The sequence below is a fragment of the Microcoleus sp. A003_D6 genome, from assembly GCF_036702825.1.
In the GTDB taxonomy this organism is placed as follows: Bacteria; Cyanobacteriota; Cyanobacteriia; order Cyanobacteriales; family Microcoleaceae; genus Microcoleus.
On the sequence record NZ_JAUBWA010000010.1, the window covers coordinates 22,283 to 79,953 of the forward strand.

General features: G+C 46.7%; 53 protein-coding genes and 1 pseudogene (1 of these 54 cut by a window edge). 28 read left to right on the forward strand and 26 right to left on the reverse strand.

The features are described 5' to 3' along the window. The coding region (locus QUB70_RS04860) for a hypothetical protein (RefSeq protein WP_332978693.1) at nt 1–204 on the forward strand (204 nt) is incomplete at its 5' end. Nucleotides 205–210: 6 nt separating this feature from the next. Here the strand turns inward: QUB70_RS04860 and QUB70_RS04865 are convergent. After that, complete coding sequence (locus QUB70_RS04865) at nt 211–1,500, reverse strand: endonuclease/exonuclease/phosphatase family protein (RefSeq protein ID WP_332978695.1); 1,290 nt, start codon at nt 1,498–1,500, stop codon at nt 211–213. A 110-nt stretch (nt 1,501–1,610) separates the two neighbouring features. Beyond that, complete coding sequence (gene gloA2 / locus QUB70_RS04870; RefSeq protein ID WP_332978697.1) at nt 1,611–1,997, reverse strand: SMU1112c/YaeR family gloxylase I-like metalloprotein; 387 nt, start codon at nt 1,995–1,997, stop codon at nt 1,611–1,613. A 332-nt stretch (nt 1,998–2,329) separates the two neighbouring features. On the opposite strand from gloA2, the gene ilvC reads away from it, so the two are divergent. Further along, nucleotides 2,330–3,379 carry a ketol-acid reductoisomerase gene (ilvC, locus tag QUB70_RS04875; RefSeq protein WP_332978699.1) on the forward strand — a complete coding sequence of 350 codons (1,050 nt, stop codon included), beginning with the start codon at nt 2,330–2,332 and terminating at the stop codon, nt 3,377–3,379. 962 nt (nt 3,380–4,341) lie between these two features. On the opposite strand, the gene QUB70_RS04880 is transcribed toward ilvC, so the two are convergent. The 3 genes from QUB70_RS04880 to QUB70_RS04890 all read right to left on the reverse strand — a co-directional run bounded on the left by QUB70_RS04880 (nt 4,342) and on the right by QUB70_RS04890 (nt 10,398). Further along, nucleotides 4,342–6,000, reverse strand: coding sequence for an alpha/beta hydrolase (locus QUB70_RS04880; RefSeq protein WP_332978700.1), 1,659 nt, complete (start codon nt 5,998–6,000; stop codon nt 4,342–4,344). Nucleotides 6,001–6,724: 724 nt separating this feature from the next. Continuing rightward, entirely contained in the window at nt 6,725–8,728 is a 2,004-nt protein-coding gene (locus QUB70_RS04885) for a cation:proton antiporter domain-containing protein (protein WP_332978701.1), read from the reverse strand. Between the two features lie 272 nt (nt 8,729–9,000). Next, complete coding sequence (locus tag QUB70_RS04890; protein ID WP_332978702.1) at nt 9,001–10,398, reverse strand: amidase; 1,398 nt, start codon at nt 10,396–10,398, stop codon at nt 9,001–9,003. A 704-nt stretch (nt 10,399–11,102) separates the two neighbouring features. Between QUB70_RS04890 and QUB70_RS04895 the strand changes: the two genes are divergently transcribed. Both QUB70_RS04895 and QUB70_RS04900 read left to right on the forward strand, forming a co-directional pair. Continuing rightward, on the forward strand, nt 11,103–12,416 hold the full coding sequence (locus tag QUB70_RS04895) for a type IV pilus twitching motility protein PilT (protein ID WP_332978704.1): 1,314 nt from the start codon (nt 11,103–11,105) through the stop codon (nt 12,414–12,416). A 75-nt stretch (nt 12,417–12,491) separates the two neighbouring features. Continuing rightward, nucleotides 12,492–13,292, forward strand: coding sequence for a circadian clock KaiB family protein (locus QUB70_RS04900; protein ID WP_332978706.1), 801 nt, complete (start codon nt 12,492–12,494; stop codon nt 13,290–13,292). Nucleotides 13,293–13,452: 160 nt separating this feature from the next. Here the strand turns inward: QUB70_RS04900 and QUB70_RS04905 are convergent, their stop codons facing one another. Beyond that, a complete protein-coding gene (locus tag QUB70_RS04905; protein WP_332978707.1) occupies nt 13,453–15,093 on the reverse strand; it encodes a thioredoxin-like domain-containing protein in 1,641 nt (546 codons plus the stop codon). Nucleotides 15,094–15,387: 294 nt separating this feature from the next. On the opposite strand from QUB70_RS04905, the gene QUB70_RS04910 reads away from it, so the two are divergent. Both QUB70_RS04910 and QUB70_RS04915 read left to right on the forward strand, forming a co-directional pair. Next, nucleotides 15,388–16,098, forward strand: a complete 711-nt coding sequence (locus QUB70_RS04910) for a hypothetical protein (RefSeq protein WP_332978708.1) — start codon at nt 15,388–15,390, stop codon at nt 16,096–16,098. Next, a complete protein-coding gene (locus QUB70_RS04915; RefSeq protein WP_332978709.1) occupies nt 16,098–16,565 on the forward strand; it encodes a DUF2726 domain-containing protein in 468 nt (155 codons plus the stop codon). The genes QUB70_RS04910 and QUB70_RS04915 overlap by 1 nt, the downstream gene beginning before the upstream one ends. A 302-nt stretch (nt 16,566–16,867) precedes the next feature. Here the strand turns inward: QUB70_RS04915 and arsM are convergent, their stop codons facing one another. Both arsM and QUB70_RS04925 read right to left on the reverse strand, forming a co-directional pair. Next, nucleotides 16,868–17,836, reverse strand: coding sequence for an arsenosugar biosynthesis arsenite methyltransferase ArsM (arsM, locus tag QUB70_RS04920; protein ID WP_332978710.1), 969 nt, complete (start codon nt 17,834–17,836; stop codon nt 16,868–16,870). Nucleotides 17,837–17,916: 80 nt separating this feature from the next. Beyond that, a complete protein-coding gene (locus QUB70_RS04925) occupies nt 17,917–19,521 on the reverse strand; it encodes a hypothetical protein (RefSeq protein WP_332978711.1) in 1,605 nt (534 codons plus the stop codon). A 640-nt stretch (nt 19,522–20,161) separates the two neighbouring features. Between QUB70_RS04925 and psaA the strand changes: the two genes are divergently transcribed. The 6 genes from psaA (at nt 20,162) to QUB70_RS04955 (ending at nt 27,249) form a co-directional block, all read left to right on the forward strand. Next, nucleotides 20,162–22,456 (forward strand): photosystem I core protein PsaA, encoded by a 2,295-nt coding sequence (psaA, locus tag QUB70_RS04930; protein ID WP_332978712.1) that lies wholly within the window; start codon nt 20,162–20,164, stop codon nt 22,454–22,456. A 110-nt stretch (nt 22,457–22,566) separates the two neighbouring features. Continuing rightward, entirely contained in the window at nt 22,567–24,792 is a 2,226-nt protein-coding gene (gene psaB / locus QUB70_RS04935) for a photosystem I core protein PsaB (RefSeq protein WP_332978713.1), read from the forward strand. Between the two features lie 141 nt (nt 24,793–24,933). Beyond that, a complete protein-coding gene (locus QUB70_RS04940) occupies nt 24,934–25,374 on the forward strand; it encodes a hypothetical protein (RefSeq protein WP_332978714.1) in 441 nt (146 codons plus the stop codon). Continuing rightward, entirely contained in the window at nt 25,371–25,577 is a 207-nt protein-coding gene (locus QUB70_RS04945) for a hypothetical protein (RefSeq protein WP_332978716.1), read from the forward strand. The genes QUB70_RS04940 and QUB70_RS04945 overlap by 4 nt, the downstream gene beginning before the upstream one ends. A 526-nt stretch (nt 25,578–26,103) precedes the next feature. Beyond that, entirely contained in the window at nt 26,104–26,541 is a 438-nt protein-coding gene (locus tag QUB70_RS04950) for a DUF1877 family protein (RefSeq protein WP_332978717.1), read from the forward strand. Between the two features lie 72 nt (nt 26,542–26,613). Further along, nucleotides 26,614–27,249 carry a hypothetical protein gene (locus QUB70_RS04955; RefSeq protein ID WP_332978718.1) on the forward strand — a complete coding sequence of 212 codons (636 nt, stop codon included), beginning with the start codon at nt 26,614–26,616 and terminating at the stop codon, nt 27,247–27,249. Between the two features lie 155 nt (nt 27,250–27,404). On the opposite strand, the gene QUB70_RS04960 is transcribed toward QUB70_RS04955, so the two are convergent. Both QUB70_RS04960 and QUB70_RS04965 read right to left on the reverse strand, forming a co-directional pair. Then, on the reverse strand, nt 27,405–27,599 hold the full coding sequence (locus tag QUB70_RS04960; protein WP_265239051.1) for a hypothetical protein: 195 nt from the start codon (nt 27,597–27,599) through the stop codon (nt 27,405–27,407). A gap of 142 nt (nt 27,600–27,741) precedes the next feature. Then, the gene (locus QUB70_RS04965; RefSeq protein WP_193974409.1) at nt 27,742–27,954 is read right to left on the reverse strand and encodes a helix-turn-helix domain-containing protein; all 213 of its coding nucleotides are present in this window, start codon (nt 27,952–27,954) and stop codon (nt 27,742–27,744) included. Nucleotides 27,955–28,080: 126 nt separating this feature from the next. Here QUB70_RS04965 and QUB70_RS04970 point away from each other — a divergent pair, with 126 nt between their 5' ends. The 3 genes from QUB70_RS04970 to QUB70_RS04980 all read left to right on the forward strand — a co-directional run bounded on the left by QUB70_RS04970 (nt 28,081) and on the right by QUB70_RS04980 (nt 29,087). Continuing rightward, nucleotides 28,081–28,551, forward strand: coding sequence for a hypothetical protein (locus QUB70_RS04970; RefSeq protein WP_332978720.1), 471 nt, complete (start codon nt 28,081–28,083; stop codon nt 28,549–28,551). Nucleotides 28,552–28,650: 99 nt separating this feature from the next. Continuing rightward, nucleotides 28,651–28,872: a type II toxin-antitoxin system HicA family toxin gene (locus QUB70_RS04975; RefSeq protein WP_332978721.1), complete on the forward strand. Its 222-nt coding sequence runs from the start codon at nt 28,651–28,653 to the stop codon at nt 28,870–28,872. After that, entirely contained in the window at nt 28,869–29,087 is a 219-nt protein-coding gene (locus tag QUB70_RS04980) for a type II toxin-antitoxin system HicB family antitoxin (protein WP_332978723.1), read from the forward strand. Before QUB70_RS04975 ends, QUB70_RS04980 begins: the two co-directional genes overlap by 4 nt. Here QUB70_RS04980 and QUB70_RS04985 read toward each other — a convergent pair. The 11 genes from QUB70_RS04985 to QUB70_RS05035 form a co-directional block, all read right to left on the reverse strand. Beyond that, the gene (locus QUB70_RS04985) at nt 29,084–29,290 is read right to left on the reverse strand and encodes a hypothetical protein (RefSeq protein ID WP_332978725.1); all 207 of its coding nucleotides are present in this window, start codon (nt 29,288–29,290) and stop codon (nt 29,084–29,086) included. The genes QUB70_RS04980 and QUB70_RS04985 overlap by 4 nt on opposite strands. A gap of 190 nt (nt 29,291–29,480) precedes the next feature. After that, the gene (locus QUB70_RS04990; protein WP_332978726.1) at nt 29,481–30,803 is read right to left on the reverse strand and encodes a CO2 hydration protein; all 1,323 of its coding nucleotides are present in this window, start codon (nt 30,801–30,803) and stop codon (nt 29,481–29,483) included. 123 nt (nt 30,804–30,926) lie between these two features. Continuing rightward, nucleotides 30,927–31,343 (reverse strand): NirD/YgiW/YdeI family stress tolerance protein, encoded by a 417-nt coding sequence (locus tag QUB70_RS04995; RefSeq protein WP_332978727.1) that lies wholly within the window; start codon nt 31,341–31,343, stop codon nt 30,927–30,929. A 266-nt stretch (nt 31,344–31,609) separates the two neighbouring features. After that, a complete protein-coding gene (locus tag QUB70_RS05000) occupies nt 31,610–33,142 on the reverse strand; it encodes an NADH-quinone oxidoreductase subunit M (protein WP_332978728.1) in 1,533 nt (510 codons plus the stop codon). A gap of 107 nt (nt 33,143–33,249) precedes the next feature. Then, nucleotides 33,250–33,969 carry a carbonic anhydrase gene (locus tag QUB70_RS05005; protein ID WP_332978729.1) on the reverse strand — a complete coding sequence of 240 codons (720 nt, stop codon included), beginning with the start codon at nt 33,967–33,969 and terminating at the stop codon, nt 33,250–33,252. 105 nt (nt 33,970–34,074) lie between these two features. Then, nucleotides 34,075–35,934, reverse strand: a complete 1,860-nt coding sequence (locus tag QUB70_RS05010; RefSeq protein ID WP_332978730.1) for an NAD(P)H-quinone oxidoreductase subunit F — start codon at nt 35,932–35,934, stop codon at nt 34,075–34,077. 583 nt (nt 35,935–36,517) lie between these two features. Beyond that, nucleotides 36,518–37,501: a glycosyltransferase gene (locus tag QUB70_RS05015; RefSeq protein WP_332978731.1), complete on the reverse strand. Its 984-nt coding sequence runs from the start codon at nt 37,499–37,501 to the stop codon at nt 36,518–36,520. Between the two features lie 147 nt (nt 37,502–37,648). Then, a complete protein-coding gene (locus tag QUB70_RS05020; RefSeq protein WP_332978732.1) occupies nt 37,649–38,356 on the reverse strand; it encodes a L,D-transpeptidase family protein in 708 nt (235 codons plus the stop codon). Nucleotides 38,357–38,386: 30 nt separating this feature from the next. After that, a complete protein-coding gene (locus QUB70_RS05025; RefSeq protein WP_332978733.1) occupies nt 38,387–38,518 on the reverse strand; it encodes a hypothetical protein in 132 nt (43 codons plus the stop codon). A gap of 11 nt (nt 38,519–38,529) precedes the next feature. Next, nucleotides 38,530–39,645, reverse strand: coding sequence for a phospho-N-acetylmuramoyl-pentapeptide-transferase (gene mraY / locus QUB70_RS05030; RefSeq protein ID WP_332978735.1), 1,116 nt, complete (start codon nt 39,643–39,645; stop codon nt 38,530–38,532). Between the two features lie 127 nt (nt 39,646–39,772). After that, on the reverse strand, nt 39,773–40,012 hold the full coding sequence (locus tag QUB70_RS05035; protein ID WP_332978736.1) for a DUF3134 domain-containing protein: 240 nt from the start codon (nt 40,010–40,012) through the stop codon (nt 39,773–39,775). Between the two features lie 148 nt (nt 40,013–40,160). Between QUB70_RS05035 and QUB70_RS05040 the strand changes: the two genes are divergently transcribed. The 5 genes and pseudogenes from QUB70_RS05040 (at nt 40,161) to QUB70_RS05060 (ending at nt 43,951) form a co-directional block, all read left to right on the forward strand. Beyond that, entirely contained in the window at nt 40,161–42,116 is a 1,956-nt protein-coding gene (locus tag QUB70_RS05040; protein WP_332978737.1) for a glycosyltransferase family 4 protein, read from the forward strand. Nucleotides 42,117–42,471: 355 nt separating this feature from the next. Then, nucleotides 42,472–43,056 (forward strand): PAP/fibrillin family protein, encoded by a 585-nt coding sequence (locus QUB70_RS05045; RefSeq protein ID WP_332978739.1) that lies wholly within the window; start codon nt 42,472–42,474, stop codon nt 43,054–43,056. Between the two features lie 136 nt (nt 43,057–43,192). Further along, entirely contained in the window at nt 43,193–43,387 is a 195-nt protein-coding gene (locus QUB70_RS05050) for a hypothetical protein (protein WP_332978740.1), read from the forward strand. A gap of 122 nt (nt 43,388–43,509) precedes the next feature. Beyond that, nucleotides 43,510–43,656, forward strand: a pseudogene (locus tag QUB70_RS05055) (type II toxin-antitoxin system RelE/ParE family toxin); the annotation flags it as partial. Then, nucleotides 43,634–43,951 (forward strand): helix-turn-helix domain-containing transcriptional regulator, encoded by a 318-nt coding sequence (locus QUB70_RS05060; RefSeq protein WP_332978742.1) that lies wholly within the window; start codon nt 43,634–43,636, stop codon nt 43,949–43,951. The pseudogene QUB70_RS05055 and the gene QUB70_RS05060, both read left to right, overlap by 23 nt. Nucleotides 43,952–43,978: 27 nt before the next feature. On the opposite strand, the gene QUB70_RS05065 is transcribed toward QUB70_RS05060, so the two are convergent. After that, complete coding sequence (locus QUB70_RS05065) at nt 43,979–44,218, reverse strand: helix-turn-helix domain-containing protein (RefSeq protein WP_332978743.1); 240 nt, start codon at nt 44,216–44,218, stop codon at nt 43,979–43,981. A 164-nt stretch (nt 44,219–44,382) separates the two neighbouring features. On the opposite strand from QUB70_RS05065, the gene QUB70_RS05070 reads away from it, so the two are divergent. The 6 genes from QUB70_RS05070 (at nt 44,383) to QUB70_RS05095 (ending at nt 50,062) form a co-directional block, all read left to right on the forward strand. Beyond that, nucleotides 44,383–44,643 carry a hypothetical protein gene (locus QUB70_RS05070; RefSeq protein WP_332978744.1) on the forward strand — a complete coding sequence of 87 codons (261 nt, stop codon included), beginning with the start codon at nt 44,383–44,385 and terminating at the stop codon, nt 44,641–44,643. Nucleotides 44,644–44,790: 147 nt separating this feature from the next. After that, nucleotides 44,791–45,459 carry a Uma2 family endonuclease gene (locus QUB70_RS05075; RefSeq protein WP_332978745.1) on the forward strand — a complete coding sequence of 223 codons (669 nt, stop codon included), beginning with the start codon at nt 44,791–44,793 and terminating at the stop codon, nt 45,457–45,459. Nucleotides 45,460–45,628: 169 nt separating this feature from the next. Next, a complete protein-coding gene (locus QUB70_RS05080) occupies nt 45,629–45,928 on the forward strand; it encodes a DUF433 domain-containing protein (RefSeq protein ID WP_332978746.1) in 300 nt (99 codons plus the stop codon). Nucleotides 45,929–46,032: 104 nt separating this feature from the next. Then, entirely contained in the window at nt 46,033–46,293 is a 261-nt protein-coding gene (locus tag QUB70_RS05085; RefSeq protein WP_332978747.1) for a DUF5615 family PIN-like protein, read from the forward strand. A gap of 163 nt (nt 46,294–46,456) precedes the next feature. Then, on the forward strand, nt 46,457–47,272 hold the full coding sequence (locus QUB70_RS05090; protein WP_332978748.1) for a PD-(D/E)XK nuclease family protein: 816 nt from the start codon (nt 46,457–46,459) through the stop codon (nt 47,270–47,272). A 234-nt stretch (nt 47,273–47,506) separates the two neighbouring features. After that, on the forward strand, nt 47,507–50,062 hold the full coding sequence (locus tag QUB70_RS05095) for a single-stranded-DNA-specific exonuclease RecJ (RefSeq protein WP_332978749.1): 2,556 nt from the start codon (nt 47,507–47,509) through the stop codon (nt 50,060–50,062). Between the two features lie 230 nt (nt 50,063–50,292). Here the strand turns inward: QUB70_RS05095 and QUB70_RS05100 are convergent, their stop codons facing one another. Then, nucleotides 50,293–50,490, reverse strand: a complete 198-nt coding sequence (locus tag QUB70_RS05100; protein ID WP_332978750.1) for a hypothetical protein — start codon at nt 50,488–50,490, stop codon at nt 50,293–50,295. A 186-nt stretch (nt 50,491–50,676) separates the two neighbouring features. Between QUB70_RS05100 and QUB70_RS05105 the strand changes: the two genes are divergently transcribed. Then, the gene (locus tag QUB70_RS05105) at nt 50,677–52,971 is read left to right on the forward strand and encodes a serine/threonine phosphatase (RefSeq protein ID WP_332978751.1); all 2,295 of its coding nucleotides are present in this window, start codon (nt 50,677–50,679) and stop codon (nt 52,969–52,971) included. Here QUB70_RS05105 and QUB70_RS05110 read toward each other — a convergent pair. Next, nucleotides 52,968–53,663 (reverse strand): PEP-CTERM sorting domain-containing protein, encoded by a 696-nt coding sequence (locus QUB70_RS05110; RefSeq protein WP_332978752.1) that lies wholly within the window; start codon nt 53,661–53,663, stop codon nt 52,968–52,970. The genes QUB70_RS05105 and QUB70_RS05110 overlap by 4 nt on opposite strands. A gap of 936 nt (nt 53,664–54,599) precedes the next feature. Here QUB70_RS05110 and QUB70_RS05115 point away from each other — a divergent pair. Then, nucleotides 54,600–55,841 carry a protein kinase domain-containing protein gene (locus QUB70_RS05115; RefSeq protein ID WP_332978753.1) on the forward strand — a complete coding sequence of 414 codons (1,242 nt, stop codon included), beginning with the start codon at nt 54,600–54,602 and terminating at the stop codon, nt 55,839–55,841. A gap of 229 nt (nt 55,842–56,070) precedes the next feature. On the opposite strand, the gene QUB70_RS05120 is transcribed toward QUB70_RS05115, so the two are convergent. Both QUB70_RS05120 and QUB70_RS05125 read right to left on the reverse strand, forming a co-directional pair. After that, nucleotides 56,071–56,289, reverse strand: a complete 219-nt coding sequence (locus QUB70_RS05120; RefSeq protein WP_193973492.1) for a DUF4327 family protein — start codon at nt 56,287–56,289, stop codon at nt 56,071–56,073. Nucleotides 56,290–57,568: 1,279 nt separating this feature from the next. Beyond that, nucleotides 57,569–57,671, reverse strand: partial view of a hypothetical protein gene (locus QUB70_RS05125; RefSeq protein ID WP_332978754.1) — the 3' end only. It continues 254 nt past the right edge of the window; only the last 103 of its 357 coding nucleotides appear in the window; its start codon lies off the right edge, out of view; the stop codon is at nt 57,569–57,571.

Sequence of the window (57,671 nt, forward strand, 5' to 3'; positions counted from 1 at the left end):
ACAGGCAAGATGCCTGTTCCACAAAAATTTAGTTTTATTGTGGGAAGAACAGGCAAGATGCCTGTTCCACAAAAATTTAGTTTTATTGTGGGAAGAACAGGCAAGATGCCTGTTCCACAAAAATTCAGCTTTATTGTGGAACGGGCATCTTGCCCGTTCCTAAAAATAATGAAATATCGGATTTCTAATCAGTCACTGCTTTAACTTCCTTCAAATGACCAAATCTGTAATTAACGGCAAATGATCCGAACCGACATTTCGGCCAGTACGAATCTTCAACACACCAATTTCTTTGGTGACTAGAAAGTGATCGATCGGAATATAAGCCAGCGGCAGAAAAGTCGGCCAAGTCGGTAAAATGCCAAAGCCCGATCGCGCATTTCGCAAATTTCCTGTTTTTACCATATTTTTGTAAAAAGGCGACCACATTGTGGTATTGAAATCCCCAACCACCACCAGCGGATTTTTGACTTGGGCTGCATACTCGCCGATGGCTGCTAGCTGTTGGTTGCGATCGATAAAACTCTGCTGTTTGACCGGCACAGTCGGATGAACAAGAATCAGAGAGATGACTTTACCTTGAAATTTAACATCCGCAAACAAGCTCTTTCTTTGCTTTGAAAAGGCTTTAACAGAAGTGTTTTCTAAAGGCAGCTTGCTGTAGATGGCACTGCCAAATTTCTCAGATTCTTGTTGCTGCCAAGAGTAAGGAAAAATCTCGCTTAAAACCGATAACTCTTTTGCCCAAGACGTGCTGACTTCTACAAAAACCGCGATATCAGGTTCTTCTCTTTTAACCAGCGAAATCGCATCAGAATATCGCCGATTACTCGTTAAAACATTTGAATGCAAAATCCGCAACTCTTGCCCGGGAGTCTCTCCTGCAAAGGCTGGCCCTGGGAAATACCAAGGAACAATTTCCGACAAGTTAAGAATAATACAAAATGCGCTCACCAGCAACCATATTTTTTTTGAGCGCACCAGAGCGAAGAAGATAAAAATTGGTAACCCAGCCAACAGATATTGTAGTTTAAAATGAGAACTTAACTCAAAAAATAGGTTAAATTCTCCCAAGTAACCTGTTATTGACAGGAGTGCATTTACAATTGCTGCGAGCATAAACCATTTTAAAATTACGTGATTCAAGCTAATAATTTGGTTATTGCTGTGCAGTACCGCCCATTTTAGCTTAATTTTGAGGTCATTGGTAATCGGCAATTTATCAATTTCTGTTACCAGTTGTTCTGGCTGTTCCAACTCTCGCCGCTTTTGATAAAATCTCACCAGCAAGCTATCTACCACAAAATAACTAAAATAATTGGCAACAAATCCTACAAATACCAACACACCTAAACCGATGAGCATACCAAAGGAGCCGCCTACTTTGACCAAACCCGAAAAAACGGCTGCGTCACCTGTTTTACCTGTAGCTCCTATGGCGATAAAGAGCATTAAAGCCGGCAATCCGATCGCGATCGTGTTTCTGATGATATAGTCCATTATACAATTTTAGATTTTAGATTTTAGATTGGGAATGAATTATACAGTTTGTATGGTCAGCACTACGGACTGGTTGACTTAATAACGGCTTGACAAAATAGACAGACTCCTTAAAATTCATATATTTCTAACGGTAAATTGTCGGGGTCTCTGAAAAATGTAAACCGTTTTTCTGTAATTTCGTCAAGGCGAATTTCTTCTACTTGTACTTGTTGGGATTTTAAGTAAGCAACTGATGCTTCTATGTCCTCAACTGCAAAAGCTAAATGTCTCAAACCGCAAGCTTCAGGATTGTTAACTCTTTCGGGAGGATGGGGAAATGAGAAAAGCTCGATTGTGTCATTGTTTCCGACTCGCAAATCTAGTTTGTAAGAATTCCTCTCGCTTCGGAAAGTTTCTTTGATAATCGAACATCCTAAGACTTCTACATAAAAATTTTTCGAGGCTTCGTAATCCGAGCAAATAATCGCCACATGATGTATTGCTTTTATTTTCATCTGAATAAAGTTAGTTAGTTTTGTTTTTATGAGATGTTGCACCATTTTAAATAAGTTTTTTAGGAACAGGCAAGATGCCTGTTCCACAAGAAAATTTACTCTTTGTGGAACAGGCATCTTGCCTGTTCTTGAAAATGGTGCAAGATGGGAGGTTTCTCCAAATGCACAGCACGCTATTAACCAATTATATTTGACGATCGCAGACTGGGCGACAAACCCTGCTAAATTCAGGGCGTGAAGCGGAGCTATCCCGAAGGGAATCGACCTTTATTTTCCCCCGCCCAAATCTTAATCGCAAAATTTATGCAAAAAAAGCACCCTACTTTGATAGAATGAGAGTTTTGCACTCAATCACCCAACTTGCATCTCAGGAGACAAGCACTATGGCCCGTATGTATTACGACACCGACGCGAACCTAGACCTCTTAGCCAACAAAACGATTGCTATCATCGGCTACGGTTCCCAAGGACACGCCCACGCCCTCAACCTCAAAGACAGCGGCATGAATGTCGTTGTCGGTTTGTATCCCGGTAGCAAATCCGCAGCCAAAGCAACCGACGCGGGTTTAACAGTTCACCCGGTAGACAAAGCAGCCGCCGCCGCTGACTTCATCATGATTTTATTGCCCGATGAAGTTCAAAAAACTATTTACAAAGAACAAATCGAACCGAACCTTTCTGAAGGAAATGTTTTAGCATTTGCTCACGGTTTTAACATTCACTTCGGCCAAGTTGTTCCCCCAGCCAATGTAGACGTAGTAATGGTAGCCCCCAAAGGCCCCGGACACCTGGTGCGGCGGACTTACGAACAAGGGGAAGGCGTTCCGAGTTTGTTTGCAGTATATCAAGATGCTTCCGGTCAAGCGCGCGATCGGGCAATGGCCTATGCTAAAGGTATCGGCGGCACCAGAGCCGGCATCCTCGAAACCACTTTCCGCGAAGAAACAGAAACCGATCTTTTTGGCGAACAAGTAGTTTTGTGCGGCGGTTTGAGCGCCTTAATTAAAGCTGGATTTGAAACCTTAGTTGACGCCGGATACCAACCGGAATTAGCTTATTTTGAATGTTTGCACGAAGTTAAACTTATCGTTGACTTAGTAGTAGAAGGAGGCCTCGCCAAAATGCGCGACAGCATCTCCAATACCGCAGAATACGGCGATTTAACTCGCGGCCCCCGCATCGTCACGGATCAAACCCGCGCCGAAATGCGAAAAATTCTCAGCGAAATTCAATCCGGCCAATTTGCCCGCGAATTCGTTCTCGAAAACCAAGCCGGCAAACCGGGATTTACCTCCATGCGCCGTCAGGAAGCAGAGCATCCTATTGAAGAAGTTGGCAAAGATTTGCGAGCTATGTTTAGCTGGTTGAAAAAGCACGCTTAATCAATTTTAGATTTTAGATTTTAGATTTTAGATGGGAAGATCGATCTAAAATAGTCCTGGACGCAGAACCTAATTATGTAAGGTGCGCACTCCGCACCTTACCGCTTCGAGGAAAATCTCAAATCTCAAGTTTAATCGATTTGAGATTGGAGGAAAAATCTAAAATCTACAATCTCAAATCGTCATGTTTGGTTGTGCTTCGCTTAACTTAACCTACAATCAAATGGCTGAGTATTGTTAGAGAAACTTGGTTTCTTGTTAGTAGATAGAAACTATGGACTGGGACTAGGACTTTTTTGCAATTTATCAATATCCTGTTGCCTTTTCTCGTTGAAATCTCTCGGCCTCAGCCAATTTGGCCACAACCCGACGAAAAACTTTCGGCTTGCCACGCTAGTATCTCTTACAGGTTTGGGGAGAAAAGTTAAAGTGTCACCGTAAAGGGTAAACAGGGCTGCCAACAGAAGCAACAGCGGGATAAGATTTTTTTTAGGCATGGCAGTTTGGGAGTAGAGTTTGTGGAAGCGCTTTGTTATATTTTGCCCTGGCACGGACAAAAAATATCAGCAACGGCTCAAGAAAATAGAGCCTTGGGCGAAGCGGCTGCGCATACAACAGCAAAGGCTGCTAAGTCGCAATATTATTAGACAACGCTGACTAGAAACTCACAACCTAAGTTCAAATGTGCGGACTCGTGACACCTCAGAAACCCGGTTTCTTCGTAACTTTCTCGTTACTAAATAGGAAACTCGTAGAAACCGGGTTTCTCGCCTGTGCGTGGGAAATCAAACTGTCAGAAGTATTGATGACTATTAGACCAATGGCAAAAATAACTAGGACGGGCTCTCCGGCCCATCCCACAAAATTTTTTTTCTTGTGGAATGGGCCGGAGAGCCCGTTCCAGAATTTGATTAAAAGGATTTTTGCAAGAGGTCTAATGACTAATGACTGATGACTGATGACTACTTATTTCCTTGAATGAAAGTTTGGATAACTGCATTAGTTTCAGGGGGAATTTCTGTTACCAGCCGCACCGGAATTGCGTTGGTCGAAGCAAATTGCGCGTATTCGGGCGTTAGAAAGACTGCATATTTGTCAGCTTCGGCCGTCAGTTGAGCGGCGGTGGCCAAACTTACAGCTTTAATATAATTCCGTATGCTAACAGCTTGGTCGCCGACAAGTTCATCGCCGGTAATTACTGTGCTCGGCCTGCCAAGTTGGTCTAAAGTTGTGCTCGGATCTTTGACGCTTAAGTGGGTTCCTCCTACAAAACCGACTAGCCATTTGGGAGATGGAATTTTCGGGAAGCCGGCTATTTGTTCGACTAAGGCGGGAGTTGTTTTATCGGCAGAACCTGCTACTATTAATGTGGGAATCTTAATTGCACTTAAGCCAGTTTCTCCAAATAGTAATGATGTTGTCGGGTTCATGACGATCGCCCTTTTAATCCTCGCATCGCGCAGTTGATACCGTTCTTCGGGCAATCCGGCTGCCGCGCACTGAATGCCTTCGCCCAAGCTGAACCCAATCAAATCACCCTGACACCGCTGTTTGAGTCCGCTCAATTGCAGTTCGGCACCGGCCAAGGACAAGGCTGTAGCGCCGCCGAAGGAATAGCCAATGATCATCGATCGGTCGATCGCAATTTTCCCCCGTAAGTTATCATCAGTTTGGTTCAATTTTGCCAGTTCGTCGAGCACAAAACTGATGTCTTTGGGACGGTCTAAAAACTCTTGAGGAGCTAGCAACCGAGATTTACCCGCGATCGCAGCATTGGTATTCGTTTCATTGCTTCCCGGATGTTCTAATGCTGCTACCACATAGCCGTGAGACGCCAAATGCTCGGCTAAATAGCGCAAATCCGTGCGGACAGAACCCAAACCGTGAGAAAAGACGATCGTCGGTTTGTCGGCCGTCGCAGCTCTCGACCAGTAGACATCAACCGGAATGCGCCGATTGCGGGCGCTATCGTTCAAATCTAGCTTTAGTACCCGCACCGAATTCGGGCCGGGCCCGCTCGGGTCGAAAGGCAGGTTCAGCGGCGGTTTGGTGGCTGCTAACTGAGGTGCGATCGCCGCCATAAACCGCTGAGTTTGCCAAAAACCAGCGTTCAAATTTCCCAAAACCGAGAAAGCTCGATCGAGATCCACCACTACCCGCGAACTCGGATAAGATTCAATGAAACTCAATACCGATAAGCCTTCCGGCGCGTTCGCCCCCAGCACCAAAGCCGCTCGCAGCGCTTCCACACCCGCACCGTCGCGCCTGGGTATGACTGTAGTCAAATCCGTCAGAATCGCAGTACCGATCCGAGTATTTAGCAAGTTGCTCAAGCCGACTACATTTAGGGGAATTTTCGCTTGGAGTGCTCCAAAGATTTGACTGCGCTGTTCGGAGGATAGCAGATTGGCGTAAGCTTGCAGTTTTTCGGGGACTTTGCCGGTTTTTGCGAGTTCGCGCAAATCCGCAACGGATATTGACGATTCTAAAATACCTTTGCGGACAACAACCGTTTCCGCAGCTTTGACAGGGGATGTCACGCCGCCGAAAGTGCCGATCGCGATCGCGCAGAAAACACTCGCCACTGAGGAAAACCATCTGAAATTTGGTCTAATATTCATCTTTACCTTATCGAACTAAAGCGGATATCACTATATTCTCAAAATTCTCCCAAATACCGAGAAATTGTCTTGGGGTGCGATCGAAATTAGTTTGCGGGAGTGCGTCCGGGCTTTAGGCGGGTTGTTTTTGAATGCTTAAACCGCAGAGGGCGCAGAGGAAGAGAAAAAAGAGATCGATAGTGTCGGTACCAACTGAGATGTTGCACCATTCTCAATAGACCTCTTGCAAAAATCCTTTCATCAATTGATGGAACGGGCTCTCCGGCCCGTTCCACAAGAGTTATTTTTTCTTGTGGAACGGGCCGGAGAGCCCGTTCTAATTATTTTTGCAAGAGGTCTAATAAGCTTTTTACGAACAGGCTTTCGGGTCTGTTCCACAAAGAGTTAATTTTCTCGCTTCACAGGCCCGAAAGCCTGTTAAGCGAGAATGGTGCAAGATGTGAGTACCAACGGATTTGATATTAACCGGGAGTATTGTAGGGTGCGTCAGCCCTATCTTGTTTCCCTTGCTTAGTAAGTGTTCTACCCGTGGCACCCTACAGGCCCCGCCCGGTGGTTTAAATGCGTAACAGCTTACCAACGGATTTGATATTAACCGGCAGCCCGAAAAGTACAAACTTCGGGAGTTAGTTCTCTCGTGGACGGTTGCATCGGATGGATGGGGATTAAATCTTAACCGCCGATGAATGCAGATTCACCGCATCATCGGCGGCTAAAATTTTTCTCAAGATACAGGAAAATAAACAACCAGCATCGAAATATTTTGGTGAGTCCGGGCGATCGCTTCCGGTTCTTTGAGAGTTCCCGGTTTTTCCCACAAATTCTGTTGCTGAGAAATTGTTGTTAAAATCAGCAAATCGTGTTCTAACAAATTCTGCGAAACTAGCTTGATAAAATTTCCCCGCACCCGATTTACCGGTATCTCAGAAAGAATTTCCACCTCCGCCGCACTTTTGTTGCTTTGTTCCCGTTTTGTCGCCACCAACAACACTTGCAAAGTCGCCTTGAGCTCCTCGGCCAAACTCTTAGCAATATCCACCGTTTCCTGAAATCCAAACCGATTCAACTCGCCCTCAGTTACCGCCAAAATAACTCTGGCTGTATTCTGGAGAGGATCGGGAAATCGAGCAATCAGTACGGGTACGGGCGATCGCCTTACCACATTGTCAATGATGCTGCCAAAAAAATTGTCGCGCGTCGTGGAAAATCCCTTCCAACCGCAAACTATTAAACTAGCATCGCGTTCGGTTGCACTCCGCAGGATTCCGCGATCGATCGCATCATCTATCCTCGCGATCGGTTCAACCGCACAAGCAGCCGCATGGGCGACAGTTTCCGCAGCCGTCAAAAGTTGAGTTTGCTGCATTTTATCTGCGGGCGAAATTGCTTCCCCGCGATCGGACAAAATATGCAGCGGCAGCAAAGTTCCCTGAGAGCTTTTTGCTAAAATCAAAGCCAAACGCAGCAAATTATCTTCCGTATTCGGATTAGCAACAGGCACTAAAACTCGATTTCCCCATGAATTTTTTCCCGAACTAGCAGCCGGCAAACTCGACCCCGGCGGCTGCATTTCTTGACCCCACCGAGATACAATCCAAGGAGAAGCGACACAAGTTACTAAAATCATGGCAATGATGCCGTTCACCGTGACGCGATCGACCAATTTAATGTCAAAAGCAACCGTAATCGCCGCCAAAGTAGAAGCGGCTTGAGCAACAGACAGACCGAACATTACCATAATGTTCGGAAACTCAAAACCAAATAATTTCCCCGGTAGCCAAGCTGCCAAAAACTTGCTCGCCACCTCTGCTAAAATCATCACCGCCGCCACCAACAAAGACTGCGGCTGCTTCACCAAAATTAGCGGGTCAATTAACATCCCCACAGAAATCAGAAAAAACGGCACAAACAGTGTATTGCCAATAAACTCAATCCGATTCATCAGCGGACTCATTTTGGGGATAATTTGAGTAATGGCAATTCCCGATAGAAACGCACCAATAATTGCCTCAATCTCAATTAGTTCTGCGGCGTAAGAAACTAGAAATAGGGTCGCCAATACAAATATAAATTCGGCATTTTCGTCGTGACCGAATTTCTTAAAAAACCAGCGGCCGATTTTGGGAACTCCCCACAAAGTAGCAAAAGTGTAGATAGCAAGAGATGGAATTAGGAACAGCCAAAAATCGAGAGTGAGATTTCCTTTGAAAGCTTTGACAACAATTGCCAGCACTAACAGTCCCAATACATTCGTAATTAAAGTCCCGCCCAAAGTCGCCGTAATAGTCTGAGTTCGCATCAATCCCAATTTTGTAAGAATTGGCAGTGCTAAAAGCGTGTGCGTAGCGAAACAAGAAGCGACTAAAATTGAAGCCAGCCAGCTATATCCCAACAGCAGCATTGCTCCCGTCCCCAATATCATCGGTAGCGAAAAAGTAGCCAGCCCAAATATGACAGCTTTGTCTGCATTCAGTTTGAGGTCGTCGAGGCTAGTTTCCAGTCCCGCTAGGAACATCAAAAACAGCAATCCTACAGTACCTAACAAAACAATAGTAGCGTCTCGTTGCAGCAAATTGAGACCGTTGGGCCCGACAATTACGCCCGCAATAATTAAACCGACTATTCCCGGTAGTCGCAAGCGCTCAAATACCAGCGGCGCAAGTAGCATGATTGCTAAAAGAAGCAGGAAAACGGGAACGGGAGCGGTAATCGGGCCGGAAGTTAACATAAATTTCACCCTAAATATTGGCAGCGAACTGCTATTATATTTAAAAGGAAATAATCAAAATATCTATCAATCTAAAGAGGTATTATCAATAATTGACAGCGTAATTGTTAATAAGTAGGACTGGGCGGGAGAAACCCGGTTTCTCGGTAAAATATGGGTTTGATGACAAAAAATTTATGAAAAAAACCGGGTTTCTAGTTCCCCGCGTACAAGTCCTGATTGGGAATAATACCCAGACCAAAGGAAAACGTGCTTTTATCCCTTGCTCTTGTCTATTTAAAATCTAAAACCGGGAAAGGTTTTGCCGCTTCCATCTGCGCCGCTAAAGCAATTAAAGTTGCTTCCGCCGCCGGCCGCCCGATAATTTGAATTCCGACGGGCAAACCGTTGTTATCTAAAATTGCAGGAAGTGCGATCGCAGGCAAACCGCTAGCATTAAACGGCGGACAAGGAGCAATCCAATTCACGATCCGCTGCAAAGTTTCTTCACAGCTCAAATCCGCCCACTCCCCCACCCGGATTGGCGAGTGCATATAAGTCGGCAAAACTAACACATCAAATTTTTCAAAGAATCCCACAATCCGCCGTGAAATCACCTGCATTTGATTCACCGCCCGCAAATATTCCCCAGCCGAAATAGTTCTTTCCAACAACCAGCGATTCATCGGTTCCAAAGCAGGGCCTGGAATGCCGCTTGCCGCCGCCCCAGACTGCCAAATTGCGGTAAACGGTTCGATTAAACCCGTAAAATCCGGGCATCCAGGTTCGACATCGTGACCCAAATCTGTCAATAATTTTACTGTTTCGAGTACCGCTTGCTGACAGATAGCCGCAGCCTCGCCCACAGGGGAAATAGTGGTAGAAAAAGCAATTCGCAGTTTGCCCGACTTTTGAGTGGAAGCTTCTAAAAACGTCGGATTTGAATCTGGTAGCCAGTACGGATCGCCTGTTGTGTAGCCTGACATCACATCCAAAAGTGCGGCGGCGTCAGCTACAGTGCGCGCCAGTGGGCCGTTTGCAGAAATGCCGCTGAGGTAATCTCCGACTGGTGCCCAGGAAACTCGCCCCCGCGAGGGTTTAATGCCCACTAAACCGCAGGCGGAAGCTGGGCCTCGGATCGAACCGCCGCCGTCTGAACCTTGGGCGATCGCGCACAAACCCGCCGCTACAGCGGCCGCTGAGCCTCCGCTGGAACCTCCCGGCGTATAGTCTAAATTCCAGGGATTGCGCGCGGGCGGGAAGCCTTCTGGTTCGGTGTAAGGTAATGAGCCAATTTGAGAGGTGGCTGTTTTGCCCAGAATGTTAAATCCGGCTGCTTTGATCCGCCATACTACTGACTCGTCGTAGGCAGAGATGTTACTCAGCAAAGCCTGAGTGCCGTAAGTACAGGGAACGCCGGTAACTGGTGTCAAGTCTTTAATCGCAATGGGCACTCCGAAAAAAGGTGGCAATTCCTGTGACTTGTTTAATCCAGCTAGTTGCTCGGTTTGAGATTGAGCCAGGGCGATCGCCCGATCGGCCGTTACAGTAAAATAACTGCCAAGCTCAGGGTTTAATCGATCGATCCGTTCCAAGTACAGATTGACAATTTCTAAAGGCGACACTTCCCTGGCGCGAATCGACTCCGCCAACTCCAAAGCTGAAGTAAAAGCCCGATCGACAGAATTCATCGGTTTAAGTCCTTAATAGTTGGCTTAAGTATCAATTTATACTGCTTGCTTGCGGAAAACTCTTTCCATTAAAAAAATTCTCCAAAAATGTGGAAAATCCATATTCGATCCTATATCGAGAGCGATCGCATCCTCCAATTGGCAGAATATTTCCTTAGTAGTTGAGCAGTATGACCTCCTCTTGGGATAGACTGAGTAGAACAGTTAAGCTTTTGTGCAAGAGACGCACTTCGGGCGATCGGCATTGTACAACTTCCACAAATCATCTGTTCGAGTCAGCCTTCTCACCAACTTAAGGTAGCGCATGTCAGGAACCTCAGCCCCGACGGCATGAGGCTTGAAAGAAAAATCTAACAAGCCGTCCTGACCAGCCTCAGTCCTTCGCGGACTACGTTTTTTGAGTCACGACACCCTGGAATGCGAAGCTAGTTCCCTGCCCTGTCGCTAAAAGTTAAACAGTTTTAAGGTCACTGAAACAGTGCTTTTAGCCTAACAAGCTCAGAAAACATCGGCGAAGCTAACATTACCCCGCAAGGGAGGTTCCGCAAGGAACAAAACACTATGCGATCGCGGGTTGGGGGATTTGAGGTAGTAACTGTCCTACCGAAAGTGCATTACAAAAGTACACTCCCATCAACCAACTCGTCCGGCGGTAGTGAAAGTAAAGCCGTCCTATAAGGACGGGGTTTCTACCCATAATTTTGATGACACAACAGCATCCGCCCGCTCCTCGCCCGCCCGTACCCGGTGCTCCCCCACTCCCAGGAATACCCCGCCCTCCAGCTCCCGGGATGCCCCCCAGAGCAGGAATGCCGCCAGCACCGCCGCCGGCACCAGCACCAGCAGCCCCACCAGCACCAGCACCAGCAGCCCCACCAGCACCAGCACCAGCAGCCCCACCAGCACCAGCGCCCCAATCCTCCGCCACACCTAAAGACCCGAAAGCCAGCAGCGGCAACTCTCCGACTTTGAAAGAGCTAGTCATCCGAGCCAAAGAAGAAGGAGTATCCGACCTTCACCTCGGAGTAAACGAATTCCCTCGCTTCCGCACGCGGGGCGAGATTGCCGACATCGGCTATCCACCGACGGATTTAGATACGTTTTTTGGCTGGTTGCGCGAGTGCATGAGCGATGAAGAAATAGAAATTTTCCAAAAAACCCTAGACTTTGACGGCGCTTTCGACTTCGGCTTCGTCCGCATCCGGATCAGTTGCATGGACTCCTTGGCCGGCCCGGCGATGGTACTGCGGCTAATTCCTGCCAAAATATTGACAATGGAGGAATTGAAGCTGCCGGAGGTCTTTAGGAAAATATGCGGCTACCACAAAGGGCTGATTTTGGTGACGGGCCCCACAGGTTCGGGCAAATCTACCACCTTGGCCGCGATGATCGACTACATCAATAAGAATAAAGCCTACAACATCATCACGATCGAAGACCCCGTAGAATTCGTACACGAAAGCAAAAAATCCTTGATCAAGCACCGGGAAGTCGGCAGGCACACCCTCAAGTTTATCAGCGCTCTCAAAGGCGCTCTGCGACAAGACCCGGATATGCTGCTAGTAGGAGAAATTCGGGACAGAGAGACGGTGGAAATCGCCCTCAAAGCCTCTCAAACCGGTCACTTAGTTGCAGGAACCCTGCACACCAACAGTGCGGTTAAGACCCTGAACCGGATTCTGGATATGTTCGGGGCGGAAGAACAGGATGCCATACGGGTTTCAATTTCCGAATCCCTAGTGGCGATTATCGCTCAACTGCTGTGCAAAACCACAGACGGGAAGCGGGCTGCTTTCCACGACGTTATGATCAATACCGACGTGGTTAAGGAATACATTCTGAAGGGGCAGAATGAGGAAATCAATCAAATCATGATCAAAGATACTTATGAAGGCATGACGACGATGAATAAGTCGCTCTACGGTCTTTATCAAGAAGGTCGGATTACTGAAGAACTTTGTGTAGAGAACTCGCCGTTCCCGAACGAAATGGCTCAGATGCTGCGAGGTCGAGTCTAAAGGTCGAGTGTTAACAGTTAGCAGTTAAAAGTTAACTGTTAACTGTTAACTGTTAACTGTTATTGGTGTACTTAATTGAAAGTCGATCGCCCGATATTGCCGGAATTTTTCAAAGGCATTGCGCTGTTTACACCAGGGGGAGACTTAATCTATTGCATAGACTCCCGCAAGCAAACTCAGTGGCACTTGCAGTTGTGCGTAGCTCTACAGGAGATACTGGGCTTGTCGGAACCGCCGCATTTTTTGATACCTTGCTACACGGCAACCGTTGACTGCTGGCTCGATCCGAGCGTTCGGCAGTTGCGAGTTGCTGCCGAGGCATACCCCCCGGTGCTGCGACATCAAACGCTGCTAAATGCCATTTTTGGGACTGGCGACTTGGTTTGGCACCCCCGGAGTGAAGAAATGTGCGAACCGATGGCGATCGCAACTTATCACGAACAATTCCCCGAACTTTGGGAAAATCACGACTTAGTTGTACAGTATCCGATCTCCGTTGGGCGATCGGACTCTCGCAGTTCGATCTTACCTCCCTCCCGCTTCCGGCAATCGCAGCCGATGCAGCCAACCAAACCAACAGCACTAACCCCACCGCCACAAACTCGAGGGTATGTTTTGCGGCTGTTTGTTTCCGGCAGCAACCCCAGCACCGAACGCACCCTAGAAACTTTATACCAGTTGTTAGAGCAATCCCTCGATCGTCCCTACACTTTGAAAGTAATTGATGTTTTGAAACATCCCGAACAAGCTGAGGCAGATCAGATTTCAGCAACTCCTACGTTGATTAAAATCTGGCCGAAACCCGTGCGGCGAATAGTCGGCGAATTGAACGATGATGAAAAAATAATGCGGCTGCTAAGTTATTCGGAATTTTAGATTTTTCCGAGGATTTTTTGCGATTATTTAATCACTTCGCGATCGCACACATTGTATCTGTAGGGTGCGCAGTGCGCACCTTACCCCTGTTTGGGGAGGAGCAGACCATTTTTTGGCCTTATTCCTATCTCCAAAACAGATGCTCCCAAAGTCGATCGACTTAATCAGGCAAACAAACATCAGGAGCGCACAAACCTGCAAAATCCAAAGTTGTGACTGTCAGCGTATCCAACTCAACTCGCCGAATCGCATGATTGTTCGTATCAGCAATAAATAAGTGAGACCCGATCGCGCTCAAGCCCGAAGGTTCAAAAAACCGAGCATTAAGACCTTTAGCATCAACCAAACCTGCTGTACCATCTCCAATCATCGTTCTGCACGTACCGCCCCGGTGGTCGATCCGCTTAATTTTGTGATTGTAAGTATCAGCAACCCAGAGGTAATTTTGAGCGTATTCAACACCCAAACAGTGCTGCAACCTTACCTCCTCAGCGCGACCATCTTTATCCCCAAAACCAAACAATTCACCGCTACCGCAGACAGTTCGCACCTTCGGGTCTTCATCAATACCCACAGCGCGAATCGAACTAATTTCGCTGTCAGCAACAAACAACTCCGATCGATCCGTAGACAGGCCGCTGGGCTGAGAAAAAGCAGATTCTGCAAGATTCCCGTCAACACAGGATTCTCGGCCAATACCCGCATAAGTGGCGATCGTGCCAGTGTCTAACTGCATTTCCCAAATTTGGTGGGAACCCGCCATTGCAATAAAAAGTCTATTTCCAACTCTTTCTAAATCCCAAGGCGAATTCAATTGCGTTTCTAAACCCTTGCCGCTGCGGGGTGCAATTTCGTGACTTTGTTCGCCCGTACCAGCAACAGTTTCCACCCGTTGAGTCGTAAAATCAATCTTTCGGAGAGCGTGATTTTCCGTATCAGCAACATATAGAATTTGACTTTCTGTATCAAAAGCCATACCTTGAGGTGCAAAAAACTCAGCTTCTTCAAAGTCCCCGTCAGTTAAACCCGGTTTCCCCGTACCGATGACGTGCAGCACCTCACCTTCAATGGTGCTGACAACAATCCTATTGTGGCCAGAATCCGCAATAAACAAGCAAGAACCGACTAAGTTTTGGATGACTGAATTAGCAGGCCCGGGCAATACAGTTTCATCTACAGATTCATTTTCCTGACTCATTTCTCCCAAAAGCGCGACCTGTTGGTGAAGATGTTTTGCCTCCGTTGCAGCGATCGCAAATGCCAGCACTTTTCCAGGAAAAGCCAGCGGTGTTGATAAAGGTTTGCGCTGTTTTTCTAACCTAAAACGGAGTTCTTTAAAGTTGAGTGCATTTTTATCTTTGTATTCAGCAATTAACTTGCCAACTAACTCGTCAAGTGCTTCTCTATTGCCTTCGCCGGAAACAAAGCCGACGACATAACTTTCGGGATCGATCACCATTAAAGTCGGCCAAGCGCGAACCGCGTAGCTTTGCCAAACTTTCATGCCGCTGTCTACGATTACCGGATGTTCGATATCGTAGCGGAGGATAGCTTGGCGGATGTTTTCTACTTCTTTTTCATTTTCAAATTTTGCTGAGTGAACGCCGATAACGGTGAGGGAATCTTTATATTTTTGTTCGAGGTATTTTAAGTCTGGGAGGACGTGCAAGCAGTTGATGCAGCAGTACGTCCAGAAGTCGAGGAGGACGACGCGCCCTTTTAAGGATTCAATGGATAAAGGTTTCTCGGTGTTTAGCCAGGGGTAGTTTCCGGGGAATTCTGGTGCTCTGACGCGGGGCATGGCATCTCCTAGGTAGGACGTGAATGATTTTTTTACTTCTTTAATTTAGCGGGAAGTTTCGCTGGATGGGGAAAAAGCGGGTTAAACGAGGGCTTTTGGACATAGGCAAGATGGCTGTGCGACGAAAGGGGGCGAGGGGGGCGATCGGGCCTCATTGTCTTTGTTGCGTATAAATACTCAAAAAATCCCTCTTGACCTAAAATCTAAAACAATTATCAAAGGTACTTGACATTTCAGGATGACAAGCTTAAGCTATATCTAGGAACTTTAGCTAAGGTTATGAGAAATCACTCAATGTCCAAAACTATCTATGATGTCATCCAGCGTTTTGAGGTAGAAAAAGGCGTACCCCGCCTGATTTCAACCAATATTCAAGTGATTGAAGGTGGCGAAGATTTGATGTCTTTAGCTGCAAATTTACTCAAGAAACTGGGCTTCTATGACAAGTTTGACGAAAAGCGCACATCTCAATATATAGGGTACAGACTTAAAAACCCGAGGAAAGGAGATAAGCGCTATCAACTTGTTTTAGCTCAGCGGAAAGAGGGTTTATGTATTTCCATTCCCCAAGACAGATTAGAACCATATCTCCTCAACATGAAGTCTCATGTAGTCATCCAAGAACAAGTGGTTAGAGGTGAAAATCTAAAAGCAAGTTATTGGATATTACCTAGTAAAAGAGAGCAGTTTTTGAATTCCATAAAAGGAGAATATTGGCATCTTTTTGAGGAATTTGAAATAGGGGTCAAGAGGGAAATCAAAGGAGATGTTTACCTAAATTCTTATAAAAATTACGAAAACTCATATACAAATTGGGTAGAAGTTTTTCCCAGCGAGATACTGGATGAATTTCAAGCAGATACTTTGAGCAATGACCCCCAATCTTATCTAATAATTAATCCCGATAAACTGTTTCCCTACGCATGGCAAGTATCTATCAATTCAAGTGAAGTTCTAGAAGAGTTTCTTGGTTACTTTGCAAAAATTATCATGGAGGCACAATAATGTCTGTCAAACCCAGAAGACCCCTTCTCAACCCTTACGAAAAGAGCATGATTCAATTCCTTGAGACCTGTGTAGACAACAACTATAAGGTTTCTCCACAGGTTAGCTTATTCCAAATTTGCCAACAAGTCAGCAACCTTGACTGCGAACTGAGAAAGTTTTTGTTTAGCCCCAGTGCTGTGGATGCTCTAATCACAGACTTGAACTACAATCCTTGCCTAGTAGTAGAGTTTCAGTCTCAGTACCACGATAGCCCAGAAGCCAAAGAGCGCGATCGCAAAAAAGCTACTTTACTTGAGTTTGCCAAAGTTCCCTTAATTTGCTCGCGGGTAAAAGACTGTAGTTTATTATATCTCTCGTCTCAAGATGAGCAAGTAGTTTGGAATTTATACACAGGACAAAACAGGGAAAATGCCCAAGCGCTAATCAGGCAATATTGCCAGGAATCAGTCGCGCCTCAACTTTAGCTTATAGCTTGGTAACAGAGCTTATTCGACTCTTGATTCTTCCCAAATCTACCGGGCGATTGGAAATCGCGGCTACACAGACAAAACCCGCCTGCGGGGGTTGAGAAGAAGAGCAATCGTAGATTAGTTTGAGGAACCAACCCTCTGTTTCACTCCGCCCGAGTTTCTTGTTTGTAGCAAGACTTGTTTAAATTGGCACGATTCAGTCCCCCTCTGCTGGGACTTCGTTTGTGTAGGCGCGGTTTAAACCGCCGTTTTTCCTTTGTTTGTGAAAACGGCAGTTTAAACCCCCGTTTTTTCTCCTAACAGCAACCGCCGCCGTTATAATGCCAAGTCGAATCAGTAATTAACACCTTATCCGGCATTAATCCGCCCAACTTCCCAGCAGTTTTATCGCACACCGCCGCCGGAACTCCCCGCTGCAAGACGTGACCGGCCCCGTCATCAAACAGCTCTTCAGACCCCGCATAAATCGCCGTCTTGCCCGTGAAAATGCAAGCTCCGTCATCCGGTACAGGCACTTTGAAAGACACCGAATCCAGGCTTTCTAACAGCAAATCCGCATCCAATTGATAATTGTGTTTGTCCAGCAGCCGATAAGGCCTTCTCGCCCGCACTTCGACTTGCCCAAAACCCACATCTACAAGGTGTTGAACGTATTCTGCGTATGTCAGAGCGCCGGACAAACACAGCGCCCGCAAGCGTTGGTCTTCCTTCAAATGCTGCGGAATTGTGCGAGTTGCGATCGGATCGCTCATCAACAATCTGCCGCCCGGTTTTAACACCCGATAAGTCTCTTTTAATGCTTTAGCTAAATCCGCAGGTTCAAAAATATTAAACAAGCAATTTTGTGCGACAACATCTACAGAAGCATCGGGCACAGGCAACGCAAAAGCATCGCCTTCGCGAATTTCCACAAAACTCGCATCAAACCAATCATTTTCTTGGGCGGCAATTCGCAAATTGCGTGCCGCAGCTTCTCGCATTGCTGGAACCGGATCGACGGCAATTACTGCTCCCTTTAGTCTAGAAAAATAAGCAAATTGCAGTGCTTCTAAACCGCCGCCGACGCCTACATAAAGCACGACTGGATTGCCGACAAGTTCGGCGGCGTGGACTGTTGTACCGCAGCCGTAATTCATTTCTTGCATTTGTTCGGGAATTTTTAATCCTGGCAATTGCAAGGGACTGCTTTGGACGCAGCAAAGTCCGATTTGAGGTGTTTCGGCAACGTCGCTGTAGAATTTGGCTGCTGTTTCGAGGTAGGTCATTTTTGGGTTTCCTTTAATTTTTGACCGCAGATGCACGCTGATTTTCGCGAATGAACGCAGATAAATACAGAAAGAATTTGTTAGGTTGCAAATTCGACTTTTTGTTCTGATTTTGGCTGATTTTCGGGTTCGGAAACTGTTTTTTCGGGAGCAGCTAAGTCGGGGGTTGGCTGGCTAGGAGTTTCAGCGGCAACTGGCGGCGCTGGCGGTACAAGATTGGGAGATTGTTGTGGTATCGCAGGAGCGACTACTTTTGGTACTGGAGCTTTTTCTGTTATTTCTGGCAGGGTTGGCGGCTCTGAAAAAGTAGCAGGTTCGGGTTCTTGACGCCAAAAGTTGCGGAATCGATTGTAGTATCCTTTATATTCCTGTTTCTTGGTTTGGGGAGATGCTGTTGGTGTCGGTTCTATTATTTTAACTGGTACAACAATTTTTGGGGTTTCTAACTGTGGAGTTGCTGTCGGTGTCGGTTCTATTACTTGAACTGGTTCTACAATTTTCGGTGCTTCGAGTTCGGGGGTTGCTGTCGGTACCGGTTCAAGTAATAGAACTGGTTCTACAATTTTCGGCGCTTCGAGTTGGGGGGTTGCTGTCGGTGTCGGTTCTATTACTTGAATGGGAGCAACTTCGGGAGCAACTGTTGGCTCTAAGCTGGGTTCGGTAACTGGGGTTTCTGGAACCGCTGGTGAGGGTTGGACAACTGGTGTTTTTTCTAATGCAGGTGTCGGTTTGGGTTCGGGGGCTTGGTAGGTGCGATCGACTATACCGCGAGTTTCTGCTGCTGTTAGGGAGCCCCGCACTAATTTAGAAAGAGGATCTTGACCGAGCGGTTCGTAATTTATCAGTCTGACTGTATTATTAAAGGCGTTTTTGACGGTATTTCCCCGTTCGTCGAGAAATTCTAGCTGTACCCAGTTTTTCCCTGGCTTGAATCCTTTAAGATATATAGGTTGCCACTGGTCGATCGCAAAAGTTTCGCCGTTAACTGTGGCTCGAATTTTCCAATCGAGTATTTCATCTTGGGAATTTTCTTGTGCCACTTGGTGCTGGGGGGCATTTGTCAAGTAAAAGTCGAGCAGGATGGGTTCTGCGCCGTAGCTGCCTTGGGGGCTGTTGTACGTTAATAGAGGCAATGTTCGATCGGGATTATTGTCCTGTGTTTTGGTAAAAACGTGAAAAGTGGTTTCAGCGAAAGCACCTTCGTTTTTAAAGCTTTCTTCCCAAGGGCGAGCGGCTAACACCCGCAGGGTATGGGTTCCGGGTTCTAAGTCCGAGAGCGTTAAAGGCTGGTTGATGTCGTAAAGCGCTGCATAAGGTTGGTTGTCTAATAAAACTTGCAGGTGGGGGCCCAAACCCAAGTTGGCATCTTTGAAAATGGGGAAGTCCTTAACTTGGAATTGAACGGACACATTTATATCCTGAAGCACTTCGTCAGGTAATGGATTCAAAATACTAATTTGAGGCTGGTAGATTTCTAGAGCCTGACGCAGTTGTTGAATGGCTTCTGGAGGAGAAACCTCTGAGATTCTGTTTACCTCGGCGGTAGCCCAGGCGCTCTTGTTTCCTGATTTGGGCAATTCGGGATGGCCCGCGCCACAACTTGCTAAACCCAAAATTAATACTGCTGCTGCGAATAATGCCAGCAGCCTGCCAGCAACCGTTTTGTGCCAATTGATCCCTATCACGCAACCATACTCCTAGAAGCCTTCTCATAGGGAACTATAGCCCAAAACCGAATTTAGTATTTGGGGATTGCCGATCGGGCATTCGCCAGGCCCGTAGGAGCCCTGATTGAGGTCTTCTCGGGCAACCACTCTTCTGGGACTAATAAATCCCGCAGCCTTTTTCGGAAATATCTCTCTACAAATGAGTATTCCTCCATTGCCTTATCTTTGAGTTTTGTAAAGTTAATGGCAGTACCCCTTGACTTTTTTTCTGGACTGTGGAATTTCAAAGGGTTATTACATCAAGAATAGAGGCTTTTTTAAGTATTGTTAACAAGCGATTAATACTCCTCTAGCAAGCTTATAATTCATAAAACTCCCTCAAAAGGAGCAGTCGCATCAAGCCTAAATCAGGAACTCGATCGGCAGCTCATCTGGCGAGAAGAGTTGGCAGTACCCAGGGACATTGTTAGCGACACTGGGAAACTGGCTTCTTCTTGGAAGCAAAATGCTTGGAGAGACGATGCACCTGCGTCTAACTCTGCAAAGAGTGAAGTGCAAGCTGTTTCGGTGAACCAAGAATCCCCGTACCAAAAGCCCGGGGAGTGTCAGATACAGTATTTCAGTTCTCGTTCCTTGTCTTACCGAGAGGAGAGTCTTCATGACCATTAGTCCTCCAGAGCGAGAGGCAAAAGTTAGGGTAGTAGTCGATAAGAATCCGGTTCCAACTTCCTTCGAGAAGTGGTCAAAACCAGGTCATTTCGATCGCACTCTAGCTAAGGGACCAAAAACCACCACTTGGATTTGGAACCTCCACGCTAACGCTCACGACTTTGACAGTCATACAAGTGACTTAGAAGACGTTTCGCGCAAAATCTTTAGCGCTCACTTCGGCCACTTGGCAGTAATTTTCGTATGGTTGAGCGGCGCATATTTCCACGGCGCTAAATTCTCCAACTACGAAGCTTGGCTGACAGATCCTACAGCCATCAAGCCCAGCGCTCAAGTGGTTTGGCCGATTTTTGGTCAAGAAATTTTAAATGCAGATGTAGGCGGCGGCTTTCACGGAATTCAGATCACCTCTGGTCTGTTTCAACTGTGGCGCGCCAACGGCATCACTAACTCATACCAGCTATATTGCACTGCGATCGGCGCTTTGGTAATGGCAGCTTTGATGCTATTTGCCGGTTGGTTCCACTATCACGTCCGCGCTCCGAAACTGGAATGGTTTCAGAACGTAGAATCGATGATGAACCACCACTTGGCAGGTTTGCTAGGCTGCGGATGCTTGGGCTTTGCAGGACAACAAATTCACGTTGCTCTGCCGATAAATGCTTGCATGGACGCGATAGATGCAGGCTCACCCCTGACAGTGGGCGGCAAGCTGATTAAAACAGTTGCTGATATCCCCCTGCCGCATGAGTGGATTTTGACACCGGGCTTGATGGCTGACATCTACCCGAGTTTCGCAAAAGGTTTAACCCCCTTCTTCACCCTAAACTGGGGCGCATACGCAGACTTCCTGACCTTCAAAGGCGGTCTGAACCCCACTACAGGCGGTTTGTGGCTGACAGATACAGCGCACCACCACTTAGCTTTGGCAGTGCTGTTCATCGTCGCCGGACACTTCTACCGCACGAACTGGGGCATCGGCCACAGCTTCAAAGAAGTTCTGGAAGCTCACAAAGGCCCCTTCACTGGCGAAGGCCACAAGGGGATGTACGAAATCTTCACGCAGTCCTGGCACGCCCAACTGTCGTGGAACTTGGCCTTGATGGGCTCTTTGAGCATCATCGTGGCTCACCACATGTACGCGATGCCTCCGTATCCGTACATCGCGACCGACTACCCGACTCAGCTATCCCTGTTCACCCACCACATGTGGATTGGCGGATTCCTGATTGTTGGGGGAGCGGCTCACGCAGCAATCTTCATGGTGCGGGACTACGATCCGGCCGTGCACGTTAATAACCTGCTCGATCGCGTAATCCGCCACAGAGATGCAATCATCTCTCACCTCAACTGGGTTTGCATATTCTTGGGCTTCCACAGCTTCGGTCTGTACGTTCACAACGACACGATGCGGGCTTTCGGTCGTCCTCAAGATTTGTTCTCGGATACCGGGATTCAGTTGCGTCCGATATTTGCCCAGTGGGTGCAAAACATCCACGCCTTGGCTCCGGGCACAACAGCGCCTAATGCTACGGAAATCGTCAGCCACGCTTTTGGCGGCGGTGCAGTAGTAGTAGCGGGCAAAGTAGCGATGATGCCGATCGAGTTGGGTACGGCGGACTTCTTGATCCACCACATCCACGCTTTCACCATTCACGTTACAGTCCTGATCCTCTTGAAGGGTGTGTTGTTCGCACGCAGTTCTCGTTTGGTTCCTGACAAAGGTAACTTGGGCTTCCGGTTCCCTTGCGACGGCCCCGGCCGTGGCGGCACCTGCCAAGTTTCAGGTTGGGATCACGTGTTCCTAGGCCTGTTCTGGATGTACAACTGCATCTCGATCGTGATTTTCCACTTTAGCTGGAAAATGCAATCGGACGTGTGGGGAACTGTATCGCCAGATGGCACAATTTCTCACATCACCGGTGGTAACTTCGCACAAAGTGCGATCACGATTAACGGCTGGCTGCGGGACTTCCTTTGGGCGCAAGCTTCTCAGGTGATTCAGTCCTACGGTTCGGCACTGTCGGCCTACGGTCTGATGTTCCTAGCCGGACACTTCGTCTTCGCCTTCAGCTTGATGTTCCTGTTCAGCGGCCGCGGCTACTGGCAAGAACTGATTGAGTCGATTGTTTGGGCTCACAACAAGCTCAAGGTAGCTCCGTCGATTCAGCCTCGCGCTCTGAGCATTATTCAGGGTCGGGCTGTGGGTGTAGCTCACTACCTCCTAGGAGGAATTGTCACTACGTGGGCATTTTTCCTAGCGCGAATCATTTCGGTAGGGTAAACTACCCCTAGGTTTTGGATTCTCGATTTGGGAGGAATCTCAAATCGAGAATCCAAACTCCGAACCGAATCCCTTCAATTTTGTTCAGGATTCAGGATTAATCAAGGCTTATGGCAACGAAATTTCCAAAATTTAGCCAAGACCTTGCCCAAGACCCGACCACACGGCGGATCTGGTACGGGATTGCCACAGCACACGACTTTGAAAGCCACGATGGCATGACCGAAGAAAATCTTTACCAAAAGATTTTTGCTTCTCACTTCGGCCACCTAGCAATCATTTTCTTGTGGACATCGGGCAGCCTGTTCCACGTAGCATGGCAAGGTAACTTTGAACAGTGGATTAAAGACCCTCTAAACGTCCGCCCGATCGCTCACGCGATTTGGGACCCGCAATTCGGCGCTCCGGCAGTAGAAGCTTTCACTCAAGGGGGCGCTTCTAACCCGGTGGACATCTCTTACTCCGGTGTCTACCACTGGTGGTTCACTCAAGGGATTCGGACAAACGCCGACCTGTATCAAGGAGCTATCTTCTTGCTACTGTTGGCGGCTGTCTTCCTGTTCGCAGGTTGGTTGCACCTCCAGCCCAAGTACCGCCCCAGCTTGTCTTGGTTCAAAAATGCTGAATCTCGTCTCAACCACCACTTGGCTGGTTTGTTCGGTGTCAGCTCTTTGGCTTGGACTGGTCACATGGTTCACGTTGCTATCCCCGAATCTCGCGGACAGCACGTAGGTTGGGACAACTTCCTGTCTACCCCACCTCACCCGGCCGGTTTGGCTCCGTTCTTCACTGGTAACTGGGGCGTATACGCCGAGAACCCAGATTCAGCGAGCCATGTCTTCGGTACTTCCGAAGGCGCGGGAACCGCAATTCTGACTTTCTTGGGCGGCTTCCACCCTCAAACAGAATCCCTGTGGCTGACAGACATCGCTCACCACCACTTGGCGATCGCAGTTCTGTTTATCGTTGCCGGTCATATGTACCGGACTAACTTCGGTATCGGTCACAGCATCAAAGAAATGTGCGATGCCAAAGATTTCTTTGGCAAGAAAGTTGAAGGCCCCTTCAATATGCCTCACCAAGGCATTTACGAGACCTACAACAACTCGCTGCACTTCCAATTGGGCTGGCACCTCGCCGCTTTGGGCGTCATTACCTCCCTGGTAGCGCAGCATATGTACGCGATGCCTCCCTACGCTTTCATAGCGCAGGATCACACAACGATGGCTGCGTTGTACACGCACCACCAGTACATCGCTGGATTCATCATGGTCGGCGCTTTCGCCCACGGAGCTATCTTCTTGGTGCGGGACTACGATCCTGAAGCAAACAAAGGCAACGTGCTCGATCGCGTGTTGCAGCACAAAGAAGCGATTATCTCTCACTTGAGCTGGGTGTCGCTGTTCTTGGGCTTCCACACTCTCGGCTTGTACGTTCACAATGACGTTGTAGTTGCTTTCGGTACTCCTGAAAAGCAAATCTTGATTGAACCAGTGTTCGCACAGTTCATCCAAGCTGCTCACGGAAAAGCTCTCTACGGCATGGACGTGCTGTTGTCTAACCCCGACAGCATTGCTTCTACCGCTTGGCCGAACTACGGCAACGTATGGCTCCCAGGCTGGTTGGATGCGATTAACAACGGTACTAATTCTCTGTTCTTGGCGATCGGACCTGGCGATTTCTTGGTTCACCACGCGATCGCACTAGGCTTGCACACCACCACCTTGATCTTGGTCAAGGGCGCTCTGGATGCACGCGGTTCTAAGCTGATGCCGGACAAAAAAGACTTCGGTTATGCTTTTCCTTGCGACGGCCCCGGCCGTGGCGGTACCTGCGATGTCTCTGCTTGGGACGCGATGTACATGTCTGTCTTCTGGATGCTGAACACCCTAGCTTGGGTAACGTTCTACTGGCACTGGAAGCACCTGGGCATCTGGCAAGGTAATGTGGCTCAGTTCAATGAGTCTTCTACCTACCTGATGGGCTGGTTCCGCGATTACCTCTGGCTGTATTCTTCTCAGTTGATCAACGGTTACAACCCGTATGGTACTAACAACTTGTCAGTCTGGGCTTGGATGTTCTTATTCGGACACCTTGTTTGGGCAACTGGTTTCATGTTCCTGATCTCTTGGAGAGGTTACTGGCAAGAATTGATCGAGACTTTGGTTTGGGCTCACGAGCGCACTCCTTTGGCTAACTTGGTTCGCTGGAAAGACAAGCCTGTTGCTTTGTCGATCGTCCAAGGTCGTTTGGTTGGCTTAGTTCACTTCTCGGTGGGCAACGTCCTCACTTACGCGGCCTTTGTAATTGCCTCGACGGCCGGGAAATTCGGATAACTCTGAATTCTGGTTTCTAGGTAATTAAATGAAATCCCCTGCCTTCTGGCGGGGGATTTTTTGGTATATGTTGGTTAAGGTAAAGGAGAGGAGCAAGTTTGTATGGCTAAGGATCGCGAATTAAATAACTTACAATTTTAATTGTTATTGTGGGATGGGCGTCCCGCCCGTCCAAAAAGGGCGGGCTTTCCCGCCCAACCCCTACTCCCCACTTTCAAGAGTGTAAGTTATTTAATTCTCATTCCTAAGTTGCCAGATGAAACTATCACAAGTGCATTGAATTTACAGCGGAGGCTGTTGGAAGGAATTGATGCAGCCAAAGCAGCAGAATCTGCCATTTTTGAACAATCTGGGGAGACAGATGCAACAGCTACAGTTTTAGACCAACTTCAAAATTCTGCTGAACGGCTAAGAGAGCCTTACTCTCGTCTCTACACATTGTTACTGCGGATTGCTGAGGCTCAGCCCGCCTCCTCTGCTATGCTAGATTTACTATATCGGAGCATTGAGCAAGGACAAGCTGCGCTTGATGCGTCAGCAGCAAGTGTTCAAGAAGCTAAAAGGGATTGGAACATACTATGAACGAGCAAAAACAAATTCCCGATCCAGAGAAAGTTAAGAAAACTGTCGCCATGCTTCGGGATAGCAATCGAATGCTGGAAGCTTGGACTCAAACACTAGATGAACTAATTGCGATCGTAGAAGCTGATATTCGCAATAGTCCGATTAATGTTCATCGGCGGGAGAATGCGAAGCGGTTGGCTGAGTCTGTCAAGCAGGAATAGGTGCGATCGTATTCCCTATCTTTAACATGAGCCTGTAGGTAATTCACAGTGCATGAATACTTGCAATACCAAAAACAATATATGTTTTATTTCTGGGATGTTGGATTCGGATACAAGTTTGGCTGTACTGCACGCGGTGATTGGAGTGGCTTGAGATGCTCGCGCTTTATGGAATACAATCCTTGACAGCGACACAACAATTCTGTGGCAGCGGACTCAATCGTATTACCCTTAGCCTCGTCAAAATATGGGAATTACAAGTCAGCTTAAAGAAATATCGTTAGCGACGTTTGAGAGGCTGAAAAAAGAGCCAGTCCTCGTTGAGGCTTTTCTTAGCGCAAAGTGGTTGCCTGAATCCACTTTTTGGGAAACGGCAACCCATTGGCCTGCTGCATCTGCCAAACTGATAAAGCGAAATTGTGAGACAGCATTTTTCAGAATACCTTCCCTGCGAGAACAGTTCGTTTCTGAGTGGGAAACACCAGACATAGACTTGAACAAAAACTTTCAATAACTTACATTCTTATTGGCTGGATACATCCCAGGCTACATTTTCGATCGAGCAACTATTCCAGATATCAAAGAAAACACCTATCTTATGGCAAAAGCCAAAGGGAAAGATTTTTTCCCTTTTCTGGTAATTGAAAATTCGAGATGGGATGGTTTGCCTTTGGTGAATGCTATCGGTGCTGGTTCAGAGATTGGTTACAGTACGGGATATGGAGCGGTGCGGTATCTTCTGCCTGATGAAATTACACGGATATTGAACGGTTTGGTCGCGCTGGGAGAACAAGGGTTTCAAAGTCGCTATCTTCGAGAAGCAGATCGAGATGAACCGATCTCGTGGATTGATTGGGGAGAAGAAGAAATCTTGGAGTGGTTGACCGACTACTACAATGAAATGTTGAATTACTATCAAAAAGCTTCCGCCGATCGAAATGCTATGTTACTTTACTTGACCTAGGCTTTTAATTTAACAGGATATCGATCGCTTCGATCGAATCCTAGCTCTTTTCACCCAAGCTTTTAACCCTGTATGACATTGCCACAAAAAAAGAGTAGAAAAATTGAGGTCGATGGCAAAAAATATCGCTGGCTCATTTCTAAGCGTGAAGGGACGATCGATCTTTCCATTGAAGCAGATGGGTATTCAGGGCAATTGCTACAGGCTTTTTTTGAGCCACATGATTCTTATCAGTGTGAAGTAGGAGGTCGATGGCAGCGAGTTAGTCAAGCAGTTTCAGTCACGCCTAAAGTGGTTAAACAGGTTATTTTGTACGGTTTAGCAAATGGCTGGAAGCCGCATTCACCGAAAAAAGCCTGTTTCTACATTTACACCGCTCGAACTGACGAAATTATCGGTGATTTACCTGCTTTGAGCGATGGCGAACTTCGAGTCAAAGATATTGCGATCGAGCAAGTAAGCGATTTGAGATACGACCTCAGCCTCGATCCAGATTGGCGCAAACAACTATTTGTTGCACCCTTTGAACAGCGATTTCCATTGCCACCAGATTATTTTGCGTTAAGTCAAGAGGTAAGAAACCTCGGTCTGCTATTTTCAATTTTTAATGATGGGTGGACGGATAATGGATTTATTGTATTTGGTATCGAATCAGTTGATTTTCCAGACGTTCAAATGTATACATTTAATAACCCAGAAATTATTTGATTTACCCAGATAATTTAGGAGTCAAATAGATGCGGATCGAAGTCACCTTCCGCTTGGAAATGGAATACAATCCTTGACAGCGGCACAACAATTTTCGATCGCCGACCGAATAGCATTCCCCTCACTTCACCAACAGGTCGATCGCCCTTCTCCCCTCAAATTTCACCATTCACCTGCATTTGATGCACCTTGTCAGCCAATTCTTGCAAGCGCTTTTCATCTAAATCATCGATCGCCAGCATCCCGACATAGATGATTTCCTTCAGCGTTAGTCGGGTTGCTAGCGCCTTTTTCTGCACAAGATCCTTGATAATCGGGCTGACTCCAATGGCGGTACTGGCTCTAGTCACAAAACTAACCGGATATTAACAACTTTGACTAAATCTTAGCACCTTTAAGCTGAGCTTTTAGCTGCGATGCAAAATGCTTAAGCGCGTCTTGACAAGACGAGATAGAAGTGTTTATAGTAGAAAAGTGCAAAGGTCGATCGCCCTATTCCTCCAAAACCTCAACCAAATCTTCAATCATCACATCAAAAGTCCGAGCTAACCTCCGCAGGCAAGTAAAGTCTACCATTGCCATTTCAGGACGACGAGCATAGCTTCTGACAGTGCTATAAATTACCCCAGAGCGATCGGATACTTCCTTAAGCGTCCAACCCTTCTCAGCCGCTAGTTCTCGAATTTTTAGCCTGACTAAACCCATGCTTGACAGTTGATGCAATTGCGTCGTATAATTGTATATGTAAAGAACGATCGCCCCCGGTCTCGACAACTAAAAGGCGATCGTCTTCAAAACTTAAATAGACAGTTACTAGCTGTCTGACTTACCATGATAGCATCATCGCAGCTAAAATCAAGCGCTTTCACCTGCTCCAAGATAATTCATAAATCTTCCATCCTGCATCCGCTGGCGAGATTTGTCACCGAAGAAACAGTCGCACTTTTGTTCAATATCTCAGTTGACGGCATTTACCGCATCGAATGCTGTCGGTACATGGTTTACGTGCACGCCAAAGGCATCAGCCGATTTGTCAGCTACGCCGATTTTCCGCCGATTGTCGGAGTAAATGCGATCGCACTTCAAGATTTTGGCAGATGGTACAAACGCTGGAAAAGCAAGCAAGCACCAGCATTTTGGACTAAATTCTACACATACAAGTTCAAAAAAGCTGTTTCAGTTGACAGATTGCTGGAGTGGGGCCAATTGGTAGCTACTGTTAAATCGGTCATTTCTGGGGCGGGGCTGCAACAGCTACGAGAGGTTTATGCTCAAGAAAAAGATTTGATGGAGAAATTTTAAAGTGCGATCGGCCCGACAAGCAACTGCGAGAAGGGGTACAGGAAAAAATTAAAACAAATGGCTAAGTGAGAAAATGAAGGTAGAAAATAGACAATCACCATGCCTAGGAAAATTCGCGAGTTAAAAGCTCAGATTACCCGTGAGGGTTTTATTTATTTGCCAAAACGCGGAAAAGGCAGCCATGAGAGATGGCAGCATCCTTTGATTGGGAAGACATTAACAATTCCAGGCAAAGACGGAGATGATGTGCCACGATATTTAGAGAAGCAGTTGGCAATATTGTTAGCCGAACTCGACGAGTTAAAGGAGGAAAATTCATGAATCAATATAGTATGATACTCCAATGGTCTGACGAGGATCAACTTTTCCTCGTGACGATTCCAGAGTTTGCCGATCGCGTTGTCATGCCCTGTACCCACGGCCAAACCCGCGAAGAAGCCATCCGACATGGCGAAGAAGTGCTCGAAATGTATCTAGAAGCTTGGCAGGAAGAAGGTGAACCCATCCCCGCACCTAGCATTCTTCAAATCGCCTAGAACACTTCATCCTCGATTCCCACCCACCATTCCCCCAAATTCATTAAATCTTTGTGAAGGTCAGTAAGTTCTCTCATATACTCTTCAGCAGAAATCTCCGATCGCCTTTCTTGCAATTTTTTGAGTCGCAGTTGCACCAACAGCCAAGGTTTGGAAATCCCGTCCTTTGCTTCGATATATTTGGCTAAATCTTTGCTGTCCATTTGCGATTTATCTCCTTAGTTTTGACGGCAGAAGACGGCGATTGAAATCGCGCCTACAAAAACAAAACCCGCCTCCGCGGGTTGAAGAACCTGCCGTTAAAATTACGTTGTTTTCTTCAGTCCGCGGAGGCGGACATCGTTTGTGTAGACGCGGTTTTAACCGCCGTCTTCCCTCGCGGACAAACATCCTTTACCTGTAATCCGAAGTCTGAATATTCTTCAACTTCGCAGCATATTTCATGCCGTATTCCGGGCGACAGAAGCGATCGATCTGAGACTCAAAGAAAGCTCGATTTGCCTTCAAATGCTTCGGATTCGGGTCATCTAAAGGATACAAAAGAGCAGTCCGCAAAGCTTGAATCACCGCCGAAGTAACGCAGTACATCGATCGCTGAAATGTCACCCCAATTTGATTGAGGATATCATCTTCGCCGCGACAGCGCTGTTTGTAGAAATCCATCAAATAAGGCGGCAGGAAATGCAGCATATCTTGTGCTAGCAAAGTCGGCGGAATCCCCGCCGTACCTACCGGGAATTTGTCTGCATAAAGCACTCCGTAGTGGAAGTCTTTTTGGTCGTCAGGAACTTCCTTAGCTTGAGCGTTGTAAGATTTGGTGCCTCGGAACGGCGAAGTGCGGTAAAATACAGCTTCCACGTAAGGTAACGCTGCTTCGTAAAGCCAAGTGAAACCCTTAGATTTCGGGATGATTTCGTAGGTTTCGCCGTCGATTTGAACGTGGTGGTAAATGGGGCGTCCCGCGATCGCAAATATGCCATTTACTAGGAAATCCATCGCCTGCGGGACAGTGGTAACTTTCCCTTCGTCGTACAAGTCGGAAACCTCAAAAAACACCGGCGCCATGACTTCCCAGAATAAACCGAGATTGCTGTAATAAGACATTTGGCGGCACTGTTCTAAAAACATTTCTGGAAATGCTTTGTGCAGTCCCAGCATGAACGGGTCTTTTTTGAAGTAAGCTTTAATTGCCCGATCGGCATTAGCCTTATATTCGTCACTGTCCAAATAAGGATCGAATTGATTGGTAGGCACGTACAAGCCCCGGTGCCAAAGCATTGACCTCATACACTCTTCGGCAAATTCCATGTTAATGCGATCGTGCCACAAATGGTGAAACAGCTGCGGCATTTTCCCAGTTTCACCCTTCTCCATGAACTCCAAAAGTTCCGGGTGAACACTTCCAGTCCCCCGCCATATCCGCAAATCTGCACCGTCGCCTGCATAGTGATTTTGCAAGTCTAAATACTCCTGGGGCAAGAAGTATTTAAAGAAAGGAAGCGGGTGTAAAAATACTCGTTCGGCGATGTAAAGTAAATCCCGCCAGTAAAAGTCCATCGGCACCGCGTAAGCTTTCCAGATAGCGATGATTTGCATCAGATTTTCCGGCGTATCTGGAATCATCGCGCCGCCAGCTTCGAGTCGGTGAATTACTTCGGCAAATTCGTGTTTGGAAGCAGGTAGTTTAGTGGCTGGTTTTGTAGGAGTTTGTACCATTTTGATTCCCTCTAAAATTAATTCCCAATTTCCTGTAGTATCAGCTAATATTAGCGGTTATATGGTTTTGGTAGTGTCAATTCCCAGGAGATAGCTAAGCCATCTCCTGGGAGATCCTACTACTTATCTGTCGCGCTTTCCAGCCCAAGGAGGAGGGCCTTCTGGAGAGCGGATATCGATCGTAGTTCCATCGGCCCGCTTAATAGAAAAGGCATCAAATTCACCTTCATCCATCTCGCCGACAACTGTTACCTGTTCGTTTTTGCTTAGATTAACTTGACGCCACCAGCGAGGGCCGGCATCGACAATTACTTGTCCGGTGCCATCATCCAGAATGAAATCATTTCCTACGACACTAACTACTGTGCCTGATATGGTAATTCCCTTGTTGGACGATCGCAAATCCCCGATCCGGTTTTGAGCTTGTACTAAAACGGGATTTATCAGTCCGATCGGGTTTTGAGCTTGTACTAAAACGGGATTTATCAGTACGGCAAAAGCCGTAATTGTGGCTAAACTGAAAAATACTTTCTGTTTCACAATGAACTACCTCCTGATGGTTGGTGCGACTTTAGTTGCTAAGGTATGGCAACTGCCAGAGCAGTGCCGGACATTGATGGCTGAAACCTTTGAGAGGCAAGCATTTTACTCTTGACTCCCGACTCCTGACGAATGCTATAAGTAACCAATGATTAACCAAACGCCGATCGTCCTATCAATAGTATCACACAGAAGGAATGGCGCGATCGCGGCGCGTAGGGCAACAGGAATACCGATAATAAATTTTACCATCGGTGGGTTTTTGATTAATTACTAATGTCGATCGTCTCCGATCTTTCCCGCAGCATAGCCACAATCGGTATTTGGGCATTTCTGTCCGCCGGCAGAGTTGCAACGATCGCATTTGTAGTAGATTCGCTCCACTTCAGCAACCAAGCCGGTTGAATTCCCAAAACAAAAATGATGCCCGCCAAAACCAGCGCCGGCATATTTTCAGCAAACGTAACTGGAGGGTAGTAAGCCGTGGCATTGTCCAACTTCCCAAAACAGGTGCGGTTGAGCAGAATCACAAAGTAAACTGCTGTTAAACCAGAAGCTAAAATGCAGATTAAAGTTGGAATTGGAAAGACCGAAAAACTGCCCTGAAATACTAAAAATTCGGCAATAAAACCCACCAAACCGGGAATTCCGGCGCTTGCCATGCCGCCCAAAACTAACAGGGAACTGGCTGTGGGCAAACCCCGCATCGGGTTCATCAAACCGTTGAGCACGTCCAAATCCCGCGTGCCAACTTTGGTTTCGATGATGCCTACCAAATAAAACAGCAAAGCTAAAATTAAGCCGTGGCTTACCATTTGCCCGACTGCGCCGATTAATGCCAGCTTCGTACCCGCCGCGCAAGCAACGAGGATGTAGCCCATATGCCCGATCGAACTATAGGCTACCATGCGCTTGATGTCTTTTTGGGCGATCGCGCTCAAAGCCCCGTACATCACGCTCACAGTCCCGATAATCGCTAAAGCGGGAGCTATAATCGACCAAGTTTCGGGAAACATCTGCAACCCGAACCGCACTAAACCGTAAGTTCCCAACTTCGCCAAAATCCCTCCCAGCAGAATTGCTGTTGCTGGCGAAGCTTCGACGTAAGCATCAGGCAGCCAAGTATGCAGCGGCACTAAAGGAATTTTAATTCCCAACCCAATTAGCACAATTGTTAGCAGGATCAATTGCGTTTTCAAGGGCAATTCTTGAGTGTTAATCGCAGTGTAATCGAAATTTAAAGAGCCACTCAACCAAGCAACACCCAAAAATCCTGCTAAAACTAAAAATCCCGAAACAGCCGTGTAGATCAGAAACTTCATGGCCGCGTATTCTCGCTGCTTGCCACCCCAAATCGCAATCAACAGGTAAAAAGGAATTAATTCTATTTCGTAAAACAGTACAAACAGCAGCAAATTTTGAGACATCAAAGCTCCGGCAATACCAGCATTGATCAGCAAAATCAAAGCGTAGTAAAGCTGGGGGCGCTCCATCTCTTTGCCAGTGCCGTAAATGACTAATAGCGTCAGCAATGCACTCAGAACCAGCAGCGGCAAAGACAAGCCGTCAATCCCCAAGTTGTAGCTCAAACCTAATTGTGGAATCCAAGGCAAATATTCTTGAAATTGCAGTCCCGAATTGGCTGGATCGAATTGAGTCAGCAGCCAGATATTCAACAGGAAAACAGCAGCAGCAAAAGCCGAGGCTACTGAACGCAAACGTGTCCCATTGATGTTTCCGGGCAGGAACCCGACTACCGCAGCGCCCAACGCGGGCAACCAGAGCAAGGCACTAAGCATAATGTGTCAAGAGTGAAGAGTAAAGAATCTATTTTGCAGGATATTGTCTTTGATAGTTTGAGAGTTTAGATATTAAAACTTTTCCAAATTCTCAATCCCAAATTCCATCACGACTCAGAAAGAATACTGACTCTCCCCGTGTCTAAATCGTAGTATGCACCGACAACTTTCAGTTTGTTCTCCGCAATTAACTTAGAGATAACTGGAGATGCTTTCAACCTGTTAGCTTGCAGCACAACATTGGCTTTTGAGGCATTTTCTAAACGATCGCCCGTTTGGCCTTTCGATCTTTCAACAGCAGGCTTAATTGCCTCGAGCAAACTGCCAATCTGACCGGGAACTTGAACTCCTTTGATGGTTGCTTCTACCGCACCGCACCTTTTATGCCCGACTACCACAAGCACTTTTGCTCCCAGTACCAGCGTGCCAAATTCCAGGCTGCCAATTTCTTCTGGAGTAGTAACATTTCCGGCCACGCGACACACAAATAAATCTCCCAATCCCTGATCGAAGATAATTTCCGAAGGAAAGCGGGAATCTGCACAGCCGAGAATAGCAGCAAAGGGTTTTTGAGCTATGGCAACTTCGAGGAGGCGGGGTAAGTCTTGGTTAGGACTTTGGCGTTTTTTGTCAACAAACCGCTGGTTTCCGTCCATTAACTGTTTCAGAGCTGCATCGGGAGTCAAGTCATTTTGAGCAATTGCCGGTGCGGGTGCAGCCAAATCAGCGCCTGCTCTTGCTGCTAGTATCCCTGTCCCGATCGCACCTGCGACAAATTTGAGCGAATTGCGCCGGGAAAGATTTACTTGTCTGTCATTTGTACTCATTGATGCTGCCTTAAGAGAGAATGTTTGAAATCTTTATTCAAGAATTCATGATTTTAAGATTTTAGATTAAAAGTGTCACCTAAAATCTGCAATCTTATTATCTCTTTACCCGCCCACAATCAGCGACAAGCGAGCTAGCAGCGGCCAGCTTACTATCAGTCCCAAAACTCCAATTCCGAACAGAATTGTCAGGGCGTAAAACTGAGTTTGGCCGTTAACGTTGTACTTGAGGCTTTGCCCGCCGAAAACTGTTGCAAAACCGATTAGATTTACGAAGCCGTCAACAATATTGCGATCGAACCAGGATATGATTTGGGAAACCAGACCGACTGCAAATATCACTGTCACCCGGTAAAGTTGGGCAGTGTAAAAGTCGTAAGCAAAAAAGTCTTGCAAAGCTTGAGAACCAATTCGCACCGGTTTTTCCCATTTCTCGTTCAGGTAAACAAATGCTCCTGCACCGATGCCGATCGCACTTGACAAAACTAGCAGTCCAGTGGCGGTATAATTCAAAGTTGCCACAGGTAATAAATGCCACGCCGCCAGCAAGTGCGGAACGTGCAGAGTAAAGCCCATTAAAACAGTCATCGGCAAGATGAAAGGCCAGTGAACTTCCGGCGCTCGTTCGGTCATTTGCTTTGGTTTGCCGCCGAAAACTAAACCGAAGACGCGCACCAACCCAAAAGCAGTGACACCGTTGACAAACAAAACTATTCCTAACAAGAAAGGGTGAGTTTCCCAAAGCCCGGATGTGAACTCTTCTAAAGCCCAGAAACAGCCGAAGGGTGGCAGTCCCACCAATCCAGCGCTACCGACAATAAACGATATCGCCGATATCGGCCGCTTTCCCCACAAACCGCCAAGAGAACGGACATCCTGAGTGATGCTGTTCCAAACTACCGAACCGATGCTCATCACTAGCAAACCCATTGCCAAGGTGTAGGCAAATATCAATGTCAGGGCTGTCTGGGCTTGTCCGGTGCCGACGGCGATAAATACTAAGCCCATGTAAGCGCTGACTATATAGGAAAGCGTGCGTTTGATGTCAATTTGGGCGATCGCAATTAATGAAGCACCAACCGCCGTCGCAGCGCCTACAATAATAGTTGTCTTCAGTCCGATCGGCGACAAAGCAATCACCGGCTGCAACTTAATCAATATCCAAGCACCAGTTTCCACAACTACGGTGTTCCGCAAAATTGTCGCCGGCAGCGGGCCTTCCATCGCCTCATCCAGCCACAGGTGCAAGGGAAACTGAGCGCACTTACCCATCGGGCCGGCAATCAAAGCTAAAGTCAACAGCGTCGCTACAGTGGGGTCAAGCTTTGCAGTCTGGGCCCAAACAGCCAACTCGTCAAAATTCCAAGTTCCAGCCAGCGGCAGAATGGCAACTACCCCCATCAGCAGGAATAAGTCACCCACCCGCTTTGTCAAGAAAGCATCGCGAGCTCCCGTCACCACCAAAGACTGATTGAACCACAGCCCGACTAGCAGGTAAGTACCCAAAGTCAGAACTTCCAAAATCATGTAACTGAAAAACAGGGAATTGCACAGTACCAACCCGCACATCCCGGCTTCAAACAGCCCCATCAGGGAAAAGAACCGAGCCCAGCCCCAGTCCATTTCCATGTAACCGAAAGCATAAATCTGCGCCAGCAAGTTCAGTCCGGTAATCAAAACTGTCGCCCCGACGGTGACAGCAGAAATTTCTACGGGAATGGTTAAGTCTAAACCTGCTACGTTCAGCCAGGGAATCAACTGGTGTTGGGCAGGTTGGTTCCAGATAGCTGTGAGGGCGATGACGCCGTGTACGAAAGCGAAGAAGGTTAATATGGCGTTCACGTAACCGGATGGTCTCGGCCCCGTGTGGCGGGTAACTGCGGGAAACCACAGCATCGACAGAACTCCGCCGATGAGCGGATAGCAAGGTATGAACCAAACGGTCTGGAGTAAGATTTGAGCCATTGGCATTACCTGTAAAAGCTACAAAAGTTTAAGAATCTGAGAATAATTCAGAATCGCGCTGACGGCAGCCGGAAGGCAGAAGGCAGAATTATCGGACTGACGCACGGGTAGTCAGAAACCGGGTTTTTACGAGAAAACTTCGTCGCAGCACCCAGAAACGCATAAAAATCCGGTTTCTTTGTTAGTTATGCGTCTAAGACTGAATTAGAGAGAATTTTTGCTTGTGCCTGGGAGTTCTTTGCTGCCGTCCGATCGGGCGCTTCAGAAGAGACTTATTAATTTTATATTAAGGATTACGTTAAATTTTCATATTTCTAATTCAGGATATCTATATGCAGCAATAAACTGCCCTTATAGGTATTTATAGGGACTGATTGCAGACAAACGAATGTTTGTCGATTTCACATCTTGCACCATTTTCAGGAACAGGCAAGATGCCTGTTCCACAAGAATTCAATTTTTTTGTGGGGTGGGTGTAGCATTTTGAGAAACGGCTTTCGGCCCTGTTCCACAAGAATTCAATTTTTTTGTGGGGAGTAGGGGTTGGGCATCCTGCCCGCCCGAAAGGCTGAGGGGTAAAATCTTAAAACCGCTCAATTTCCCAAGCTGCTAAAGGAAGTTTGGCTTGGCGCTGTCCGATCGACCTTGCCCTAACATTCAAAAGACCGATCGGCGTATTAAACAAATCTACCAGATCCGATCGGTCGATCCTCTTCGAGGGCTTCGCTAATGCGCTTTTGGCAGCCGCAACCGGGAATTCCTTGAACAGCCACCTAGCCAGCCGGTAAAAATATTCCTGCGCTGTGAATTCTCGCATCAAATCGACACCGTAGAGTTCGTGCAAATATTTATTAGATTCGCCGTACCGATACCATTGACTTTGCAACTGTTTTATTGTAGAACGGTGGCGGTGTCGGACGATCGCATTTTGGGCAAAATGTAATTTATAGGATGTTTCTCGCAAAATCCGCCAACACAAATCCGCATCGCCGCCACTCGTAAGGTACGGGCGAAATAATCCTATTTGTTGTAAAACGAGCCTCCGTACAGCTAAATTGGCGGTTTGACCGTAGGGACAAAAAGGGTGAGCGAGTGTATGTTTTTGAGATAAAGTATTTTGGCGATCGGCGTGTTGTTCTAAAATAGTTTTACCGGGCAATGCGAGTATTTCCCCAGCGCTAATTCCTATTTCTAAGTCAACAAATGGCTTAACTAAATTCTCCAGCCAGTCAGATTCCGGGCGACAGTCTGCATCCGTAAAGGCAATTATTTCACCTGTTGATGCGTGAATGCCTTTGTTGCGGGCGGCGTAGGAACTTTGAATCTGGTTTTCAGTGAGGTGGCGAATAGTTATGCGATTGAAATTGCTTCCCCCCCGAAGTTCTGGAGGGTTAGAGGCTGCTGTTTGGATGATGGTTGAAGTGCGATCGCGACTGTTGTTGTCTACTATGAGATATTCTACTTTGTTTGGTGGATAAGTTTGCGATCGCAAGCACTCGATTAAATCCGGCAAATCAGCCTCGCCGTTGTAAACAGGCACAACCACCGAAACTTCCGGTAAAAACATTTGGCTGTTGATTGGGAAGAAGGCACAACACGGATTATGACACGGATACACGGATTAATGTTTGTACTTCCTCAGCTAGATTGAGTTCTTGTGGAACAGGCCGGAGTACCTGTTGCTTGAGACGAACAAGTTTTATAACAGTTTAGCTTATTTAATAATTTCTACTGCCGTTCCCTTCTCCACAAACTGATACAACTCCTCAACATCCTTATTTTCCAGCGAAACGCAGCCCAAAGTCCAGTTCGATCGATTTTTTATAATATTATGCGAATTAGCAGGAACGCCGTGAATCCCGATTTCGCTGCCTATACTGTCGCTCCACCCAATTCTACCATCTTGCTTAGCTTTGATATGTTTGCGCCAAGATTGTTTAGTTGGATAATCCAGCCAGAGAAACTTTGACCAAGTTTCGTGAGGATAAAGGTCTTTAATGCTAAAAATTCCTTCAGGCGTGCGCGAATCCCCTGCTTTTAATTTATCACCTGCGGGATTGCCGCCAAATACAACAGGATAAGACTTGATTGGCTTTTTATCAGAATATACAGTCAGTCTGTATTTTGATTTTTCAACCAGGATGGAAATTCTGTTTTTATCTAGTTTATCGGGTTCGCCTAAAATTTGTGTTAACGACTTGTCGTAGTTTAATAAATTATCCGGCGGCAATTGCGTATGTAAAACATTTAAATCATCAGCCGGACATTTATTTAAGCAGAAAACGTCTAAAATGTAGGGAATTGGAACAGCATAACCGAGTCTGACGAGTTTCCAGTAAAAAATTGAGCTAGCAGCCAGCAATATAAGGCTTGCAGATGAAACAATTATCCAAATATTGCCCCATCTTTTTTTAATTTCCATTGCATTAACTGGGGATATCAATTATCAAAATTATAACTTCCGAGCCTTAAACAGGCAAGATGCCTGTTCCACAACTCCATTCAGTTCTTGTGGAACAGGCATCTTGCCTGTTTCTTTCAAGTAGTAGAAAATATTTGTTACATCCCCTGTGCAATCCGTCACGCAATCCCTTCTCAACTGTTGCCCGTCAACATCAGAATCATTAAAACCAGAACCCCGTTAGTCAAATAAAAGATACCAACAACCTGAGTTTCCAACCAGCCGCACAGTTCTAGATGATGGTGCAGCGGAGCCATTCTTAACAGACGCTTGCCGATACCATCCGGGCCTTTTGTAGCTTTGTAATAACCTACTTGAGCAATTACTGACACCGTTTCTACAAAGAAAATTCCGCTGATTATTAATAGTATCCAAAGGCTATTACTTAATAGACCTACCGCACCCAACGCACCTCCCAAAGCTAAAGCACCTGTATCGCCCATAAACACGCGGGCGGGATTGCGGTTGTGTGCTAAGAAACCGAAACAACTGCCGCTGATGCAAGCGCAAAATATCATTAATTCTGGCGAAGTAGAGGCTACAGATGCGCCTAATCCCAAAAGTGCGATCGCCCCCAAACCTCCCATCAACCCGTCTACACCGTCGGTAATATTGGTAGAGTTGCTTTCAGCTACCAGCACAAAAACCGCCAGCGGCCAAAACAGAAAACCTAAAGGCAATACCCAACCGAAAGGCAAAGCAATGCTAGTAGAAATAGCAGGTTCGCGGAACATCAGCCACAGACAAAATAGAGCAGCAAAACCGATTTGCAAAGCCAATTTCATCCGAGGTGAAATACCTTTATTCGACTTGAGGCGCAGAATTTGCCAGTCGTCGATCCAGCCGATGAAACCGTAAGCTAAAGTTAAAGCCGATACGGCAACAACATCTGAGTTAAATCTAGACCAAAGCAAAGCAATTGCCACCCCTGCCGGCACAAAAAATATGCCTCCCATTGTCGGGGTTCCCGCTTTTTTCAAGTGGGCTTGGGGGCCGTCTTCGCGAATTATTTGTCCTGCTTTTAGTTGCTGGAGTAAAGGCACAACTGCATAGCCCAAAACCGATGCAACTACAGCACAAACAGCTAGCGGTATAAATAGCGATGCAGGCGTATTTAAAAGTCTACCCGCTGCTAAATCTAAACCGATCGCTACAATGCCGAGCCCCAAACCCAGCAGCAGGAATAAATTCCTGCCCGTAAGTTTGAAAGGCATACTAAAAGGGATTTTCTCATCCACAAAGTTATCCATAACACTCCTCAACACACCATTTGAGAATAAGCAATTGACAATTGGGAATAGGGTGCGATACAGGAGATTGGGAAATCTCTTAGTTTTTCTTCCCTGTTTCCGGTTGATTTCTTCACCCTTCTACCAGCTATTCCTCGCCTGCACTTGCATCCTCTTCTACTTCCTCTTCTAAGTCATCGTAAGGACTGTCGTCAACTGCCATCAGTTCGGGAAATTCTTCTTCGTTCAAATAGTCGGGTTCTTGGACATCCCTTGCTAACAGGCGATTGTTAGATTCCAACCAATCTAAAAGAGAAGATTGCTGCTTTAATGGAATTACATCCGCAGGCAAGTGGCGAGGTATTTGGCGCAGAGATGGGTTGTACATAATTCTCGGTTTCTAAATACAAAGATGCGATCGAGTAGAGGTAATATTTGGCCGACTGACTGCTCCTTTAATCTAGCCGAGCAAATTGCGCCTTTCGCAGGGCTAAGGCATTATACCACAGGCACTGTTTGGTTCCGGAGCGGATAAGATGGCAGATCGAAAAGGCGATCGCCCCCGACATGGGCCCAAGGATAGCACTAAAATCCGCTCTTGCCAATCCTTTTTTCACCGTAAGTATTGTAATCTGAGACGATCGCCTTTTAAGATATCGCAGGACACAGGGCAATCCTCTTGTGCAAACTTCTCTAACGGGCAAGCGGTTGATTCAGAACAGTCTCCTGGTTTGCGATCGAAGCCTTATCCCGAATGCCCTCTGCCGAATTCAGTCAACTCTCAAGCAATAAATCTCAGAATGGATACAACGGCGGCGGTTTTATACAGCAAAGAGGGCTACGACACCGGAGGGCAAAAACTGCTGGGGCGTCATTCAGCCGGAGAAGGGTTTCTCAAAAGCTTAGTCCACCACGGAACCGCTGACTCTCTCTACTGTTGCGCCGACAGCGAAACCACCTTTAAAGAGTTTTGTTCGCACATCCAACCTTGGCTGCAACAACCTCGGAAAGTCCGCTGGATTCCGACAGAACGACCGGATTTGCTATCTCAACCGGGCACAATTTACCGACCCGATCCCGCCCTCTCGCAGATAGTTTGGGCGCGCAGATTTGTCGATCAGCGGGCTTACAGCGTTTGCGGCGTTACTCACACGATCGCAACTAAGTATGTCATGGATTCGATCGGGAATTTAGTCACTGCACCGGTACAGCCTTGGGACGCCCTGATCTGCACCTCTGCGGCCGTGAAAACAGCAGTAGAAGGAGTTCTGAGGGAGTGGTCTGAATATTTAGCGCAGCGCAACGGCGGTCAACCGGAAATTTTAGTCAAATTGCCCGTTATTCCCCTAGGAGTGGATTGCAGCGCGTTTCCGCAGGGTGTGGAAGCAGTCAATGCGGGCGATCGACAGCGGCAAGAACTCGGCATTTCTCCCGGCGATATTGTCGTGTTATTTGTCGGTCGATTGACTTTTTCGGCAAAAGCTCATCCAGTACCGATGTACATCGCCCTGGAGGGCGCCGCCCAACAGACAAAAGCCAAAATCCACTTAATTCAAGCCGGTTGGATCGAAGATCCGAGAGAAGAACCCGACTTTAAAAATAGCGCGAAAATCTTTTGTCCCTCCGTGAACGCTATTTTTGTAGATGGCAGAAAGCCCGAAATTAGAACAAATATTTGGTCGGCAGCCGACATTTTCATTTCGCTTTCCGACAACATTCAAGAAACCTTCGGACTGACGCCAATTGAAGCAATGGCCAACGGACTCCCCGCCATAGTCTCCGATTGGAACGGATACAAAGAATCAGTACGCCACGAAATAGACGGCTTCCGCATTCCCACACTCATCCCGCCCCCGCAATCTTGTTTAGATTTAGCGCTAAACTATCTCGACGGCAGCTTAAATTGGCCGACTTACATGGGTCACACTTCCCTAGCCACAGCAGTTGACATTGATGCTTGCACCCGCGCGTTGTGCCAATTAATTGAAAACCCCGAATTAAGAAAGCGGATGGGGGAAAATGCGAGACAAAGGGCGAGGGAGATTTATGATTGGAAAGTAGTAATTGCAGCTTACGAACAATTGTGGCGGGAATTAGCAGAAATTCGTATTTCCGCACCGGAGTCAGCGCCTTTAAAAGCCGGGAAGCCTCCTTATCCGCTGGGCGACGATCCGTTTCGGGTATTGGGCCATTATGCGACTAGAACTTTAAGCAATGAGATGATGCTGAGTCTGGGTGCGATCGCCACACCAGAACTTCTCAGAGAGTTGCAAACAATTTGGTTTACCAGCTTCGGTCAAGACAGGAGAATATCTGTTAACATTCAGATGGAGATATTGGACACAGTTAAACAAAAAGGTGCGGTCAGCGTCGGAGAATTTTTCAGGCGTTATGCCAAAAACGATCGAGAATCAGCATACCTCTATCGGACGCTACTCTATCTTGTTAAATTTGGTATCTTAGTTATTGGGAATAGTAATGATTCGTGCTAAATACACTAGACCTCTTGCAAAAATAACTAGGACGGGCAAGATGCCCATCCCACAATTTTTTTTTCTTGTGGAATGGGCATCTTGCCCGTTCCAGAATTTGATTAAAAGGATTTTTGCAAGAGGTCTAATAAGACTCGGCGGTTGAAACCGCTACTACACAAACGATGTCCGCCTCCGCGGACTCAAGAATAGAGTAAATGTAGGGCGATGCACACCGCACAGAGAATCCCAATAAATAATAAGCGTGGGTTAAAAAAAACCGATTTATTTAGTCCCTGTGCATAAATCATTGACTAATGACTAATGACTGCTGACTGCTGACTGCTGACTAATGACTAATGACTAATAAAAAACTATGCTTAGAAAATCTGCACTATTAGAAATAATTGCTGGTAAGAATCGCGGCTTGCTGGCCACTCCCAGCGACAAACAAGCGATTTTAAGTGCGATCGCCCAATTGGAAGATTACAACCCCACCCCGCGCCCAGTGGAAGCCGCAGAGCTTTTAAATGGTGATTGGCGGTTATTGTACACCACCAGCCGCGCACTGCTGAATCTTGACGGTTTTCCCTTGGTGAAATTGGGTCAAATTTATCAATCTATCCGCGCCAAAGAATCTAAAATTTACAACATTGCCGAGCTTTACGGCTTGCCTTATTTGGAAGGAATCGTCAGCGTGGCTGCGAAGTTTGAGGCGACTTCGGAACGGCGAGTGCAGGTGAAGTTTGAGCGGTCAATTTTCGGTTTAAGCAGGTTGATTGGCTATGAATCTCCGGTTAAATTTATCAATGAGATTGAGTCTGGAAAAAAGTTCGCTGCTGTAGATTTCGGACTCGATACTCGCGAACAGCAGGGATGGCTCGATGTTACTTATTTGGATAGCGATTTGCGGATCGGGCGCGGGAATGAAGGAAGTGTTTTTGTATTGACAAAAGAGTGATTGTGTGATGTGTGATTGAGTGCGATCGCTAGTATAATCGATTAGAGAATCTGGGTTTTGGCTGTGCGATCGCCTCTAGAAGCATTACATAAGCCGAGCCAAAAATCGCGAGCAAGATTTGTTTGGATCGGGCATAATGGAAGTACAACCGAGAGACATTCAAAATTACCAAACAGCAGAGGGTAAAATTCCTTTCTCAGAGTGGCGCGATGCGTTGCGAGATAGCAGAGCTAAAGCTAAAATACGAGCTAAGCTCAACCAAGTCAGGCTCGGTAATTTAGGCGACTCTAGCTTTGTTGGAGAAGGAGTCTGCGAATTGAGAATAGACTAAGCTGTTACGCATTTAAAATAGTATTGTAGGGTGCGTCAGCCCTATCTTGTTTCCCTTGCTTAGTAAGTGTTCTAGCTGACGCACCCTACAGGCCTCGTTAGCGGTTTAAATGTCGAACAGCTTATGGCCCTGGCTATCGGATTTACTTTGGACAAATAGGGCCAACAATTGTACTTCTTCTATGTGGCGGTGATAAAAGCACTCAAGAACAAGACATCCGCAGAGCAATAAAATATTGGAGGGATTATGAAAGTAGAGATGATGTCTAGAAGTATCAGCTATCAAGAAGAATTGATTGAATCTCTGAAAGATCCCTTAGAGGCTGCTCCTTATATTGAGGCTTGCTTGGAAGAGGAGAATTCAGAGGTGCTAAAGCTGGCATTAAATGATGTTATTGAGGCTCGTCACAGGATGAATGAACTCTCAGAAGATGTTACAACACTTTTGGCAAAACTGGGCGAATTATTGTCGGCAAAAAAAGAATCGGAAATTTACTGTTTGAGTGCTTTACTTAATGCACTGGGTTTTCAACTGACGGTGACTGTTAAGGAAAGCAATTCTTGAAGGGTTGATTTTGCCACCCCCTACAATTTACTCTGTCTGTTTTTCCTGTTCTTTCTTTTCCGTCGGCATTGACTTTCTGACAGCTAGCACCAACTCTGCTTCGCTACATCGATACAAATCTCGCATTCGGAATACTTGCCAAACTTCCATCTTTGGCAATGTTCGACCCTTTTCCCAGTTGCGAATTGAAGATTCAGCACATTCTAGTATATGTGCTACGTCTATAATTTTTAGCCCCGCACGTTCTCTTAAGGCTCTCAGATCCATAGCTGACAGAACCTTTTGACGGACAAAGCGTTAAATTTTACCGCTAATAGTTGACGGATATGACCTATTTGGTATTTAATCATAGTAGTAGAGGCGTTAGTCGATTTCCGGCAAGAGACTTACTAACGCCCTTTCCTGTAGTCCATAGAGGATACTAAACCATCATGCCACAAAACGGTTATCAACAGGGATTCTGTGCGAATCCTCGGGCGATCGCGTACCAAAAACGGCTTTACCCTTGGGCGATCGCGAAACTCATGCCAAATATGCAGCGCGCGATTGTGGGGCGGTTCCGCAGTCGATCGGATGCTGACGGACACTTGCTGTGTCTGCGTCAACTGATGCCTCAAGCAACGCTTGTCGTAGTCTTTGACTTGCAACCAGACTTAGAAGTACCAATTGCAGCGCCCACAGCAATTCGATAAACACCCCATCAAAATCAAAGAAACCGGGTTTTTTGCGGTTTTTGCGGTGTGTAACGTGTCTTCTCAGCAAAAACCCGGTTTCTGGGCCCCCAGCGATAAATATCAACCTAAGTTAGGATAATTTTATCCTCAATTTACTTTTAAATCATGACTTATACAACTGCAAAATTCATCGTCTCTCAAGTGGGAGAAATTCCCCAAGGGCAAGCCGCCACATGGGAAGATTATGTAGCAGCCTGCGAAGATCCATCTTTGGAGGAAGCGAGAATATTTTTTTATGAAGGATATCTTTGGATAGACATGGGTAATGAAGGGCCTCAGCACGCCAGATTTAACGATCTGTTTACTATCATATTTTTCGTGTGGTTTACTACCAAAATAGGACAAACTTTTGATTCTCTCAGCGGTTGTGTAATTGAAAAACCTAAAGTGGGAGCGGGTGCACCAGATAAAGTTTTATACATCGGCGGAGATTTCCACCAATGGCAAAAAGGGGAACCCCGCCGAATTAATCTGAATCAATCGCGAGTTCCCGATTTAGTCGGGGAGATAGCCGATACTACTTTGGCCAGCGATTTAGATGAAAAAAAGCGGTTGTATGCTGCTTTGGGAATTCCTGAGTATTGGGTAGTAGATATTAAGGGCGAGAGAGTTTTGGCATTTCGCTTGCAGGAAAACGGGAAATATCAGGAATGCGAATTTTCCGGTGCGCTGGAGGGATTGCCGATTGCTTTGCTGTCGGAGACTTTGAAACTTTTAGGTGAGGGAAATGGGACGGCGGCGATGTGGTTTGCCCAACAAATTGGGAATTTGTAGAGAGGTTGGCGAAAAGTACGCGCGTGCGTAGCTATCCCGTAGGGAATCGCCCTTAATTTTTATCAATTTTTTACGCAATTATTGCTTAAAGAGAACCATCAGTTGCTTAAACAGTTACACATTTTCATAAGAAATCTATATAATCAAGTTAAGTGACTTGAGAAAATGTATGACAACAACTGTAGTAGACATCGGGACTTTAATTATCCGCGATCCTAGCCTTCGAGGCGGCCGTCCGATTATTGCTGAAACTGGTACTTCTGTCCGCCGCATCGCCGTTTTGTACAAGCAGGGTAACAGTGCGGAAGAAATTGCTAGGCTGATGACTCACTTATCGATCGCACAAGTTTATGCAGCTTTAACGTATTATCATGCTAATCGAGAAGAGATTGATACAGATTTAGCTGAGGAACAAGAAGCTTACGAGCAGTTAGCAGAGTTACACTACAAAAACCTCAAGACAAATTAATGAGCATTATTCTACTACTGCTAGACGAAGATGCGATGAATTCGGCTCTACTTGATGCTCTACGCCTGCGGAGTGTCGATGTTATTTCTGTTGCATAAATAGGAATGCTGTCTCGCAGCGACGAAGAAATTTTGTATTGGGCTCATGAAAATCATCGAGTAACATATAGCTTTAATACTAGGGATTTTTATCGATTGCATACTAATTTTAGCACGCAAGGGGAAGAACATATGGGGATAATTTTGGGACAGCAGAATTATTCAGTTGGGGAACAATTGCGTCGCTTGCTAAAAATTATAGCTAGTAAATCCGCAGAGGAAATGTACAATCAAGTCGAGTTTTTAAGTGCGTGGGCTGAAGGATAAGCGATCGCACTTGGGAAAGCAAAAGGCGATCGCACTCTCCTCCAAAAACGCGATCAAAATTATCGGCGTCCATCTGCGTCATCAGCCTCAATCTGCGGTCAAAAAAAAGATTAATCGCCTCGCTTACCAGCATAAAAAATATAAAATATAAAATCCTAAAAAAATGCTTCGACTCTCCCAAACCCAACTCAAAATCCTCGAAGAATGCCCCCGCAAATTCCAACACAGCTACCTCGAACTCTTAGCGACCACCGCCTCCCCAGAACACAAAGAAAAACTCACATGGGGAAGCCACTTTCACCTGTTAATGCAGCAGCGAGAACTCGGACTTCCCATTGAATTCATCATCCAACAAGACCCAGAACTGGGACGCTGTGTGGCAGCCTTTATCAACACCGCACCCGAACTTTTCGCCAATTCAGAAAATAGCGATCGCATTTTCCGCCAAGCCGAACACCCCCGCACCCTAATTTTCCAAGACTACCTGTTTACCGTTATCTACGACTTATTAATAGCCGAACCAAAAGCCGCCCAAATTCTCGACTGGAAAACCTATCCCCGCCCTCAAAAATCAAAATGGATAGCCGAAAGTTGGCAAACTCGCCTCTATTTATACGTCTTAGTAGAAACCAGCGACTATTCCCCCGAACAAGTTTCCATGACATACTGGTTCGTACAATTGCGAGGAGAAGAACCGCCACAAAAACTCACATTTTCCTACAACCAAACAGAACACGATCGCACAAAACAAGATTTAACCAACCTCTTGCAGCAGCTAACCGACTGGCGACAGCGCTATACCGAAGGCGGCGAATTCTTCCCCCAAGTAGAAATTAGCTCAAATCTTTGCGATTCCTGTCAATTCGCCACTCGCTGCAACCGCACAACAGACAACACAGCTTTTCCCCCCAATCTTTCGGCAGAAACTCCGGCAAATTGGCTGCCAAATCTTGCTATCATTGAGGAAATGTCTATTTAATACAACTCTTTTACTGTGCCAAATATTAGTCGCCCGGTGGGGGCGGGTTTATAGATATTGTGGATGTGAATGAAAGATTTTTGGTGAACCCGCCCCTTGTGTGGTGCGTCGCTACTAGATATTCGATTGGCATCGCAGATTGTCGAGGGCGACGCACCCTACCGCTGATAACTGATAACTCTCTAAAATCTAAAGTCTAAAATCTAAAATCTAAAATCTAAAATCTAAAATCGAATGACAGAACTACTTCAAAACTTGCCAAGTCAACCTCTATCTCAGCCTCCAGATTGGTTGATCCAAGCTGTCAGAAACCATGCACCAGAACTCCCCGGAAACTATGCTGCCGCACTTCTGTGGTCTAGAGGAATTCAAAACCCCGAACAAATACCAGGTTTCTTAAATCCCCAACTTTACCAACCAGCAAGTCCCTTTGAATTCGGACTAGAAATGAACTGGGCGATAGAAAGAATCCAGCAATCACGAAACAGCGCAGAAAAAGTCGCAATTTGGGGAGACTTCGACGCTGACGGCATTACCTCAACCTCCGTTTTGTGGGACGGGCTGGGAGAATTTTTTGCTCAAAATGACCAATTAACTTATTATATTCCCAACCGATTAACCGAATCTCACGGACTGAATATTCCGGGAATAGATGCCTTAGCAAAATCGGGAATTAGCTTAATTATTACCTGCGATACTGGCAGTACAAACATTGCTGAAATCGAATACGCCACCAGCTTAAATATCGATACAATTATCACCGACCATCATACATTACCAGACGATCGCCCGCCAGCTACAGCCATTATCAATCCACGCTACTTTCCCCCAAACCACCAACTATTTAACCTTTCAGGAGTTGGAGTAGCTTACAAATTAATCGAAGCATTATATCACACATTGCCGGATGTTCCGCAGCGCCCGATCGCAGATTTATTAGAATTAGTAGCGATCGGCTTAATTGCCGATTTAGTCCAACTCACAGGAGACTGCCGATACCTAGCACAAATCGGCATCCAACAACTGCAAAAACAAATCGCAAATCCCACGCGCCCAGGAGTTGCAAAATTGCTCGAACTGTGCAAAAGATCGGGCGATCGCCCAACCGACATTTCCTTCGGCCTCGGCCCCCGAATCAACGCCGTCAGCCGCATTCAAGGCGACGCCAGCTTCTGCGTAGAACTCCTCACCAGCCGCGACAAAAAACGCTGCGAAGAACTAGCTAATTTAACCGAAATTGCCAACACCAGACGTAAATCTTTACAAAAAGATGTTGCCAAAGATGCAGCCGAAAAATTAGCCAAACTCGACCTTTCAACTACTAGCGTCATCGTCCTCAGCGACCCCCAATGGCCCGTAGGGGTATTAGGATTAGTAGCGGGACAAATCGCCCAAGAATACGGCCGCCCCGTGATTTTATTCAGCACAGAAGGAACCGAAAAAATTAACGAAAATTCCCCGGAAACACAATTTACCTCATTCTTAGATTCAGAATCACCAACACTTTCCCCATCCAAAATTGCCAGGGGTTCGGCGCGTTCCGCCAATCAAATCGACCTTTACCAATTAGTCAAAGACCAAGCGCATTTATTGCACAGATTTGGCGGTCATCCCTTCGCTGCCGGATTAAGTCTCCCCGTTGAAAATATTCCCCTATTTACAGATGCGGTAAATCAGCAACTGCGACAACAGTACAGTACAGATAGTTTAACAGCAGCCCCCGTTCAAGCCGACCTAAAAATTACTGTCTCCGAATTAGGCAAAGAGTTATTTCAAGAACTAAAATTGCTCGAACCGTGCGGCATGGGCAACCCGGCACCAAAATTGCTGATTGAAAACTGCTGGTTTGAGAATCTGTGGAATCAAAAAATCAAGGATTTGAAAGGGCAAAAAGTAGAATATATCAAAACAGAATTTACAATTAGGGACGAATCTAGCGATACGGGATTTCCCGGCATTTGGTGGGGACACAACCAAAACGAAGTTCCCCAAGGCCGCTGCGATGTCACCGTTGAACTCGATTTTAATACTTACAAATCGCGGTATGAAGTGCGCCTCGTAGCAGTGCAAGAACGCACGGAAGACAACCAAATCAATTCGCCCATTAAAATAGATTGGATCGTAGATTGGCGCAATAGAAATAATGATGAAGAGTTATTAGCCGCCAGCACCAACTTAGAATCTCAAATGTTAGCGGAAAATCTAGTTTACAATTCCGAAAAGGTCGATCGCGAAAACTCGATCGTCCTCAAAGAATGCCCCGCAAGCTGGGACGAACTGCGGATCTGGTTTCGGCAAGCACAGCACAATCAGAAAAAACTCGCGATCGCTTATACTTTACCCCCACTCGTAGCCCCACAGCAAATCTGCCAACAGCTAATCGGCATCGCCAAATACCTCAGCCGCACAAAAAAAACCGTTACCAGACAGCAACTCCGCCAAAAACTCGGCATCAGCGACACCTCCCTGCAACTGGGGTTCAAAACCCTAACATATCTCGGTTTCCAAATCCATTATCGCGATCGAGCTTTCCACATCACGAGACAACCCGAAACCGCACAGCAGCAAGACGCGCCAGAGCAAATCCCCAAACCCTTATTAGATAACCAATCCATCCAATTCTCAGAGCCAAATTCCCCCATCGCCGCGCGTTTTGCAGCGCAATTCCTAGCAGCAGTCTCCGAAGAACAATTCCGGCGGAAATATTTCTGTGAAGTACCCCTTTCCACCATTGTGTCGATCGCCCGAGAAACCGTTTTCCAAGAAGATTCTACAGCAAATCCCTTCTAACTGAGATATTGCACTATTCCATTATTGTCAAGAACGGGCAAGATGCCCGTTCCACAAAGAATGAATTTTCTTGTGGAACAGGCATCTTGCCTCTTCTGATTGAGAATGGTGCTAGATATCAGTTAGAACTCATATCTAGCACCATTCTCAATAAGGTTTTTATGGGCGGGCTAGAACAGCAACGGCACACAAGAAAATCTACTCTTTGTGGAACAATCCCGAAAGGCCTGTTAAGCCACAATGGTGTTCTGGGCGTGAGTTCTAACTGAATATCTGCCACCATTCTGAATTAAACGCACAATATTAGTTCCACTCATGAGTTGACTTTTCTTGGGCCCGCACTCGCTGCCGCCGGTGGGGCTGCCTTTCGCGCCTGTGAAGCGAGAGAAATTTTTGTAGATGTGGCTTAAGAGGTCTATTCCTGACACGGCGGCAACATCTCAGTTCTAAGAAATATCTTAGTTCTCAATTCATCCCGATAAAATAAGGCATAGGGCAATGGGAGTTATCCGTTGCGAGTCAGGCCCAAAACTCATAACTCATAACTCACAGGCCAAAACCCACAACTCCCCCACCGCTTTCACTCGATCGCCCATCTCCAATTTAAAACCCCTATGCTTCTCTGTCCCCGCTGCCAATTTGAAAATCCCAACCCAAACAAGTTTTGTCAACAATGCGGAAATTCCCTAATTTACAAACCTTGCCACGAATGCGGTGCCCAAGTCGCTTTTAGCGCCAAACAATGTCAGAATTGCGGCGTCGCAACAGGTCAAGTGTGGCGGGCCATTATCTCCGGTCGATCGAATTTTCCAGCAGTCCAGCCAGACGAATCCACCCTACCCCCACCCGAGTTTGCGCAAAAACCAGACATAGTTCCAGAAACCGCATCGCCCCAAAACACTCCTGAACCAATCGCAGACGCGATTAAAACAGAAATAACGGCCGACACACCCCCAGCAGCAGCACCAGCTTCTCCACAGGCCGAAGCCGCCGAATTTAGCAGTCCAGAAATTGACGCTGCACTAGCCGTGGAGGCGATCGCACCAGCATCCTTTCAAACAACAGAAAAAAGCTCTACTACAGCATCAGAGGGCGAAATAACCCCCTCTGAACACAATTTTACAACCGCATCACAGCCCAAACAAATCCACGAAGCACCACAGAACCCGGACAGGCCAAACATAGCTGACACCTCCCCTCCATCTCCAGAATTTCCCGTCCCCAATTCAGAATATATAATCCCTTCCCAGCCAGCAGGAGCTTATTTAGACACCCAGCAGCGCTACCAACTCCTAGAAACCCTGCCGCCGAGAAAACCCTCAGACACAGTAGCAGTAACAGTATTGGACTGTCAGCCGCTGGAAATGTCACCCCTCAAAGCAATGCTAGCAGCCAACTCTGCCAGAGTCGCCAGACGAACATCCCCCTACACCGCAGCAATCAAAGACGGAGAAAATTCAACCAATCCCGCCTTAGCAGAGCTTTGCCAAGGCATAGCTGAACCTTATCTGGCACTCCGGTGGCAATTCTCTCAAAACCTGCCAGTCATTCACGATAGCTGGTCAGACAACGAACAGGCAGTGCTGCTGCTAGAAGACTGCTCCCAATGGCCGCTGCTGGTAGAACGGTGGAATCAACCCGAAACTTCCACCCAGCAAATTTTATACTGGCTGCACGAAATGACAGAACTGTGGGCTGCCCTTGAACCCTGGCGCTGTCGGCAAAGCTTGTTGGAACTGACAAATTTGCGAGTCAACCCCGACTCTTCCTTTTCCTTAGCTTCTTTGCGGCTGCAATACCTCTATCCCGAACCCGCCGGCTCAAACCTGCAACTGGTAGATTTGGGGCAACTGTGGCAGGTAATATTTAGCCAGTCCGATCGCACTCAGTTTGGCGCATTGCTCGAACTGCTGCAACAAATGTACAGAGGCGAGATTAACACAATAGAAGAATTGCGATCGCGCCTAGAAACCGTTCCCCTCGAACTCCAACCCGCACCTCCACCAACCTCAACCCCGGAGCGCGAGCATCGCGGCAGCCCCGACGAGTCGCCCCCCGACGTTGGCGAAGTCTTAACCCAGCCCATGCCAGTCCAGATTTACAGCTTAGAAGACGCAGGCCTCACCGATGTCGGCCGCACGCGCGAACACAACGAAGACTTCTTCAGCATCTGGACTCAGCTCAACAAACTCGAAAACTCCTTCGGTCGCATCTTTCAAACCAAAGGGCTTTACATTCTCTGCGACGGCATGGGCGGACACGACAGCGGAGAAGTAGCCAGTCAACTAGCCGCTGAAACCCTCAGAGAATTCTTTCAAACCTGTTGGGAAAATCAACTACCTCCGGCAGACACCATCAGCGAGGGAGTCCTGCTAGCCAACAAAGCCATCTTTGAAATCAATCAAAAGGACGGCCGCTCCGGCAGCGCTCGCATGGGTACAACTCTAGTCGCAGTCTTAGTTCAAAACACCCAATTCGCCGTTGCCCACGTTGGCGACAGTCGCCTCTACCGACTGAGAAAGGGACAAACCCTAGAAAAAATCACCTCAGACCACGAAGTCGGGCAGCGCGAAATTAAGCGCGGGGTTGACCCGGAAACTGCTTATGCCCGTCCCGACGCCTATCAACTAACTCAAGCCCTCGGCCCGCGAGACAGTAATTTTCTCAAGCCTGACGTGCAGTTTTTAGACTTGTGCGAAGATACCTTATTAATTTTGGCTTCCGACGGCCTGACAGATAATGATTTGTTGGAAACTCACTGGCAGAACACTCTCGAACCCCTGTTCAATCCCCAAGCTAATCTCGACCAAGGAGTTGCCGAGTTGATTGAACTGGGCAACCAACGCAACGGTCACGACAATATCACGGCAATTATCATTCGGGCCCAGGTAGGCGCATTTCGATTTTAGAATTTGGATGCTGCTAACTTTTTCTTGGCGTAGCCCAAGCCAGCGGCTGCCAGAGTTAAACCTGCAATTGTTGCAGGTTCGGGAACAGCCTCTGAGTTTTCAGGGTATGGTTTGACTTCTTGTGCTATCACATATCCGCCGTTTGTCGGTCGTCCGTTGGATTGCCCGTAAGCTGATTGTATCCAACTCATTCTGTTTCCCTCTGTACCCGAACTATTGCCAAATATTCCCAAAGCTGGCAAATAGCGAAAATTACCAAAAGCCCATTGCTCTGCTACTGTAGGGATAATTTGAGGGCCCAAATAATAAGCATCATAGACAACTCGTGTTTTGATGGGATCGAGCGGCGCCCACAGCAAAGGAGAAAGCAATTCACCCCTGTCCCCTGTTGTGGCTTGAGACAAATTCCACGACTTCCCCAATATGGTTGCAGAAAAGCTTGTGAGCGCAAACCATTGATTTGTAGCTTTAATTTCTAGGAGCGAGAATCCGAAGCTAGACAAAATAGTATCTTGATAAGGAGTCGAGTCATCATAGCTGAAGGCTCCTTCGCCTACTAGAGAGTCAGTCGAATCAAAAAAACTTAAACTAAAATTAAGTGAGGCAGCTTGTGCTGAGTTTGCTCCAGTCAACGCCAATCCCAGAACAGTAACTGTCACAGCTACAGCAAATTTACCTAAAATCTTAGCCATTGTTAACCTCATGTTTGTATTGTCAAGTGTGAAATCGAGGGGTTTTGCTTTTCAACTCCCTAGGGTTGAGTAGCTCAACATCAAAAAACCGAATACCCAAAACCTACTTCTTAAAGAACTCTGGACTCTCAGAGAACAAAGTTGTCTTACGTTTAATCAGGTTGACTTACTTATCACAATACTTCGGACAGTTTTAGATATAGTCGAGTGTCCGAAACCCTTACTGGCTATATAGTGGACTATTTTTTCAAGGTTTAAGTCCAGGGCTAAGTTGCCTAAAATGCGTTAAAAATGGCAGGGCTTCCTCCGTAAGGCTTACAGGGCCGTTAAAAAACTGTCCGAACTATTGTTATCAGTAATCTTACAGATGAATACCGCCCCTAAAAAATCCGAAACTCAAATGTTTACGGAATCTTTAATTAAAATTACGATATTATAAAGATTTCATAAAACTCAGGACTCCAACCAGGGCAAACGCGTCATGTCAACAAGCGGGAATTTTACCGCGCTTGTTGCGACTATTATCGATAGCTGTAGTTTATTGAAAAGAGATTTGACTGCCGATAGCGGTGGCTATTCCTCAAAACACTACTACTATTCTCCCGGCAATTTAGATGCGTTTGCCCTCGTTCTTCGTTGCTTCTTGTTAAGCATGAAAAAATCTAACTTAAAACTTACAATTATTTATTAATTATTAAAGTTTAGTTATTAATATTTAAATTTTAATTGCTTGATGCCCCATAAGCTGTTCGGCATTTAAAGGAGGATAGTAGGGTGCGGAGCGTAAAGAAGCGTTTCCCATGTATAGTAAGCGTTCTAGCTGACGCACCTTACCTGGATCGTTAATGGTTTAAATGCTCCACAGCTTACTCTAAACCTGTAAATTATCGATCGCCCGCCCTGCCAAATCAGGGAGTTCAACCACATCAATCGAAAATGCTGCTGACCCTCTTAGATCCAGAAAAACAGACCCCCCTGCAACAGTGGAGTTTCGAGAGCGAGTCCATTGTGCGCATCGGCCGCTCTCCTGAAAATCACGTTGTGATCCCCAATGCTCTAGTGTCGCGGGATCACCTGGAATTGCAAAGAGTTAATAGCGGCACGTCCAGTCAGTGGTACTTAGTCAATTCCGGGACAAATGGCACTTTTGTTAACGGTATTCTCATGTCTCAGGGTTGGATATCCGACGGTGTCCTGATCCAGTTGGCGCGGGGCGGGCCAACTCTGCATTTCCAAGCTATTACTATTGAACTCGGCGGCAAAATAGAGGCGAACCCCAGCCTCAATCTCGCCACCCCGAGGTGTACCCACGCGGGAAACCCGCCGGGGAATTTATTCTGCATTCACTGCGGCGAACCGATTAAAGTCGATCGCACAGTCCGTCACTACCAAGTGCTGCGAACTTTGGGCCAAGGCGGTATGGGGACAACGACTTTAGCCTGGGATCGAGACAAAGCGAAAGCTCAACAACCCGGAAGTTCCCCCGCAGCTTCTCTGGTAGTCCTCAAGGAAATGAATGCTGATATGGCTCAAATCGCCAAAGCTCAAGAACTGTTTGAACGTGAAGCTAAAACTCTTAAGGCCCTCCACCATCCCGGAATTCCTCAGTTTTTTGACTTTTTTGTGGAAGGGGGCAAAAAATACTTGGTGATGGAAATGCTCCACGGCGAGGATTTAGAAAAACGCATCTACAACCGCGGGCCTGTTGCTCCCCAGCAAGCAATAGAGTGGATGATCCAAACCTGTGAGGTTTTGGACTACATTCACTCTCAAAAACCCCCGATCGTCCACCGGGATATTAAACCTGCTAATTTGCTGGTGCGCCACCGCGACAATCGCATTACACTGCTCGATTTTGGTGCCGTTAAAGAAATCGGCACTCCACTGGGTACTCGCATCGGCGTTGAAGGCTACACCGCACCAGAACAAGACCGGGGACAGCCTCTCCCTCAGTCGGATTTATATGCTATTGGGCCTACTTTGATTTTTTTGCTGACGGCCCAAAGCCCTCAAAACTTTTACGGGAAAATAGCTGGAGGTTACGGGTTTAAGCTCGAAAATATTCCGACGATCGCCCCCAAGCTGCGGGACACAATTTTGCGAACCACCGCAGCTAAACCGGGCGATCGTTTTCAAACTGCTCAGCAATTAGCTCGAGCTTTAGCAGCTTGCCTTTAACAGAAGCAAGAAATCATTAGTCATTAGTGATTAGCAAAAAGTCCGCTGTCATTCGTCATTCGTCATTCGTCATTCGTCATTCGTCATTCGTCATTCGTCATTCGTCATTAGAAAGAGGGAACAGGGAACAAGGAAGAGGGAAGAAGTTAGCAACGGAAAATTTATGAAAGACTATTTAACCGATCGCATCTTGATTTGTCCCAGACACCGAAGTCGTGCGTCTCCTGTGTTATTCCTCGTCCCAAGCTTCTACAGCTATCAACTCGCTAACGGGATCTTGCATAGAAAAATCAAACTCTAGCAATTGCTGTTTCCAGTACGGCCATTCGTCGCCGTAAAGCAGAGCAATTTTCCAAATGCTGTCTGTGGGCTTGATAATGTCAGACGTGACGAGAGAATGCACCTGACGCTGGAACTTAACCATCGGCTGTATAACCTTCTGGCTCATAATACCTCTTGAATTGTTTAAATCTTGTGTAATTACCACTTAAGAGCTCTCACAGAAAATTCGGTAAGTGGGAAGCTCAGAGACTTCAGTCCTGAGATGAAAACGACCCGGCGATTTCAATCGCCTTGAATCCCCTCCGGCGAGGGTTGGAGAGGTATGGTTGCCTCTCCGGTGAGGTATGATTTCCTCAAACTCCCATTGCTGGGGTAAAGTTCGCTTGTCGGTCAATGTTATAAAGGCTTGTCACGCTTACAGCACTGTCTCAGTGACTTTAAGACTGTTTAACTGTAAACAACAGAGCGGAAAACTAGCAACGCATTCTCCGGTGTTATGACCTAAATAACGTAGTCAGTGAAGACTTAGGCTGGTCAGTATAGCTTGCTTCGATCTCTCTTACAAGCTCAGTGGCTTTAGCCCTGAGTTACTGACTTTTTACCGCAGTTTCGCCAAGAACAGTCTCGCCAAGATACGTGTAGATTTTTGTCGGGAAGCTACATATTCAACTTGTAGCTTAACAGAGTTCGTTTTGACAAGGGCCTATAAGCAGGACTGAAGAGTCAAGACCGACTTCAAAGAATTAATCATCTGTGAACAAACCAGGCGTTCAACGGAGTACCATTAGTACGCAGGCTTCGTATTTCCTTTTTTGCAAAGGCTTTTTATAGTGAGGTAGTTCCACCCCCACTTACTAATACAGTACCAGAGTATTTCCAGATTATCAATGGGTATAGAGAATTGACACTCCCCGCGCGATCGCGACGGGGATTCTTAAGACATTTTGGTCTTAATATCCCTATTACTAGGGTTTCCGGGCGCAATCCTTTTGCCAAGAATGGCGGTCTGCTATCAAGCGTCTTACAACTAGCTCCTCGGTCGTGACTTTCCTCCAGTCCGGGGGTAGGTTTTAACGTCTTTTACTGACGATTTAGTCGATTCAGAACCTTACTATTGATGGTGATTAATTATTTTGAGCATCCGTACTGCTGTTAAGCTAGATACTTGATTTCTCAAAATTCACAAGTTTCGACTCTTTTGACGATACCACGAACCAGACATTTGTGCAATTGGTATGTCTAGTAGGCAGGATAAATCCTGCAACTCCCTTTCATCCCCGGACTGAAGTCACGGGGTTTTCAGGGTATTTCCTATAATTGTCGGTTTCCGTACCTACACCCGACGGTTCTGGACATCCCAAGGAGTAATTTATTCGGGGTACTTCACGCAGCGCTCAGATTAATCCCCTCTAAATATATATACCGAGGGACTTCCCGGCTGGTAGTTAAAATGTCCCGCTATATGCTATCGATCGACAGTGGGAGGTTTGCCGCCGCGATTGTTTCCACATTGTTGTTTCCACATTGTTGTAGATGCAAGGGCTGCGT

Excerpts from the sequence above, each read along its gene's own strand:
- QUB70_RS04865 (WP_332978695.1), bottom strand. The coding sequence starts at position 1,500 with ATGGACTATATCATCAGAAACACGATCGCGATCGGATTGCCGGCTTTA.
- gloA2 (WP_332978697.1), bottom strand. The coding sequence starts at position 1,997 with ATGAAAATAAAAGCAATACATCATGTGGCGATTATTTGCTCGGATTAC.
- ilvC (WP_332978699.1), top strand. The coding sequence starts at position 2,330 with ATGAGAGTTTTGCACTCAATCACCCAACTTGCATCTCAGGAGACAAGC.
- QUB70_RS04880 (WP_332978700.1), bottom strand. The coding sequence starts at position 6,000 with ATGAATATTAGACCAAATTTCAGATGGTTTTCCTCAGTGGCGAGTGTT.
- QUB70_RS04885 (WP_332978701.1), bottom strand. The coding sequence starts at position 8,728 with ATGTTAACTTCCGGCCCGATTACCGCTCCCGTTCCCGTTTTCCTGCTT.
- QUB70_RS04890 (WP_332978702.1), bottom strand. The coding sequence starts at position 10,398 with ATGAATTCTGTCGATCGGGCTTTTACTTCAGCTTTGGAGTTGGCGGAG.
- QUB70_RS04895 (WP_332978704.1), top strand. The coding sequence starts at position 11,103 with ATGACACAACAGCATCCGCCCGCTCCTCGCCCGCCCGTACCCGGTGCT.
- QUB70_RS04905 (WP_332978707.1), bottom strand. The coding sequence starts at position 15,093 with ATGCCCCGCGTCAGAGCACCAGAATTCCCCGGAAACTACCCCTGGCTA.
- QUB70_RS04910 (WP_332978708.1), top strand. The coding sequence starts at position 15,388 with ATGTCCAAAACTATCTATGATGTCATCCAGCGTTTTGAGGTAGAAAAA.
- QUB70_RS04915 (WP_332978709.1), top strand. The coding sequence starts at position 16,098 with ATGTCTGTCAAACCCAGAAGACCCCTTCTCAACCCTTACGAAAAGAGC.
- arsM (WP_332978710.1), bottom strand. The coding sequence starts at position 17,836 with ATGACCTACCTCGAAACAGCAGCCAAATTCTACAGCGACGTTGCCGAA.
- psaA (WP_332978712.1), top strand. The coding sequence starts at position 20,162 with ATGACCATTAGTCCTCCAGAGCGAGAGGCAAAAGTTAGGGTAGTAGTC.
- psaB (WP_332978713.1), top strand. The coding sequence starts at position 22,567 with ATGGCAACGAAATTTCCAAAATTTAGCCAAGACCTTGCCCAAGACCCG.
- QUB70_RS04945 (WP_332978716.1), top strand. The coding sequence starts at position 25,371 with ATGAACGAGCAAAAACAAATTCCCGATCCAGAGAAAGTTAAGAAAACT.
- QUB70_RS04955 (WP_332978718.1), top strand. The coding sequence starts at position 26,614 with ATGACATTGCCACAAAAAAAGAGTAGAAAAATTGAGGTCGATGGCAAA.
- QUB70_RS04965 (WP_193974409.1), bottom strand. The coding sequence starts at position 27,954 with ATGGGTTTAGTCAGGCTAAAAATTCGAGAACTAGCGGCTGAGAAGGGT.
- QUB70_RS04970 (WP_332978720.1), top strand. The coding sequence starts at position 28,081 with ATGATAGCATCATCGCAGCTAAAATCAAGCGCTTTCACCTGCTCCAAG.
- QUB70_RS04975 (WP_332978721.1), top strand. The coding sequence starts at position 28,651 with ATGCCTAGGAAAATTCGCGAGTTAAAAGCTCAGATTACCCGTGAGGGT.
- QUB70_RS04980 (WP_332978723.1), top strand. The coding sequence starts at position 28,869 with ATGAATCAATATAGTATGATACTCCAATGGTCTGACGAGGATCAACTT.
- QUB70_RS04985 (WP_332978725.1), bottom strand. The coding sequence starts at position 29,290 with ATGGACAGCAAAGATTTAGCCAAATATATCGAAGCAAAGGACGGGATT.
- QUB70_RS04990 (WP_332978726.1), bottom strand. The coding sequence starts at position 30,803 with ATGGTACAAACTCCTACAAAACCAGCCACTAAACTACCTGCTTCCAAA.
- QUB70_RS05000 (WP_332978728.1), bottom strand. The coding sequence starts at position 33,142 with ATGCTTAGTGCCTTGCTCTGGTTGCCCGCGTTGGGCGCTGCGGTAGTC.
- QUB70_RS05005 (WP_332978729.1), bottom strand. The coding sequence starts at position 33,969 with ATGAGTACAAATGACAGACAAGTAAATCTTTCCCGGCGCAATTCGCTC.
- QUB70_RS05010 (WP_332978730.1), bottom strand. The coding sequence starts at position 35,934 with ATGGCTCAAATCTTACTCCAGACCGTTTGGTTCATACCTTGCTATCCG.
- QUB70_RS05015 (WP_332978731.1), bottom strand. The coding sequence starts at position 37,501 with ATGTTTTTACCGGAAGTTTCGGTGGTTGTGCCTGTTTACAACGGCGAG.
- QUB70_RS05020 (WP_332978732.1), bottom strand. The coding sequence starts at position 38,356 with ATGGAAATTAAAAAAAGATGGGGCAATATTTGGATAATTGTTTCATCT.
- mraY (WP_332978735.1), bottom strand. The coding sequence starts at position 39,645 with ATGGATAACTTTGTGGATGAGAAAATCCCTTTTAGTATGCCTTTCAAA.
- QUB70_RS05035 (WP_332978736.1), bottom strand. The coding sequence starts at position 40,012 with ATGTACAACCCATCTCTGCGCCAAATACCTCGCCACTTGCCTGCGGAT.
- QUB70_RS05040 (WP_332978737.1), top strand. The coding sequence starts at position 40,161 with ATGGCAGATCGAAAAGGCGATCGCCCCCGACATGGGCCCAAGGATAGC.
- QUB70_RS05045 (WP_332978739.1), top strand. The coding sequence starts at position 42,472 with ATGCTTAGAAAATCTGCACTATTAGAAATAATTGCTGGTAAGAATCGC.
- QUB70_RS05050 (WP_332978740.1), top strand. The coding sequence starts at position 43,193 with ATGGAAGTACAACCGAGAGACATTCAAAATTACCAAACAGCAGAGGGT.
- QUB70_RS05060 (WP_332978742.1), top strand. The coding sequence starts at position 43,634 with ATGAAAGTAGAGATGATGTCTAGAAGTATCAGCTATCAAGAAGAATTG.
- QUB70_RS05065 (WP_332978743.1), bottom strand. The coding sequence starts at position 44,218 with ATGGATCTGAGAGCCTTAAGAGAACGTGCGGGGCTAAAAATTATAGAC.
- QUB70_RS05070 (WP_332978744.1), top strand. The coding sequence starts at position 44,383 with ATGCCACAAAACGGTTATCAACAGGGATTCTGTGCGAATCCTCGGGCG.
- QUB70_RS05075 (WP_332978745.1), top strand. The coding sequence starts at position 44,791 with ATGACTTATACAACTGCAAAATTCATCGTCTCTCAAGTGGGAGAAATT.
- QUB70_RS05080 (WP_332978746.1), top strand. The coding sequence starts at position 45,629 with ATGACAACAACTGTAGTAGACATCGGGACTTTAATTATCCGCGATCCT.
- QUB70_RS05085 (WP_332978747.1), top strand. The coding sequence starts at position 46,033 with ATGCTGTCTCGCAGCGACGAAGAAATTTTGTATTGGGCTCATGAAAAT.
- QUB70_RS05090 (WP_332978748.1), top strand. The coding sequence starts at position 46,457 with ATGCTTCGACTCTCCCAAACCCAACTCAAAATCCTCGAAGAATGCCCC.
- QUB70_RS05095 (WP_332978749.1), top strand. The coding sequence starts at position 47,507 with ATGACAGAACTACTTCAAAACTTGCCAAGTCAACCTCTATCTCAGCCT.
- QUB70_RS05105 (WP_332978751.1), top strand. The coding sequence starts at position 50,677 with ATGCTTCTCTGTCCCCGCTGCCAATTTGAAAATCCCAACCCAAACAAG.
- QUB70_RS05110 (WP_332978752.1), bottom strand. The coding sequence starts at position 53,663 with ATGGCTAAGATTTTAGGTAAATTTGCTGTAGCTGTGACAGTTACTGTT.
- QUB70_RS05115 (WP_332978753.1), top strand. The coding sequence starts at position 54,600 with ATGCTGCTGACCCTCTTAGATCCAGAAAAACAGACCCCCCTGCAACAG.
- QUB70_RS05120 (WP_193973492.1), bottom strand. The coding sequence starts at position 56,289 with ATGAGCCAGAAGGTTATACAGCCGATGGTTAAGTTCCAGCGTCAGGTG.